The 57,671-nt window shown below is 48.2% G+C and carries 48 protein-coding genes and 1 pseudogene (2 of these 49 running past the window's edge); 24 read left to right on the top strand and 25 right to left on the bottom strand.

Features of this window, described 5'->3' with window-relative positions; all coding sequences use genetic code 11:
- The 3 genes from AADH33_RS02160 to AADH33_RS02150 all read left to right on the top strand — a co-directional run.
- Nucleotides 1-1,326, top strand: partial view of a SulP family inorganic anion transporter gene (locus tag AADH33_RS02160; RefSeq protein ID WP_348549411.1) — the 3' portion only. 384 nt of this gene lie to the left of the window's left edge; only the last 1,326 of its 1,710 coding nucleotides appear in the window; the start codon falls outside the window, past its left edge; the stop codon is at nt 1,324-1,326.
- Between the two features lie 259 nt (nt 1,327-1,585).
- The gene (locus AADH33_RS02155; protein WP_348549410.1) at nt 1,586-1,912 is read left to right on the top strand and encodes a beta-lactamase hydrolase domain-containing protein; all 327 of its coding nucleotides are present in this window, start codon (nt 1,586-1,588) and stop codon (nt 1,910-1,912) included.
- A 194-nt stretch (nt 1,913-2,106) separates the two neighbouring features.
- Nucleotides 2,107-2,439 (top strand): TIGR01244 family sulfur transferase, encoded by a 333-nt coding sequence (locus AADH33_RS02150; RefSeq protein WP_348549409.1) that lies wholly within the window; start codon nt 2,107-2,109, stop codon nt 2,437-2,439.
- 180 nt (nt 2,440-2,619) lie between these two features.
- Here AADH33_RS02150 and ahpF read toward each other — a convergent pair whose 3' ends face one another.
- Nucleotides 2,620-4,197, bottom strand: a complete 1,578-nt coding sequence (gene ahpF, locus AADH33_RS02145) for an alkyl hydroperoxide reductase subunit F (RefSeq protein WP_348549408.1) — start codon at nt 4,195-4,197, stop codon at nt 2,620-2,622.
- A 411-nt stretch (nt 4,198-4,608) separates the two neighbouring features.
- Here ahpF and AADH33_RS02140 point away from each other — a divergent pair, with 411 nt between their 5' ends.
- On the top strand, nt 4,609-4,857 hold the full coding sequence (locus tag AADH33_RS02140; RefSeq protein WP_075100410.1) for a YdcH family protein: 249 nt from the start codon (nt 4,609-4,611) through the stop codon (nt 4,855-4,857).
- Between the two features lie 528 nt (nt 4,858-5,385).
- Here the strand turns inward: AADH33_RS02140 and ahpC are convergent.
- Nucleotides 5,386-5,952, bottom strand: a complete 567-nt coding sequence (gene ahpC, locus AADH33_RS02135; protein WP_075100409.1) for an alkyl hydroperoxide reductase subunit C — start codon at nt 5,950-5,952, stop codon at nt 5,386-5,388.
- Nucleotides 5,953-6,245: 293 nt separating this feature from the next.
- Between ahpC and AADH33_RS02130 the strand changes: the two genes are divergently transcribed.
- A complete protein-coding gene (locus AADH33_RS02130) occupies nt 6,246-7,154 on the top strand; it encodes a hydrogen peroxide-inducible genes activator (protein ID WP_075100408.1) in 909 nt (302 codons plus the stop codon).
- A 54-nt stretch (nt 7,155-7,208) separates the two neighbouring features.
- Nucleotides 7,209-7,877, top strand: coding sequence for an HD domain-containing protein (locus AADH33_RS02125; protein WP_348549407.1), 669 nt, complete (start codon nt 7,209-7,211; stop codon nt 7,875-7,877).
- Here AADH33_RS02125 and AADH33_RS02120 read toward each other — a convergent pair.
- The 7 genes from AADH33_RS02120 to AADH33_RS02090 form a co-directional block, all read right to left on the bottom strand.
- Complete coding sequence (locus AADH33_RS02120) at nt 7,858-8,460, bottom strand: methyltransferase domain-containing protein (protein ID WP_348549406.1); 603 nt, start codon at nt 8,458-8,460, stop codon at nt 7,858-7,860. The genes AADH33_RS02125 and AADH33_RS02120 overlap by 20 nt on opposite strands.
- A gap of 256 nt (nt 8,461-8,716) precedes the next feature.
- Nucleotides 8,717-9,346 (bottom strand): M48 family metallopeptidase, encoded by a 630-nt coding sequence (locus AADH33_RS02115; protein ID WP_348549405.1) that lies wholly within the window; start codon nt 9,344-9,346, stop codon nt 8,717-8,719.
- Between the two features lie 67 nt (nt 9,347-9,413).
- Complete coding sequence (locus AADH33_RS02110; protein WP_348549404.1) at nt 9,414-10,997, bottom strand: DUF1513 domain-containing protein; 1,584 nt, start codon at nt 10,995-10,997, stop codon at nt 9,414-9,416.
- 3 nt (nt 10,998-11,000) lie between these two features.
- Nucleotides 11,001-12,149, bottom strand: coding sequence for an imelysin family protein (locus AADH33_RS02105; RefSeq protein WP_348549403.1), 1,149 nt, complete (start codon nt 12,147-12,149; stop codon nt 11,001-11,003).
- A gap of 95 nt (nt 12,150-12,244) precedes the next feature.
- Nucleotides 12,245-13,906 carry a di-heme oxidoreductase family protein gene (locus AADH33_RS02100; RefSeq protein ID WP_348549402.1) on the bottom strand — a complete coding sequence of 554 codons (1,662 nt, stop codon included), beginning with the start codon at nt 13,904-13,906 and terminating at the stop codon, nt 12,245-12,247.
- Between the two features lie 272 nt (nt 13,907-14,178).
- Nucleotides 14,179-15,639: an imelysin family protein gene (locus AADH33_RS02095; protein WP_348549401.1), complete on the bottom strand. Its 1,461-nt coding sequence runs from the start codon at nt 15,637-15,639 to the stop codon at nt 14,179-14,181.
- A gap of 303 nt (nt 15,640-15,942) precedes the next feature.
- Nucleotides 15,943-16,599 carry an OmpA family protein gene (locus tag AADH33_RS02090; protein ID WP_075100400.1) on the bottom strand — a complete coding sequence of 219 codons (657 nt, stop codon included), beginning with the start codon at nt 16,597-16,599 and terminating at the stop codon, nt 15,943-15,945.
- 456 nt (nt 16,600-17,055) lie between these two features.
- On the opposite strand from AADH33_RS02090, the gene AADH33_RS02085 reads away from it, so the two are divergent.
- From AADH33_RS02085 to minE, 5 genes are all read left to right on the top strand, one after another.
- Nucleotides 17,056-18,021, top strand: a complete 966-nt coding sequence (locus tag AADH33_RS02085; RefSeq protein ID WP_075100399.1) for an acyltransferase — start codon at nt 17,056-17,058, stop codon at nt 18,019-18,021.
- A 277-nt stretch (nt 18,022-18,298) separates the two neighbouring features.
- On the top strand, nt 18,299-19,396 hold the full coding sequence (locus AADH33_RS02080) for a hypothetical protein (RefSeq protein ID WP_348549400.1): 1,098 nt from the start codon (nt 18,299-18,301) through the stop codon (nt 19,394-19,396).
- A gap of 135 nt (nt 19,397-19,531) precedes the next feature.
- Entirely contained in the window at nt 19,532-20,368 is an 837-nt protein-coding gene (gene minC, locus AADH33_RS02075; protein WP_348549399.1) for a septum site-determining protein MinC, read from the top strand.
- A 523-nt stretch (nt 20,369-20,891) separates the two neighbouring features.
- Nucleotides 20,892-21,704, top strand: a complete 813-nt coding sequence (gene minD / locus AADH33_RS02070; RefSeq protein WP_075100396.1) for a septum site-determining protein MinD — start codon at nt 20,892-20,894, stop codon at nt 21,702-21,704.
- 2 nt (nt 21,705-21,706) lie between these two features.
- Nucleotides 21,707-21,997, top strand: a complete 291-nt coding sequence (gene minE / locus AADH33_RS02065; RefSeq protein WP_075100395.1) for a cell division topological specificity factor MinE — start codon at nt 21,707-21,709, stop codon at nt 21,995-21,997.
- Nucleotides 21,998-22,207: 210 nt separating this feature from the next.
- On the opposite strand, the gene AADH33_RS02060 is transcribed toward minE, so the two are convergent.
- The 9 genes and pseudogenes from AADH33_RS02060 to pilG all read right to left on the bottom strand — a co-directional run bounded on the left by AADH33_RS02060 (nt 22,208) and on the right by pilG (nt 35,531).
- Entirely contained in the window at nt 22,208-22,735 is a 528-nt protein-coding gene (locus AADH33_RS02060; protein WP_075100394.1) for a cytochrome b, read from the bottom strand.
- Nucleotides 22,736-22,856: 121 nt separating this feature from the next.
- A complete protein-coding gene (locus tag AADH33_RS02055) occupies nt 22,857-23,363 on the bottom strand; it encodes a hypothetical protein (protein ID WP_348549398.1) in 507 nt (168 codons plus the stop codon).
- 17 nt (nt 23,364-23,380) lie between these two features.
- Complete coding sequence (locus AADH33_RS02050; RefSeq protein WP_348549397.1) at nt 23,381-24,382, bottom strand: chemotaxis protein CheB; 1,002 nt, start codon at nt 24,380-24,382, stop codon at nt 23,381-23,383.
- Nucleotides 24,372-31,328: an Hpt domain-containing protein gene (locus AADH33_RS02045; RefSeq protein ID WP_348549396.1), complete on the bottom strand. Its 6,957-nt coding sequence runs from the start codon at nt 31,326-31,328 to the stop codon at nt 24,372-24,374. The genes AADH33_RS02050 and AADH33_RS02045 overlap by 11 nt, the downstream gene beginning before the upstream one ends.
- Nucleotides 31,329-31,383: 55 nt before the next feature.
- The gene (locus AADH33_RS02040; RefSeq protein WP_348549395.1) at nt 31,384-32,364 is read right to left on the bottom strand and encodes a CheR family methyltransferase; all 981 of its coding nucleotides are present in this window, start codon (nt 32,362-32,364) and stop codon (nt 31,384-31,386) included.
- Nucleotides 32,365-32,421: 57 nt separating this feature from the next.
- Nucleotides 32,422-33,507 (bottom strand): annotated as a pseudogene (locus tag AADH33_RS02035) (methyl-accepting chemotaxis protein); the annotation flags it as partial.
- Nucleotides 33,508-34,011: 504 nt separating this feature from the next.
- Entirely contained in the window at nt 34,012-34,542 is a 531-nt protein-coding gene (locus AADH33_RS02030) for a chemotaxis protein CheW (RefSeq protein WP_100750037.1), read from the bottom strand.
- A gap of 3 nt (nt 34,543-34,545) precedes the next feature.
- Nucleotides 34,546-34,908 (bottom strand): response regulator, encoded by a 363-nt coding sequence (locus AADH33_RS02025; protein ID WP_207970054.1) that lies wholly within the window; start codon nt 34,906-34,908, stop codon nt 34,546-34,548.
- Nucleotides 34,909-35,153: 245 nt separating this feature from the next.
- Complete coding sequence (pilG, locus tag AADH33_RS02020) at nt 35,154-35,531, bottom strand: twitching motility response regulator PilG (protein WP_317053280.1); 378 nt, start codon at nt 35,529-35,531, stop codon at nt 35,154-35,156.
- A gap of 891 nt (nt 35,532-36,422) precedes the next feature.
- Here pilG and AADH33_RS02015 point away from each other — a divergent pair.
- The 7 genes from AADH33_RS02015 to AADH33_RS01985 all read left to right on the top strand — a co-directional run bounded on the left by AADH33_RS02015 (nt 36,423) and on the right by AADH33_RS01985 (nt 45,370).
- Nucleotides 36,423-37,721, top strand: a complete 1,299-nt coding sequence (locus AADH33_RS02015; RefSeq protein WP_348549394.1) for an efflux RND transporter periplasmic adaptor subunit — start codon at nt 36,423-36,425, stop codon at nt 37,719-37,721.
- 291 nt (nt 37,722-38,012) lie between these two features.
- A complete protein-coding gene (locus tag AADH33_RS02010; protein WP_058025471.1) occupies nt 38,013-38,735 on the top strand; it encodes a response regulator transcription factor in 723 nt (240 codons plus the stop codon).
- Nucleotides 38,736-38,833: 98 nt separating this feature from the next.
- Nucleotides 38,834-41,119 (top strand): HAMP domain-containing sensor histidine kinase, encoded by a 2,286-nt coding sequence (locus AADH33_RS02005; protein ID WP_348549393.1) that lies wholly within the window; start codon nt 38,834-38,836, stop codon nt 41,117-41,119.
- Nucleotides 41,120-41,406: 287 nt separating this feature from the next.
- Complete coding sequence (locus tag AADH33_RS02000; RefSeq protein WP_172953126.1) at nt 41,407-42,177, top strand: methionine ABC transporter ATP-binding protein; 771 nt, start codon at nt 41,407-41,409, stop codon at nt 42,175-42,177.
- 18 nt (nt 42,178-42,195) lie between these two features.
- The gene (locus AADH33_RS01995) at nt 42,196-42,882 is read left to right on the top strand and encodes a methionine ABC transporter permease (protein WP_100750042.1); all 687 of its coding nucleotides are present in this window, start codon (nt 42,196-42,198) and stop codon (nt 42,880-42,882) included.
- A gap of 168 nt (nt 42,883-43,050) precedes the next feature.
- Nucleotides 43,051-44,010 (top strand): MetQ/NlpA family ABC transporter substrate-binding protein, encoded by a 960-nt coding sequence (locus AADH33_RS01990; RefSeq protein ID WP_207969799.1) that lies wholly within the window; start codon nt 43,051-43,053, stop codon nt 44,008-44,010.
- A gap of 511 nt (nt 44,011-44,521) precedes the next feature.
- Nucleotides 44,522-45,370, top strand: coding sequence for an aldo/keto reductase (locus AADH33_RS01985; protein WP_348549392.1), 849 nt, complete (start codon nt 44,522-44,524; stop codon nt 45,368-45,370).
- Between the two features lie 256 nt (nt 45,371-45,626).
- On the opposite strand, the gene ccmE is transcribed toward AADH33_RS01985, so the two are convergent.
- The 5 genes from ccmE to ccmA form a co-directional block, all read right to left on the bottom strand.
- Nucleotides 45,627-46,127 (bottom strand): cytochrome c maturation protein CcmE, encoded by a 501-nt coding sequence (gene ccmE, locus AADH33_RS01980; RefSeq protein ID WP_075100381.1) that lies wholly within the window; start codon nt 46,125-46,127, stop codon nt 45,627-45,629.
- Nucleotides 46,128-46,519: 392 nt separating this feature from the next.
- Nucleotides 46,520-46,732, bottom strand: a complete 213-nt coding sequence (gene ccmD, locus AADH33_RS01975; RefSeq protein ID WP_075100380.1) for a heme exporter protein CcmD — start codon at nt 46,730-46,732, stop codon at nt 46,520-46,522.
- Between the two features lie 16 nt (nt 46,733-46,748).
- Complete coding sequence (gene ccmC / locus AADH33_RS01970; protein WP_075100379.1) at nt 46,749-47,537, bottom strand: heme ABC transporter permease CcmC; 789 nt, start codon at nt 47,535-47,537, stop codon at nt 46,749-46,751.
- A 196-nt stretch (nt 47,538-47,733) separates the two neighbouring features.
- The gene (locus tag AADH33_RS01965; protein ID WP_348549934.1) at nt 47,734-48,447 is read right to left on the bottom strand and encodes a heme exporter protein CcmB; all 714 of its coding nucleotides are present in this window, start codon (nt 48,445-48,447) and stop codon (nt 47,734-47,736) included.
- 60 nt (nt 48,448-48,507) lie between these two features.
- Nucleotides 48,508-49,137 carry a heme ABC exporter ATP-binding protein CcmA gene (gene ccmA / locus AADH33_RS01960; protein ID WP_348549391.1) on the bottom strand — a complete coding sequence of 210 codons (630 nt, stop codon included), beginning with the start codon at nt 49,135-49,137 and terminating at the stop codon, nt 48,508-48,510.
- A gap of 211 nt (nt 49,138-49,348) precedes the next feature.
- Here ccmA and AADH33_RS01955 point away from each other — a divergent pair, with 211 nt between their 5' ends.
- The 4 genes from AADH33_RS01955 to AADH33_RS01940 all read left to right on the top strand — a co-directional run bounded on the left by AADH33_RS01955 (nt 49,349) and on the right by AADH33_RS01940 (nt 52,717).
- The gene (locus AADH33_RS01955) at nt 49,349-50,476 is read left to right on the top strand and encodes a hypothetical protein (RefSeq protein ID WP_348549390.1); all 1,128 of its coding nucleotides are present in this window, start codon (nt 49,349-49,351) and stop codon (nt 50,474-50,476) included.
- A 128-nt stretch (nt 50,477-50,604) separates the two neighbouring features.
- On the top strand, nt 50,605-51,417 hold the full coding sequence (locus tag AADH33_RS01950) for a YbjN domain-containing protein (RefSeq protein WP_348549389.1): 813 nt from the start codon (nt 50,605-50,607) through the stop codon (nt 51,415-51,417).
- 119 nt (nt 51,418-51,536) lie between these two features.
- The gene (locus AADH33_RS01945; protein WP_348549388.1) at nt 51,537-52,454 is read left to right on the top strand and encodes a histone deacetylase family protein; all 918 of its coding nucleotides are present in this window, start codon (nt 51,537-51,539) and stop codon (nt 52,452-52,454) included.
- A 56-nt stretch (nt 52,455-52,510) separates the two neighbouring features.
- Nucleotides 52,511-52,717, top strand: a complete 207-nt coding sequence (locus AADH33_RS01940) for a DUF2905 domain-containing protein (protein ID WP_075100375.1) — start codon at nt 52,511-52,513, stop codon at nt 52,715-52,717.
- A gap of 149 nt (nt 52,718-52,866) precedes the next feature.
- On the opposite strand, the gene AADH33_RS01935 is transcribed toward AADH33_RS01940, so the two are convergent.
- Together AADH33_RS01935 and coaBC are read right to left on the bottom strand one after the other, a co-directional pair.
- Nucleotides 52,867-53,640, bottom strand: coding sequence for a sulfite exporter TauE/SafE family protein (locus tag AADH33_RS01935; RefSeq protein ID WP_348549387.1), 774 nt, complete (start codon nt 53,638-53,640; stop codon nt 52,867-52,869).
- A gap of 107 nt (nt 53,641-53,747) precedes the next feature.
- Nucleotides 53,748-55,145 carry a bifunctional phosphopantothenoylcysteine decarboxylase/phosphopantothenate--cysteine ligase CoaBC gene (gene coaBC / locus AADH33_RS01930; RefSeq protein WP_348549386.1) on the bottom strand — a complete coding sequence of 466 codons (1,398 nt, stop codon included), beginning with the start codon at nt 55,143-55,145 and terminating at the stop codon, nt 53,748-53,750.
- A 141-nt stretch (nt 55,146-55,286) separates the two neighbouring features.
- Here coaBC and radC point away from each other — a divergent pair, with 141 nt between their 5' ends.
- Nucleotides 55,287-55,970, top strand: a complete 684-nt coding sequence (gene radC, locus AADH33_RS01925) for a RadC family protein (RefSeq protein ID WP_100750050.1) — start codon at nt 55,287-55,289, stop codon at nt 55,968-55,970.
- Nucleotides 55,971-56,262: 292 nt separating this feature from the next.
- Nucleotides 56,263-57,671, top strand: the start of a protein-coding gene (locus tag AADH33_RS01920; RefSeq protein WP_348549385.1) for an acyl-CoA dehydrogenase. Its footprint extends 1,660 nt past the window's final position; only the first 1,409 of its 3,069 coding nucleotides appear in the window; its start codon is at nt 56,263-56,265; the stop codon falls past the right edge of the window.

Below are 57,671 nucleotides of genomic sequence, written 5' to 3'. Positions count from 1 at the left end.
TTCATCAGCCGCGGGGTCTCGGCAGGCTTTGTCAGCGGTGCAGCGGTGCTTATTTTTGTCAGTCAGCTGAAGTATTTGACTGCGATTCCAGTCGCGGGTAGTAGCTTGATTGGCTATCTGTCTAGCCTGCAGATGTACGCGCGCCAGCTGCATCCTCTGACCTTGCTCATCGGTGTCATCGCCTTTGCTCTTTTGGTAGCGAACCGCTACGCCAACAAGTGGGTCTGGCGTACGTGGCTGTCAGCGTCATCGGCTAAATGGGCCGAGCGTTTATTTCCCCTGATTTTGCTCGGTGTGGCGATCATACTGAGTATGGCGCTGCATTGGAGCGCGCTGGGGGTTGCGACCATCGGCAGTATCCCGCAAGGGCTGCCAAGCTTCACACTACCTCATCTGCCCGATGTGCAAGAAGCGCTCAAGCTTTTGCCTACTGCAGGACTGATGGCGCTGATTGTCTTTGTGTCCAGCAGCTCTGTGGCGAGCACTTATGCACGCTTGCGCGGTGAGCACTTCGATGCCAACCGTGAGCTAACTGGTCTTGGGCTGGCCAACTTATCTGGCGGTCTGTTTCAGAGCTTTGCGGTCGCTGGCGGGTTTTCGCGTACCGCCATCAACGTCGACTCAGGGGCCAAAACGCCAATGGCCAGCCTCGTCACTGTGGTGGTGATGATCGCCGCGCTGATCGCTTTTGGTAATGCACTCGCGCCACTACCTTATGCGCTGCTAGGGGCGACCATCATGGCCTCTATCATTGGGCTTATTGATATCGATACCCTAAAGTCGGCGTGGCGGCGAGATCGTTTGGATGCCGCCAGCTTTATTGCAGCGTTTGCAGGTGTACTGATATTTGGTCTAAATACAGGACTGGTCATCGGTCTGATGGTGTCTTTTGCCAGCCTTATCTGGCAATCCAGTAAACCGCACGTGGCGATCGTCGGTCAGTTGGGCGGCACTGGTCACTTTCGCAATATCAATCGTCATGATGTGGTGACTTTTGATAATTTGTTGCTACTGCGTATCGATGAAAGCTTGTTTTTTGGCAACAGTGAATCGGTGCACCTGCGCATTTTAAAGGCATTACAACAATACCCCGAGGCGCGCGAGCTTATCTTAATCATGTCTGCTGTCAACCATATCGACCTGACCGCCCAAGAGATGCTCAGTACGCTCAACAAAGAGCTGGCACAACAACATAAACGTCTGCACTTTAGTTTTGTGAAGGGGCCTGTCATGGATGTCATCGGTCACACGCCGCTCATTACCGAGCTATCAGGGCAGGTCTATCTCAGTACACTAGACGCGGTCAATGCGTTGACAGCGCGCTAGCGGACGGCTGGTATGTATGATTTTATAGTTGCAAGCTGCTTTTTGCCGCTTTGTTTTTACGACATCGCATCAATCACTGGTGTCACTAGCAATAAAATATCGTTATGATAGGATATAAAACAGGCTGTTTTTTGTATAGACAAATAAATTAAAATAGCAGGCTGTCATCTCCCGCTCACGGAGGGTGCCTGACGCTTTGCCGTCTTATGACAGACCGACTGCCCTATCCCATTTTTCACATATTTAATCGAAGCTATTTATGACCGATGACATAACGATTTATAAGCAAATTTATCCCAGCCAGTGTATCAAACTTGCCGAGCTAGGCTATCGCTCTGTGCTCAACGTCCGCCCTGATGCAGAAGTGGAATCACAGCCCAATAGTGGCGAGTTTGCCGATGCCACCGAGCAGGCAAACCTAAGCTATCAGCACCTGCCTTTTGATGATGAGCGTTTGAGTATGCTGACCGTCGAGCAGTTTGCCGACCTTTATCACGCGCTGCCCAAACCCATCTTGATGTTTTGTGGTACTGGAGCGCGTGCCAAGCTCTTGTATCAAAGCGCCTTGATGCAGGGTTTGTTGTAAGCCTATATAGCCAAGTGCCGCTGGGGTATTGCTCTATGACTGTATGGCTTTATGAATACACGCTATAAGCTATAAGCGACAAACAGCCATCTATGTTTTTTGGCTGATAAGAAACCATGATAGAGCCCAACAGCTCTATACACGTAAAATGCTGGCGCAAAAACCGGCCAACACAACTAAAAATAGGAAGATTTATGAGTCATCAAGTTCGTATCACAGGGCAAATCACCCCTGACCAAGTCCCTATGCTCGCCGAAAATGGTTTTAAAACCATCATCAATAACCGTCCTGATGGCGAAGAGCCAGGACAGCCAACCAGCACAGAGATTGAAGCGGCAGCGACCGAGGCAGGCTTGGCTTACAAAGAAGTATCTTTTGCCGGTAGTGAGCTCAGCCAACATCACGTCGAAGAATTCGCAGATTTTTTTAATCAAGCTGAGCAGCCCATGCTGATCTTTTGCCGTACGGGCAACCGCTCAACCGGTATCTACGAAGCGGCCAAACGCATGGATTTGCTAGACGACTAGACTATCATTAAGTCAGGCACCCGCCAGATACCTCATGGTAATAACAATAAGAGCCAGTGCTAATGACATTAATTAACAGTGCTCAGGACGCTTGGCATAAACGATGAACCATAAAAACCCCTGAAGCCTATATAGACTTCAGGGGTGTGTTTTATAAAAGATAAGTAATTAAGTAAGAGCTTACTGCATCACCAAGTATTCAAACGCTGATAATGCTGCTTTACTACCCTCACCCATCGCGATATTGATCTGCTTAAAGGGGACTGTGGTCACGTCACCACAAGCAAAGATGCCTTTGCGATCGGTGCGGCAGCGCTCATCAATCTCAATCTCACCAAAGCGGTTTAGATCGACAAAGCCTTTGACAAAATCCGTGTTTGGCATCAGACCAATCTGGACAAACACCCCTGACAAGTCGCGCTCATGGGTCTCACCGGTGCTGCGATCTTGATAAACGATAGACGTCACCTTATTGTCAGTCGCTTTGATCTCTTGAGTGGCCGCATTGGTGATAAACTCGATATTGTCTTTTTCTTTGGCTTTATTAATCAGCACCTGATCGGCTTTGAGGTCGTCTGCAAACTCAAGCACCGTCACATGATTGACAATACCCGCTAGGTCCAGTGCTGCCTCGACACCTGAGTTACCACCACCGATGACCGCGATGTCTTTACCTTTAAAGAACGGGCCATCACAGTGAGCACAGTAAGCCACGCCTTGACCGATGTTTTCTTCTTCGCCTGGTACACCAAGCTTACGCCACTGGGCACCGGTCGCAAGGATAATGCTGCGTGTCTCAAAGCTCTCACCGGTGTTTAGATGAATGCTGTAATTTTCCTCAGCCGTCTCACCGATTTCTTTGACACTGACGTGCTCTTTTAGGGTGATGTTGTACTCGCGCAAGTGTTTTTCAAAGTTGGCTGACAACTCGTTACCCGTGGTCAACGGTACAGAAATCAGGTTTTCAATGTCTTGCGTGTCTTTTACTTGTCCGCCAATACGGTCAGCGACCATGGTGACTTTGAGGCCTTTACGCGCGGTATAAATCGCGGCGGCAACCCCAGCAGGACCAGCACCGATGATGGTGACATCTTGCTGCTCTAATTGGTCTTCGTCAGCGCCTGCCTCTGCTAGCAAGTCAGGAAACTGCTCTTGCAGTTTTTCGATGAGCTTTGCCGTATCGATCAGACCATTGGCAAATGGCTTACCGTTTAAGAAAACCGCTGGCACGCCTTGAATATTGTTTGCCTCGACCTGCTCTTGGAACAACGCACCATCGATCATCTCGTTGCTGATATCATCGTTGAGTATCGCAAATTGGTTAAGCGCTTGCACCACTTCTGGGCAGCTGTGGCAAGACAATGAGACATAAGTCTGGAACTGCAACGGCTTATTAAAGCGTTTGATCAGTTTTTGAATACCCTCGTCTAACTTTAGCGTATGACCGCCCGCTTGCAAGATTGCCAAAACCAGCGAGGTAAACTCATGGCCACCTGGGATACCGCTAAAGACGATACCCGTATCGCTTAGCGCGCCATCGATATGGCTATAAATCGCAAAGCTGATCGCGCTTGGCAGGCTGTCGTCAGTGGCTTGCGCATCGAAATTGATTTTATCAGTCGTGCCTGCGATTTTATTCAAAAAATCAATCAATTCACTGCGTTTTTCGTGCTCACCGCTACCCAATACAAAGGTAATCGGACGAGTCATGTTTTCGCTATAGCTTTTGATCGCATCTAATAAATTTTGATCTATCATGTTTGTTCCCCATCATTATTGGATATGTAACGGCAACTGTCGCATTGCCTGTTCAAATACGGTTTTTTTGTGACTGTTTCTGTTATAAAAAAGCGGTTGGGCATTTGGTTTATGCCCTTTGATGTCTCTATTATCATAGGTTTAGGCATGTTGGGCAAGCTGAGAAACTCAAACCTTACGTTTTATAAAACCAATCGTAAACGATTAAATATGATTAATACTAAAACCACCCTTGACGGATTGCCATGGTATCAAGGCTGTTTTTTCGCTACAATCAAATGAGGCGAATGGGAAGGGTTCTTATTTGTCTGCACCAACCTCAAGTCTCACCATTACAGCAATCTTAACGATCATGCGCTCATACTTGCTGGTGTTTGTGGCAAGCTGGCGCTTCATAACAAGGATGACAATATGAGAAAGACTGATACATGGCAAGATAACCGAGAGATCATCAGCGAGCTAAAACAAAAAGACAGTCACTTTGCCAGCATTTTTGATGAGCACACCATGCTGGATCAGCAAATCAATCAGCTGGAAAAAGACACAGTCAAACATACCAGCCGCGAAGACGAAATCGAGCAAATGAAACGACGAAAGCTGCATTTAAAAGATGAAATTTATCAAATCATCGATAAAAACAAACTACAGTCTCAGGCTTAGTACCACAAGCCCTAGGGCAAAAACACAAACATTTTTTAATCATATAAACCCCCATCAATCTTTGCTGATGGGGGTTTTGTTTCATAATATAACTAGGGCGTGTCTTCAATTCGATTGATCGCGACTTTGCCAGCCAGCTTGCCATCTGGATAGTCGCGCGGTAGTACCTCAGGGCTTGGGTGCTGTTGTTTTAGCGAGCCTAGCAAAGACTGCTGCTGCTGAGGAAAGTCTTTATTTTTTGATTGATGACTTATGATTTTACTCTTTTATTATCATATTCATAATGGTCTTGATTAAATCATCGATGATAAAACAAGCTGTTGAATAATCTACTGCCGCTTATCATTTAAAGCCTGTAATCAGCACAAATAACCGAAAATAGAATTTGGTAAAATCTGGTGTCAACCTGTGGACGAGATGTAAAAAAAGACCCTATCAACATCTGCTGATAGGGTCTTTGTCTATAAGACTGGCCAAATATAATTAATAACCAGTGCTATAAAGTTATCTAAATAATGTATCGACTATTTAGATTTTACCAACCAAATCAAGGCTTGGTTTTAGGGTGGCTTGACCTTGCTCCCAAGCGGCTGGGCAAACTTCGCCGTCGTTGTCACGAACGTACTGAGCGGCTTTTACTTTGCGTACCACGTCTTTTGCGCTACGGCCGATGCCTAGGTCATGGATTTCAGCTACTTTGATGAGGCCGTCTGGATCGACGATGAAAGTACCGCGAAGGGCAGCGTTGTCTTCTTCGATCATGATGTTAAAACCACGAGTGATTTTACCAGTGCCATCACCTAGCATTGGGAAAGTGACTTTACCAATCGCTTCTGAAGAGTCATGCCATGCTTTGTGCACAAAATGCGTGTCAGTTGATACTGAGTACACTTCTACGCCTAAGTCTTTTAGCTCTTGGTAATGGTTTGCCATGTCTTCAAGCTCAGTTGGGCAAACAAAAGTGAAGTCATGTGGGTAAAACATAAACACAGCCCAGCTGCCTTTTACGTCTTCTGAAGTGATGGTTTTGAACTCACCGTTTACAAACGCTTCTGTTGAGAATTCTGGGATTTCTTGATTGATAATAGCTGCCATGATTGGCTCCTTTTTTGATTACAGTGTTTTAAGTTGCATTGTGATGATAGAGTTGGCTGTTTTTACCAAGCCTTTAACTCTCTGGGCTACATGACAAACTATACGCGAATTTCATGGTTAATCCAGTTAAAAGTTTTTAATGTGATGTTTTGTTTTATTAAACTTGTTAAACTATTATCTCTAGTTTTTATCATCAGTGCTGTACGCGTGTATGCTGGCCTGATAGTAAGCAAGCATCTTACATCAATCATCTGACAAGATAGCATTAAAAAGCCCATAAATAGAGAGGTTTTATGATTACTTTACGTCAACTTGAGTTTGCCTTAGCCGTCGCCAAACACCGCCATTTTAAGCGCGCGGCCGAAGAGTGTAATATTTCACAGTCTGCGCTGAGTCTCGGTATCGCTGAGCTCGAAAAACAGCTAGATACGCAGATTTTTGAGCGTAATAATAAGCAAGTGCTGATCACCCCGATTGGGCAAGATATCTTGACACGCGCTCAGCGGGTGTTTTCTGAAGTGCGGGATTTGACCACCCGCGCCCACAGTCACAAGACCCCGCTTGCATATCCGATGACGGTCGGTATCATTCCAACGATTGCCCCGTACTTACTGCCTAAAGTACTGCCCGCGCTGCGCGAGCATTATCCTGAGTTTCGCATGACCATCATCGAGCAGCAAACCGAACGCCTACTCGAGCAGGTGCGCTACGGCCATATCGATACTGCTATTATTGCGTTGCCTTATGCCGTCGATGGGCTACACAGTTTTGAGTTTTGGAGTGAGGACTTTTTTGCCGTATTCCCCAAAGACGATGTGCACGCCAAACTTGAGACCATCAATGCTGATGAGCTGGCGACGGCCAATTTGATGCTCCTTGGTGAAGGGCACTGCTTGACCGATCAAACCTTATCGGTCTGTCACTTCGATCGCGCGCAGATGAAATCGAGCTTTTCTGATGCCAGTCTCAATACTTTGATTCAGATGGCACTTGCCAACATGGGGACGACGCTGGTGCCAGAGATGGCCTTAGATCAGCTGCATTTGCAAAACCGCAACGCTGTCGCCGTACCACTGGCAGAAGACGGCCCGCATCGTCATATCGCCTTTGTCACGCGTTTAAACTACGCGCGGGTCGATGATGTCAACTTGCTGGGTAAAGTATTTAAGCAGGCCTTTGAAGACGCGGCAAACAAGTCCTAAGCTGCAGGACTTAGCCGTAATGAGTAGTCATAAGCAAAGCAACTTAGGTGAGTTATGCGCCAATTTTCGCAAATAGCTCTTAATTCTGGTCATTACCTTGCCCGGCACTTATCTGCGATAAATAGCGATATCAAGCCGGCGACAGTCCATGCGTTGTGGCAAGATATCGCTACTCGCTATAACGAAACGACACGCGCTTATCATACCTTAAGCCACCTGCAGCAATTGTTCGCGCAGTTTGAGCAAATCAAGCACAAGCTTAACGAGCCTCATATTGTCGCATTAGCCCTGTTTTATCATGATGTGATATATGACCCGCTGCGTACAGACAATGAGCAAAAAAGCGCCGAGTATGCAGCAGAGACGTTACGCCCGTATCTGAGCGCTGAGCAATGCGAGCACCTCTATGCGCTGATCATGATGACCGCCAACCATCAACTTACGGGGCTATCCGACCCTGACAAAGTCAATGATGCCGCTTATCTGTTGGATATGGATTTAAGCATTTTGGCTGCGCCTTGGTCACAGTACGAGCGCTATGCGCAAGCGGTGCGCCAAGAGTATGGCCATGTGCCATTAGCCGAATATCGTACAGGACGAATGGCGGTATTAAACAGACTATTGGCGCAGCCAAAGCTTTATCTGACTCATTATTACTATGAGCGGCTTGAGACGCCAGCGCGAGCAAATATCCAACGCGAGCTTACTTTGCTTGCAGCTTAATAAATAGCTCGCTGCCTTGCCGTGCTGGATGTGAGTTATAGCAGCGCTCCATAATATCGATATCAAAATGGCTGGCAAAATGCTGCTGATACGCTTCTTTTGTACCACCAAAGGGCGGCTCATCACGGCCAAAATCGACATCAAACAACACACCAACCAGCTTACCTTGTGGTTTGAGTAGTGAGGCCATTTTTTTGACATAGTCGTCGCGGCGTGAAGGGTCAATGGCACAAAAAAACGTCTGCTCAAGTACCCAATCAAACTGATACTGCGCAGGCGATAACTCAAAAAAGTCGGCGCAAACTAAATGCTCAGATGGAAAGTCAGGATAGCGCTCGGCAAAGTCATTGATGGGCGCTGGAGCAAAGTCCACCAGCGTCACATTGGTAAAGCCTTGCTCATGCAAATAGCCCACCTCGTAAGCATTCCCTGCTCCTGGCACCAAAATAGCCTGCGCCTTAGCAGATTTAGGCAACTGATCTATATAGGCTTTGAGCGGTGGCGACACTTGTCCCATATCCCAACCGGTACTGTCTTGCTCGTAGCGCTGCTGCCAAAACTCGGATTGACTGACATTTTCCATATTATGTTTATCCTTAATTTCTTATTTTAAATAATACGTTTTGTACTGTTATAGATTATCATATCAGTATTATATAGGTTACTTGGCGTTATTATTGACATAGTCGATGCACTCTAAAAAGAACATAGCGCTACTGGGATGCTGTTTTTAAATGTAGGTTGCGCAGCCTCTAGGTACACAGCACGCAAGGAAAACTTATACCAGTAGCACGCTGGCATAGCTGTATCGTTTTTATATGGGATTGACCATACCACTCTTAATCCAACTGCCCTGTCTTGCCTGCCAGCATATCGTGCCAATACCGGTAGTCTGGCATCGCGGTCGCCACCGTTTGCCAAAACTCATGGCTATGGTTGGCATGATGCAGGTGACACAGCTCATGGACGATGACATATTCGGTGCATTCAAGCGGATAGGCAGGCAGATATACAGATAGCCAAATACGACGCGCGCGCGTGTTGCAGCTGCCCCAGCGCGTATGCATCTTTTTTAGGCGTATCTCATTGGCATAGGCACCGACCACAGGTTGCCATTTGTCAAACAAGGACGGCATGATAGCCGCAAGCTGCTCACGGTAATAGGCCAATTTTTTATCATGGCTGAGTGTGATAGATTGCTCGGCACCCCAAAGTAAAATAGGACTGTCGGCCGTTGAAGAGTGTGCTAAAGGACGGTGTTTACGCTGGTGCTGCTCTAAGACCTGTTCGTGATTGTCGATTGCCCAAGACACACGCTTGGCAATGGCTTGCTCGATTTGCGCGCTACTGATAAAAGCCGGTGCGGAGACCATCAATGTGTAAGGCTTTAAGCGAAAATTGATGTTTTTGACGCGCTTTTTATGAACTTGTAGCTCTATTCCTGCCTGCGCAAGATGTTGTCTCACCATATGTAAACTGATGGCCTGTCTCCTTACATACTTACATTCTTGCTTTATTATTTAGCACTTATCGCCGTTACAGCGCTTGTAAATGATTGTCAAAAGACATTTTATGCCACTTGCTATCGATCCTCATTTGCCAAGCGGTATCTAGCGATGTGCTGGCGGCTGACGCCGCTGTCGGTGCCGACTTCACTTCTAATGTCGTTAGCTGCCCTTGCCCATCACTCACGATAAAGCCTGCTTTTTTCTCATTAGCCAACACCGACGCGCCCGCACAATCTGGCAAACTGACATCATCAATCAACTGCCGCGTATTTAAATCATAAATCACTGTACAGCCGCCAATTGGGGTGGTGACGCATAGTAAATCATGTACACTGTCGACGGCGACGCTGGCGATATACTGATGAAAGCGCTGCCACTCATCATCAGGCATGGTGAGCGGCTCGAGGTCAGCATCGCCGCGCTGATGCGTCAGTACCAAGGGCACGTTGATATGCTTATCTCCTTGAAACTGAATACCAATCATCACCGTGCCATCGTCATGCATGGCGAGATGACGCACGCTCATCTGATTGTGCGCTGGGATGACCTGCTCCAGCAACGCGCCAGTGTGACGATTGAGATACACCAATGATGGACGCATGCTATCGAGGTTTAGCTCTTCACGAGAGGCACGCTCGGTTTTGATACCGCCATTAGCGATCACCAGTGTGTCGCCATCAGGATGCATGACCAGCTCATGTGGGCCGATACCAAAAGCATCAAATTCTGCGATTTTCTGATAGCCATTAGTCGCATCATAGACACCGATTTTGCCATCGAGGCTCACCGTATCATTTTCGGTCACATACAAACGCTGGGCATCTAAGCTATAGCAGGCATGACCATAAAAATGTCGATGGTTTGCCGCTTGAATGGCTGTCTTGACCTGCCCTGTGGCAGTATCAAGCACCCAAAACTTCTCACTCGGGCGACGCCCCATCACCACAACATCACGGCGCTGCTGATGATTGCTTTTATGGTATTGCATATCGTACTGGGTATCTGTATCAAACACTCCATCGACAAACGGCTGTACGACGATATCATGGACACGCTCAGGCATGGTGGTCTGCCAAACGATCTGTCTATCAGCGTCTATACCGACGACGCCAAAGTCATTGTCAGACTGTCCCTCAGTGTGGTCAGTGGCAGTGAGATTTTTTGGCATAGACGCCACCCCACTCACCCAGCACACGGGGCGTGCCATCATGGTGGTGGTATGCACAGCAGCCAAATCAGATATAACGTTATTATCATTGTTATCTGAATAAGGCTGCTGATAGGCTCGCTGCCATGTCACCGCCGCCTGCTGGCAAGCATGACAAAAGCGTGCTAGCTTTGACCACTTAGGCTGCGCCGACGGCTGTGGCACTAAGCTACTGCTCAACTGCCATGTCTGCCACTGCCCGCGGACACCGATCACGTAATCTTGCAAGCTTGCATCGGGCTGCCGGCGTTTACGATAATGATGATGGACAGCGACCAGCGCCGCCGTACCTGTGACGCTAGCGAGCGTCGTCGTGACAGCGGATGTCAGTCGCTCATGGCGAGACTGGTTGCCTTCGTGCAACAGTAAGGCTCGGGTATGGGTATCGTCGTTACGCTTACGCATTATTTAATCGCCATCGGTACTATTAAAACCCACACGGATACCGAGTGTCGGTATCAGCTGGCGCTTAATGATACGGGTAATGGTGGTCAGATGGTCATACAATTCTTGCTGCGTTGCTTTATCAGCCGTGGCGATATCCTCTGGCATCTGCGCCAATAGCGTGGTGGCATCTGCTAAGGCAGTCGATAGCGTATCAGCGACGTTGTTTTCATTATTACTGCCGAGGATTGCCGTCAGGACAGGGTCGGTCAGCGCCTCATTTAACGTGGCTAATTTGGCATTGATAATGGCGCGGCTTTGGCCAGCAGTGGCGGCTGGCACATGACCTTTGGCTTTGCCGGTCAGTCCCAAAGGCTGGTCAATGGCGTTAGATTTCATGGTCTCAACCAATGACAATAACGAATTGAACCATTGGTTTAGGCCCTGATCGCTATCGGCTGTTTTATCAATCGCCAACAGCGTTGTCGCGTTTTTTTGCCAGTCTTTTTCGATGTTTTGTAGGCGCGTACTCAAGGCATCACTGGCGCTTATCACATAAGCACATTGCCCCGCATCCAAGCGATCATTGGCGTACAGTGCTTCTTCTAGCCCTGGCACCCCTTGTACGATAGCACTCTCATCAGCGAGCTGCGCTGCGGTGAGCTTTGGATTGGCTGCGATCAAATCAGCCACACCGCTATGCACCAGCCCGCGCTCATCAGGATAGTAGTTGATATATAGATTGCTCATGCTAGCGGTGGCAGGCCCAAAGTTGATCATCTCAGCGCGCGCCCACGCTTGTGCCAGCACCAGCCACTGATCCCGCAGCGCTTGCAGCTCATCACCGCTGACTGCGTCTGACTGACAGTGCTTTTGTGCCAGCTCATGCAGCAGCTCACTTTGACGCGCCGCATCGGCATAGGCAGGAGTGACGAGGTCACCTGCCACATGGGTCAGATAAGTCTTTTCTGTCTCAGCGCTGATATCGACAGCAGCGATACGCTCTGTCCTGTTATTTTTATCATCTACAGACGGCGTAGCGGCGCTATCTTGCGCGACTTCTTGACCCTCAGAGTCTGGCGCTTTGTTTTCATCTGCAGGTTTGACGCAGCTGATCAGCAGGCCTGCACTCAAAGCAGACAGTGCCATTGCTACAGCAGGGTTTATTTTCATAAGTTTCTCGGTATTTATATGAGTGATTTTGTCAATTGTTTATTGGTCATTTGCTAAGAGCGCACCCTTTGCCCACAAGCCTTTTGTCACGCAATTTATAGCGACTGCAAGAACGCTGTCAATTCAGCCCGCCCTTGCTTGTCTAACTTTAATACTTTTTGTTTTTGTTTTTCGGCCTCGCCGCCGTGCCATAGTACTGCTTCCATCAAGGTGCGAGCACGCCCATCATGCAAAAACGTCGCTTGCGGATCGACCGTTTGGGCAAGACCAATACCCCATAAAGCCGGCGTTCGCCACTCATAAGAGTTGGCCAAAAACTCTACTTGCGCGTCTTTGGGCGGCAGCTTACCAGCGATCGTCCGATCGGCAAGCTCGCCGCCCATATCATGCAGCAGCAAATCAGTATAAGGATAAATCACTTGTCCGTGCTGCTCAAGATGGTCATCGTCGGTTTTTGGCAACTGATAGCGCGGGGTATGACAACTTTGGCAGCCCATATCATAAAAGCGTTTTTTGCCGGCGAGCACCAGCTCATCCTCGGCATTGCGGCGATGCGGGACAGCCAGATTGCGCGTATAAAACTCCACAAACTTGGCCACCTCGTCATTGACTTCCACCGGTGGCTTACCATCGCCTTGCTCATCAGCGCCCGTGGTTGCATTGACACACGCCGTTTGCGCAGGCATGCAGGATTCATGAGGACGGATGTTTGAGGTCAGCCCCATGTCTTCATTAAAAGCACTTTGGTTCTGTGTCAAAAGCTTGGTTTGTCCTGCTTTCCAGCCAAAGCGTCCCAACGCGGTTTTGCCCGTCTGTGGATCCATGACCCAGTTAAACTTACCACTGATATCAGCGCTGTCATTATCGACGGCTTGTTTTTTGATATCGTCATCAGGTATTTGTTCCAACAGCCCAAGCCCAATCATCGGCAAGGCCACGCGCGGCGATACCATCATCTCATCATCAAACGCGCCATAGCCAGGGCTAGTCAGATGAAAGGTGGGCGCGCGCAGGGTTTCGACGTGACCATCAGCGAAAGTGACGGGCTTGTCTGTCCACTGTACCGCGATTCTTGCTTCAGCAGGTACGCCCTGAATACCGCGATCTTGTAGCTGGCCGCCATACATCGGATGCACGACTTTTTCGATCAGCGAGTTTTGCAGCTGCGCTCGCTCCTCATCGGTGGTCGCTGGCATCGCCAAACGAATCAGCAAGCTGTCGGCATCGTCCTCACTACTCATCGGTGCGTGGCCACGGCCATCTTTGATATGGCACGATTGACAAGCCGCGACGTTAAACAATGCCCCCAGACCATCACGGCTATCGGTACTGGCAGGTGCGACCACCCACGGCTGACGAAAAAACGCATTACCAATAAAAAAACTGCCCTTACGCGAGGCCGACAGATTGGATGAGGGTTTGGAGTAACTCTCGCTACTGGTGATGCTAATACCCGTGTCGCCGCCTTGTTTGATCTCTTGCGGGTCAAATGTCACCAGCTGCTGCATCGGCACGCCAGCCAGCGATTCCACGGTTTGCGTACGTTTGGGCGTCAAAGCGGACGCGCCCTCACCACTTGCAACGGCAGTGTCATTGGTGTTTTTATTGATCGATGCGCTGTCTGACTTGCTATCCGTGGGCTGACAAGCGCTGATGGCGATTACACCTACGACGGTAAGCGCAAGTTTAAACGATGTACCTTGTAAGCTTGAAGAAAAGAAAGGGAAAGCAGAGGACTTGGTATGAATGGAGCTCATAGGAGTTGCCTTAGTTCTCAAGTAGAACCATTAAAATGGCTGGCTATAACAGTATTTTTTCTTATCAATATAACGGTATAAAAATACATCGACGCTATAAATCAACGCCTGACCTATTTTATTGCACGTAAAAATACGTTGCTAACGGTCGTTAACAACGCATGTATTATATATAACTTGCACTTTTACAAACATATCTTTCGTCAGCTTTTCATGACTTGTAAAACATAATCGACATCATGAAATTATTCTATGTGAGAGAAGTTAATCGCTTAAAACTGTGAGCCAGCGTCCGCGTCTAAGTTATCGATACCGACTGCTTTTGCCGCATTTTCGATACCATCTGTTAGCGCTTGCAGACTTGTGATACCCGCCTCGATCCAGCCACGGCGTTTGTTTTGCTCTTCTGCTGAGATGTCATGCTTGCTCGCTTGGCCGACCGTTGCAATCATCTGGTCGACCTTGATGCCTTCTTTTTCGCCTTTTTCTACGATGACATTAAAAGCGTCTTCGACCTTTTTAAAGTCAGCAGTCAGCTTATCAGCCGCTTCTTGATGACCACTATCGATCAGATAGTTTTTGACACCGTAGCCACCGATGGTTTTGCCAGCGACAGTCTTATAGCTGCCATTAAAGACGTTTTGGATGCCGCGTGCGTTATTGGCATAGCTTAGGTGAGTTAAGTCACTAAAGCACTCGTGCTCATCTTCAGTAGAGCCCGTCACAAACGCGACCTGCATGCGCTCAGAGGCCAGCTCACCTAAGGCCAAGCTGCCCATTTGATACATGATTTGACGTAGGCCATTGTCGTATTTACGCGCCATCAGATCGCTACGTAGAGTATTTTCGCTCTCAGGCTGCCACTCGGCTTCCATCGCTGTGAGGTCGTCTACCAGCAACTGCGCTGCCGCTTTTAAGAACTCGCCGCGACGCTCACAGATACTGGCGTCTTCATTGACCGTATCACCGCTGGTACATTGCCCAGCTTCGGTGACATAGTCAGTCACAGGGCGCTCGCCTGCCCCTGCGCTGACGCCGTTGGTGTCTTGGCCCCATAGCATAAACTCAATCGCATGATAGCCTGTGGTGACATTGGCTTCACTACCGCCGATCTCATTCATATCTGCCAGTAGCTCAGGTGTAATACTGCTGGTGTCTTGTTTGATACTACCGACCGTGATGCTGTCGCTATTGATGATATTGTCTTGGCTGTTGTACTCGCCTTCGTAACTATCGCTGACATAGTCGATCAAAGCTTCATCAAGTGGCCACGCATTGACCTGACCTTCCCAGCCATCGACGCTACCGATGGCGCGCTTATCATTGGCCGTCACAAACCCTTCATCAAAACGGAAAACCTCTGTCTGAGAGTATGGCTGACGCGCCGTTTTGTAAGCTGCTTTTGCCGCCTCTAGATTGGCCTCGGTGGGCGTGTCTACATAAGTTTCTACCGCTTTTTGTAGCGCTTTAGCCGTCTCAAGTGAGTCTTTGTAGGCGGCATGAGCCATATTGGCATAGCTGATTACCAGTCTGTCAGTATGTGCCTGATCGGTCGCCGATAGCTCGCCGCTGTCCGCTGACTCTGCGCTTTGTACTTCTGTTTGACCCTCTGCACTTGTCTCAGCATTTTCGTCGGTTTGTTTGGTACAACCCGACACCATTAATAACCCTGCCAGCGCAGCAGCCAAAGCGGTGGGGAAAATCTTACGGCTCGTTCCTGTGGTAATCGTCATACATATCCTCAAAGATATTACAAAAGAAAAATCGTCGTCAGTGTCACAGCGCATACTGACTTTATCTATATATCATAATGTAGATAAAGTCAGTATCAGTTATTGCGCTTATGTTACGGCACTTATCTAAAACCTCTATGAATTATAGGGTTATTGATAATCATTATCAATATTTAATTTTACATCAGCATTCACGGCGATGGCGATAGTCTGATATTAGGCATAAAAAAAGCCAGCAATTCGCTGACTCTTTTATGATCGATCTACTTATTATAATTATTTACTTATCGATAGAACGATAAATTAGTTAACGCTCTGTGGCGAGTTGATGGTCAACTCAACGCGGCGGTTTTGCTGGCGACCATAGTCGGTGCTGTTGTCCGCAACTGGGCGGGACTCGCCGTAAGCCACTACATTGATACGGTTAGAAGACACACCGCGTGCTGTTAGGTAGTTGGCTACTGAATAAGCGCGGTCACGTGATAGACCCATGTTATAAGAGGCTGAACCGCGGCTGTCTGTATGACCTGCGATGTTTACCGTGGTCTTGTTGTACTGGTTCATGGTAGAAGCCAGCTTATCAAGTGTGGGCTTGAAAGATGAGCTTAGGGTCGCATCATCAAAAGCAAAGGTGATGTTACCTGGCATGACAAGGTCGATGTTGCCTGTATTTGGGTTTTGCTCAACCGTTACGCCTGTACCTGCCATTTGCTGCTCAAGCTGCTTGGCTTGACGCTCCATGTAGTAACCGACGCCAGCACCCAATGCAGCACCGATAGCCGCATCACGGCCAGTCTTATCGCCGCCAGTCGCTTTCGATACTACCGCGCCGCCCGCTGCACCCGCTAGCGTACCTAGAGCGGTTTTGTTTAGACGCTGTTGTCCGGTGTTAGGGTCAGTGGTACAACCGCTTAATGCCAAGCCTGAAGCCACTGCCGCAATCATTAATTTGTTACGCATAATATTTCCTCTTAAGTTTAAACCATTAAAATGACAAATAAATTGTGCTTTTTATAAAGATTTTTCCATTAATCTCATTTAGGTGCTTGTATACACTCATCATTATTATGGCAATTACAATCTCATTATGTGTAATATTTTGTCACACCTATGTATGAGAAATGCAGAATATACTATTAAAAAAGACAGGGTTTTGCGCGGTTTTCTTCCGCTGCGATATTTTTTACTCATGAGCACTGATAATCATAAAAAAGACTCTTTACCGACAAAATCATTCGCTCTCACGCCGACTATCAGCCTCATCTCAAAACTTGTTATCGCAAGTCACGTTTACACTCGTACACTATGAGTGCTTTCTGCTAAAATCACTTCGTATATGAACTTACTTCACCACACCTTTTGTCTTAAGCGGTGGACCATAAATATCCCAACAATACCGATTGAAAAGGATTTAGCATGCGACTGACATCTACTATCAAAAAAATACATAAGCGTAGCCCTAAACTCGGAAAAGCGGTCTCGCTTGCGACGGCGACGGGCGTCATTGCAGCCAACAGCTTTGGTGGTAGTATTCCTTTATGGTTAATGGGCGTGGGCAAAATCATCACCGGCGCGCCGATCGCCGATAAAACCGTCATCAAAATCGCCAACCACTGGATCAGTAGCAATAATGCCTTAATTGATAATATGTTGCCGCGTAAGGACTGGCGGATCAGCCTGCCCGACGACGTTAATACTGAGGGCAAATATCTGCTCATTAGCAACCATCAGTCTTGGGTCGATACCAGCATTGTCCAATACATCAGCGAAAAACGCTTGCCGCTCACACGGTTTTTTACCAAGTTTGAGCTGATTTATATCCCAATCGTGGGTCAGGCATTTTACTTTTTGGACTTCCCAATGATGCGCCGACATTCAAAAGAAGCAGTGGCAAAAAACCCTGCCCTAAAAGGCCAAGACATCGAGGAAGCCAAACGTGCCTGCGCGTTGTTAAAAGACAAGCCCTTCACGTTGTTAAATTACCTAGAGGGCACGCGCTTTACCCAAGCCAAACACGAACAGCAAAAATCTCCTTATACACATTTGCTCAAACCACGCGCCGGCGGACTTTCTTTAGCCATCAATGCACTGGGCAGTGAGATGGATGGCCTGCTGGATATGACCATCGTGTATCCTGATGGCGTCCCTACCTACAGCGATCTGTGGAAAGGCAATATCAAACGCTTAGGCGTTGACGTCAGATACCTAGACATCCCAGCTGAGCTGTTTGCTGGGATTAAGCGCGGCGGCTACGAAAACGATGAGCAAGTAAAAGCACAAATGTTTGCGTGGATTGAGCAAGTCTGGCGCGACAAAGATCAGCGCATCAGCGACATGTTAGCAGATTTTGAGCACAACCCTGCCGCTGACCATACTTCATAATACTTGAGTACTTCATAATACTTGAATGCTGCATGATGGCTAAATAGCAGTCAAATCACTAGTGGCTGGTCTTGCGCGGCGAGCCACACTATCGGCATTCACGTATCGTTTTTATTGCAAGCGACCGATATCATAAAAGATGGGTTGTTTTTTAGTCCTATTCATTGATAATGTGAGTCATGATCCGCTGATGGTGTGATGATGGTGAGGATGTATGTATCGTACGCCGTCTATCTCACTTATGCTTTGTACCATTTATCATTAATAAGGTCTGACTGTGCCCGCCTCATCTACTCCTAGCTCGCAGCTGAACACAGCACCTGTGCCCAATCAGTCAACTCGGCTGCCTGATCATCCGCCGCCTAGTCACCCCAATCGGCCGAAGCCAAACCGCGCAAAGCTGGCTTATGATATTGTGATGATCGTGGCCATCAGTATTGATCTGTTGCTGATCAGTATCGATGCGATTTTGATGAGCAATTTTAGCAGTCATGTCGCAGAGTGGCTGCGCATCAGTGAGGCGCTGCTTTGGTATCAAAACACCTTACACGACCCCTTGCGTACCGCTGGTGGGTTTTTTACGATATTTTTGATCGCAGAGCTGTTGCTACGCTGGGCGATTGCAATCAAAGACAACGTATATTATCGCTGGTTCTTTTTTCCTTTTGTGCATTGGTATGAAGTGCTTGGCTGTTTTCCGCAGCTGCGCGCGCTGCGCTTGTTTCGTGCTGTCATCATTGGTCGCCGTCTGTATCAGCTCGGCTATCAAGTACTGCCGCAGCCTTGGATCAATCGCATCAAGTTTTATATTGACCTCTTATTAGAAGAGCTGTCTGATCGCGTGATACTGACTACCATCCAAAACTTTCGGCAGCAGCTGACCAATCCTGAAACACACAAATCCTTTATCGAGTCCACGATAGCACGCAATCGTCGTGAGATAGAAGCTGCGGTACTCTCCGTCCTGCGCACAGAGCTGGTGCCCAAACTACAGGCACTAACTGCAGCCTCAGGCGGCGGCAGCATTCTCGCCCGTGAGATGGGCGGCGCTATAGAAGAAGGCTTGGCCAATACGCCTGAGCTGCGTCGTTATCTGCGCATGATACCCATCGCTGGCAGCCTGATTGAGTCACAGCTACAGCATGTCGGGCACAATATTGGGGAAAACGTCGTGTACGCCCTCAATAAACGTCTGCTAGACCCTGAGCGCTTAGATGAGTTGATGGTGGCCATTGCCAGTGGTATTGCACAAATAGACACCGACAACAGCGCACTGGACACTTTAGTCTCTAGTATTATCGACGATAGTTTGACGGAGTTTGAAGCACAGGTAAAAGTACAGCAGTGGAAACATCAAGACATGCTCAACCTTTGAGCGATACGTTTAACCATCAGCCCAATGCCAGATAAAGACTGGTACCACACAGCATCACTGAGTCATACAGCGTATGACACGACAATACATAGTACGGTAAAGACAGCGACAAGATTATCTCTTGAGGATTGATATATGACAGTTTTAGATAATGGCACCCAAGGCCCAAGCGCCGCACCAGCGTTGGCGTTTTATGGCAAGATGCTGACCTTTTCGCGTTTGCAGTTTGGCACAGATGATCTCAGTGCTATCGAAGCTCAGCTTGCAGCCACACTCAGCGGTAAATCGAGCAATATCCCAGTCCTTATCGATAGCGAGGTCGAGCAGGATCTCTCTGCTTTGGTAGAGCTACTATGGTCGTGGGGACTACAGCCCATCGGTGTCGTCACAGGTTTGCTGGATGCACAGGCGCGTGAGCTGCGTTTGGCCATTTTTCCTGCTGATGGCAAGCGTATTGAACGCATTTTACCGAGCAAAAAACCAGCGACCCAGCGTCAGCAAGTCACCGCAGACCAACCTGCCGAATCAAGCATGGCCAGCAGTCCAGAAGACAACGCCGCGACAGATAGCACCGCTACCACTGAGACAACGCTCGCTGATGTTGCCGCTGAGACATTGGTCAGCGCTGAGCAAATCACCAGCCTTATTTATGACCAAATGCTACGCTCAGGCCAAAGCCTCAATCATGTGGGCGGCGATTTGATTTTGACCAATAGCGTCAATAGCGGCGCTGAAGCCATCACTGACAACAGCCTACACGTATATGGGCGTGCGCAAGGCCGTCTGGTAGCAGGTGCCACCGGCGACAAAGACGCGCGTATCTTCTGTCAAGTCTTTAACCCCTCATTGGTATCGGTCGCTGGCACTTACTGCCTGCGCGACAACCTACCTGAGCACGTGATCGACAAATCAGTACAAGTGCGGTTTGTCGAAGGAGAAGGTTTAGTATTTACAGTCATGGATGATGTATAGCGCTAGTAGACAAAAATGCCAGCCGCAATACCAGCAGCTCTGGCTTGTAAACGTCTGCGCAAATAGAAACATGGCTGGCGACAAATAATGCTACGATATTGGCAGTCTCGCTATAGATAATGACCGCTTTAATAGTACTGTAAGTTTATTTAACAAAACTGCTCTATGATGAATTGCTGGCTCTGCCACTATTTACCCTATTCATCAGCGCTCGTTATATCATCTATTAAGGCGTTTATGTTACGCCGGTCTATAGGTGGTAGAGAGGTGCCATAGCACGAGTCATAGTGGTATTGATGTTGGTATTGAACTCGGTATCGTCGTTTAGATATAAATACACTGGCATCTGATGGTGTGCAGGGCGACTGATACAGATTGTTTACTGCCGTATAGACTTGCTATAAATTTTTGTTTATTTATGCTAGGCTACTTTCGCAGGTAGTGCTTATATTTACAGTGAACGATATAAGCGTGCGCTATTTTTTATAATAGATATCCCATTGATTCATAGGAGTGTGCCATTGTGGCGAAGATAGTTGTCATCACTTCAGGTAAAGGCGGCGTGGGCAAAACCACGACAAGTGCCTCTTTTGCCGCCGGTTTAGCATTGCGTGGTTATAAGACGGTCGTTATCGATTTTGATGTAGGTCTACGTAATCTAGACTTAATCATGGGTTGCGAAAATCGAATCGTGTACGACTTTGTCGATGTGATCAACGGCAATGCCCGTTTGTCGCAAGCGCTTGTCAAAGACAAACAGCTTGAAAACTTGTATATCCTTCCTGCCAGTCAAACGCGTGATAAAGACGCTTTGACAGATGAGGGCGTGAGCGAGGTCATGTCTGAGCTGTCTAAGCAGTTTGACTATATCATCTGCGACTCGCCTGCTGGTATCGAGCGCGGCGCGCAGCTGGCCATGTATCATGCTGATGAAGCCATCATCGTCACCAACCCTGAGATTTCCTCGGTTCGTGACTCAGATCGCATTATTGGTATTTTACAAAGCCAAACAAAAAAAGTTGCAGAAAACCAAGGCTCTGTCCGTGAGCATTTGGTCATCACGCGCTACAATCCTGAACGTGCAGCAGCAAATGAGATGATGGACATTGACACCATCTCTAATGATATTTTAAAAGTACCATTGCTCGGTGTGGTGCCCGAAAGCCACTCTGTCCTAGAAGCCTCTAACCATGGTGAGCCTGTGATTCATTATGGCGATTCGGTTGCTGGTCAATGTTATGATGACATCGTTGCCCGCTTTTTGGGTGAAGAGCGTCCGCTGCGTCATATCGATGTGAAGAAAAAGAGTCTACTACAGCGCTGGTTTGGGAGTTAATAATGAGTAAGAAAAAAGGATTTTGGAGTAGCCTATTTGGTACTGATGACAGCAGTAGTGCTGGTAGCGCCAACTTAGCCACTGAGCGTCTTAAGGTCATCGTTGCAAGCGAAAACCGCCTAAACAGTCGCCTCACCGTCGATCGCATCGAAAAAATGAAGCGTGAAATACTAGAGGTGGTCAATAAATACGTCAATGGTGTACAGATTGATGATGTCAATATCAATCATCGCTCCGAAGACAGCTTAGACGTCTTAGAAATGAACATCAATTTGCCTGAGCACAAAAGATAAGTCTGGCAGTACAGCGCCTTTTATCAGCGATTTTGTGACGCATACGAAAAAGCCCTAAGCATCTTACTTAGGGCTTTTCTATGTGGCAATCTGACGGGTGACTTTTAGCAAGTGATATGACATTACTCATATGAGACGAGCTTCTGTTATACCTCGTTGCGTCAGTCCATCACCTACGCTGCATACGCTTAATATCGATGCTCAGTGTGCTTATTTCATACGAGCGAGCAGGTTGTCTTTTTTGACAAACTGATGATACAACGCTGCAGCGATATGTAGCAATGTAAAGGCGATAATCATCGGCCAAATGATATCGGTATGCATGTCATTAAAAAAACGCGCCAAGCTTCTATCTGGTGTGACAAACACCGGAATCTGAAACAAACCAAAAATATCTACCGGTCTGCCACCATATACAGACATCAACAAACCCGCCAACGGCATCGCGATCAATGTGGCATACAAGGCAAAGTGCGACAGTTTAGAGACCCACAACTGCCAAGCTGGCATGGGCAGTGCTGGCGGCGCTTTGGTAAAGACACGGTTAATCACCCGCGCAATCATCCAAAACAATAAACTGACCCCAAACGCCTTATGCAAGCCGATATAAAGATTGCTATCGAGGTTTTCGTATAACAATATCAGAAGCCAAGTGATTAGCAATAAAACCGCACTAATCCAATGAAACACGCGACTAGTGACTGACCACTTGGACATATTTGACTGTGTGTTATTCATGAGCTGCTCTATTACCCTTATCGCTATTTATGACAGTGATTGGTTGACAATGCACACAAGGAAAATGAATAGCCGTAGGTTTGTACCTATTTTAAAACCGATTAACGATACCAATCGAACGCTAGCTGTCCATCTCCACCAACTGATGCGCGATTTTTTCTAAATCAGGCACCACATAAACAGTGTTCTCAATCATCACCGTTTGAAAAAGGTAGGATAGCATACCCTCTGCCGTAAAGCGTCCCTCAGCGTTAATTTTATCCGCGCTGTCAGAGTCGGCAAAATACGCCTGCCTATCTGTATCTTTCACATCAGAGATGCCCACTTGGCGCTGATACAACTGACCTGACGTCTGGAGCGCCATGCGATGCTCTATGGTGTTACCTTCTAGTATAATCATCTTATCAGGCGTTTGTTCTTGCGTGAGCAGATCAAACACAGGCAATACTTGCTGCTGCCAATGATAGCTGGAGGCGCGCTCATGAGTGTCCTCAATGCTCAAAATCAGACCGCTTGGAATAATCCAATCAGGCTGATTAAAAGCGGAGACAAAAGTGACATCCAGCATACCGTGGTTTGTGGTCAGCAAGCTGACTGCTTCAAACGAGTGTCGTAAAATTTGTTTCATACATCGCTCACAGTAAGTTAACGCAAAGAGGCCGTCGCCTTTTCACCAATATAGTCGGTAAGTTTTTGTGCCAATTGGACAGGGCTGCCGACAAAACCACAATAACCTGAATCAATGATGGCCTGCGGTTGGCTCGGACAAGCACTCAAGCTTGGCTCTTGTGCCCATAATTGGCTGCCATTATCTTGAATAAGATCCAAGTATTGCGAGCCATCATCCCCCATACCTGAAAATATGATATTGATAAGCTCACTGCCGTACACATCGCTGGTATTTTTTAAAATCTGGCCAATAGCTGGTTTGTATTCACCATCCCAAGGCTGCTCTAGCAGTATCACCCGCCCAGTAGAGTCACAGACTATCTGCTTGTCTATAGGGGCTATCAGACATTGACCAGCTCGCAGACGCTGCGATGAGGTGATGACCTGACAGCGCCACTCGTTGTGGCGATTTAAAATACGTGGCAGCGTACCAATCATGGTTTGGTTAAAATGATGCGCGAGTAAAATACAAATCGGTAGCGTGGGCGATAAGTTATCCAAAAACTCTTTTACCGCGCTCGGCCCGCCCATAGAGGCACCCAAAAACACCACATAATGCCAGTAGTTATCAGTATCATCGCTTTTATAGACAGGCGTATGCACCAACACGGGCAATGCCAGCATCTGCGCCAGCTTACGCTTTAGTTTACGCTGCCATTTAGCATACAGCTGCGCTTCATTGAGATAAGGGGCTTGACTAAATCCCACCAGCACGGCGGCAGGTTTGGAAGCAGCCGTCACCGTCGCCATATCATCATCATAGTCGCTATCGATCAGCCAAATGTCTATTTCGGCCTCAAAAAGTGCGGTTTTTTTTTGCAATTGCGCGCGCGATACACAGTCTATTAGTGCAAAACCGCAGCTACGAACTGTGTCTGAAAACGCCATGCGCTGATGATGGTCTTCGGCCACCACCAGCACCTTTATATTTGCTTTTGTCTTCCCTGTTAGTGCCAAAACACCTGCATTATCCTTCATAAGTTAAGCTGACCTCATCGCCCAGCAGTCTCTGGATTTTATTAAGCAGCTGTTTTTCTTGAAACGGTTTGCCCATATAGTCATTTACCCCAATCTCTAAGGCGCGCTGACGATGCTTTTCACCAGTACGCGAGGTGATCATAATGATTGGAATATGCTGTAAGCGCTGGTTGTTTCTGACTTGTGTTGCCACCTCAAAGCCATCCATCCGCGGCATCTCAATATCGAGCAATATCATATCTGGCGTGGTTTCTTGTAGTATTTCGATAGCATCGATACCATCTTTGGCAAGTGCTACATTGAAACCTTGACGCTCTAAGAAACGAGAGGTCACTTTACGTACCGTGACTGAGTCATCCACCACCAGTACTGTCGGTTTTGACTGAGTGCCGCTAGGCTTGGTCACGTTTTTGACCCTTGGGGCATTTCGCATTAGGGCAATCAAGTCCAAAATCGGCATGACCGAGCCATCACCCATGATGGTCGCCGCCGAAACGCCTGAGAGGTTGGATAGCTGCTGTCCCAGTGGTTTGACGACCACTTCAATACGTGAGCCTGCAATCTGATCGACCTGTAAGGCGATGTTTTGTCCCGTGCGGTTTTTGATGATAATCAGGGGTAGGCTAGTGTTGGTATTGACCATCAGCTCGTTGAGCTTATTACCCGAGAGAATCTCGTTGAGATAACGCACGCGGTAATCATTCCCTTCAAACGCTAACGTGGCGTCGTTGGACTGATAATACTCATAAAGTTTTTCTGGGTTGATACGCACCACACGCTCGATCTGCACCAGTGGAATGGCGTAGTAGCGATCGGCTGCACGTACGACCAGCGCATCAGACACGGCAACTGTCAGTGGTAAGCGCATGGTAAAGCGTGACCCTTTGCCCAGCTCCGACACCACGGTGACCGCCCCGCCCAACTGGCGAATCTCACTGATCACCACATCCATACCAACGCCGCGGCCTGAGATTTGCGTCACTTGCTTACTGGTACTCAAGCCGGCATTAAAGATATATTGCATGATATCGACATCAGTCAGGCTATCGTCATTGGCATCGATAAGGCCTTGAGAAATGGCTTTGTTGCGTACGGCTTCTACATCAATACCGCGGCCATCATCCGATAATTGAATGACGACTTCACTTCCTTCACGGTGCACCTCTAAAGTGATATGACCGCTACGCTCTTTGCCTGCTTTGAGTCGAGCCGAGGTGTTTTCGATACCGTGGTCGACAGCGTTACGCAGCATGTGCTCAAGCGGTGAGGTAATCCGCTCCAAAATGGTTCTATCCATCTCGTCATCAGCGTTGATAATGGTCAATTCTACAGACTTATTAAGCTCATTTGCAGTCTGACGAACGACTCGCTCCAGACGCGGGGTCAAGCGCGTAAACGGCACCATACGCGAGTTCATCAAACCGTCCTGTAGCTCGGTTTGTGTACGTGCCAGTTGCAGCAGCAAGCTTTCGCTATCACGGGTTTTTTCTAATAAAGTGTGGTTAATATCGACCAAATCCGAGGCCGACTCTGACAATGATTTGGACAGCTGATTGAGTGACGAGTACTGATCCATCTCCAATGGGTCAAAGCCTTCATTATTAATCAGCTCGTCATCGATTTGCGACAAGATCTGCGCTTCAAGCTCCGTCTCCATACGGCGCAGCTGATCGGCCAAGCGCTGTACGGTAATGCCCATCTCTTCGATACTGTTGGTCAAGCTGCTCATGCCCATATCGATACGAGCACGGTTGATCGCAGACTCACCCGATAGGTTGATCATATGCTCAATCAAGCCACCTGAGATACGAATCATCTCATTGCTGCTGGCGCTCTGCTCTTCCTCATCGGTCTCTGCAAACATCGATGGCATCTGACTGATGTCTTTTTCTAGATATTGTGAATCTTGTGCTTCTTTTGCCAGCAAGATCGCAGTACGCTGTGCTTGCAGCGACTCTTTTGGTACTTGTTTTAAGCCATTAGGGTTTTTACCAAACTGCTGTAGCGCTTCAATCAGTAGCGTCGGCGTTGGCGGGTTGACCTGTAGGCTTAGCATAAATACCGCATCTGCCAGCCAGTCGTGACAAGCAACGATCAATGCCTGAGCTTTTTCGGTTGCAGGACGGCGACGGCTGGCAAAGTTTTTATACGTCGCTTCTAGCTCATAAGCCAAGTCAGCGATGCCGCTGGCGCCGACCATTTTGGCACCACCTGTGATGGTATGCAGATCACGCTGTAGCGACTGTAACGCCACGGTATCTTCGGCATCTTGTAAAAACACTTGCAAATGTCGGTTTTGGTTGGTCAGCTCTTCTGCTTCTTCTAAAAACACCGCCAAAAGATCAGGATCAGGCAAGCCATTGGCCCATGATTGCTTGATCATGGTATCTAAGCTGACCGTGTCTGCTACTTCATGGCTCTGCTGGGTATTGTCAGCCTGTGCTTGGGTGTCGGCGTCGAAGTGGTTGGTCGGTGCTGGTATGATCAGCTCAACCACCGCTGGCAATGTGTCTGCTTTTTCAAACTGTTGTAACTGTTCAATCAGTTCTGTAGCAAAAAACGACTGCTGATGGCGAACGATATGCATGACTTGCAATGACATGGTGTCCTGCACCATTTGCATAATCTTTAGCCACTGTGCGGTTGGTGTTTTCCTGTTTTCTACAAAGGCTTCATAAATGCTCTCCGCCTCGTGGGTCAGGTCGCCAATACTGCTAATACCCGCCATTCTTGCGCCACCTTTGATGGTGTGTAGGTGACGCTGCAATACTTTAAGCGCGTTGATATTGGTGATATCGGCACGCCACTTACTAAAGCTTTCATCCAGCGCGTCATCTAGCTCTTGCGCTTCTTCTAAGAAGATCTCAAGCAGCTCTACATCGGTATCGATCGGTTCAAGCTGCAGCTCGGGTGCAGCAACCGTGCGAACCATCGACTCGGCATCATCGCCGTCATCGAAGCCAGCAAGCGCCTGCAACTCATGTAGCACTTGCGGGTCGACCTTTAATGAAGTGCTGCCAGCGAGTGCATCAAACAAGCCGACCAATTGCGCGTGGCCAGCGAGTAATACCGCCTGCACCTCTGCTTGTTTTGCCGATTCCGGATGCCGCTGTAGATAAGCATAAGCGTGCGCCAAACCGCCAAGGATAGCAGTGAATTTTGGAAATTCTTGGGCTTTATTGGTGAGGTATTTGATTTGGCGAATTTGCTGCTCTATATAGCGCTGAGCCTGCGAGATATCCCCCTGACTTAGCGCCTCCTCTAGCTCCCACTCAGCGTCTAATAACTCATCAATATTGTCATCCAACAACTGCTCAATCGTTGGCTTATTGTCGGAGGCCGTCTGATCGTCATGGATGAGATACTGCTCACCAAGCATGGCTTGCAATGACGCAATATCTTGCTGGCTTTGGGCATCTTCCACCGAGACATCAGATTGTTGAACGTTTTGCTTATAATTCGTTAGATAGCCATTGATCAGCATAGCTGACCGTGCCAACGCCTCTAAATGCAGCGGCGTCATCGCGGTGTCTTGCTGTTGTAGCAGCTCTAAACTATGCTCTATCGTCGCACTCACGTCACTGATCGCCGCTAACGCACTAGAGCCTGATGCGCCGCGCAGCGTATGAAAGGCTCGCACAATCTCATCGGTCACCTCAATCTGAGGCTGATCTCGATGCGTGGCAACAAACTGCTCAATGTCTTGTAATAACGCTTCGGCTTCATCGATGAAAATCTCACAGAAGGCTTGCTCTTCTTCGCTCTGCGGCGTCAAAATCACCGGTGCTTCTGCCATCATTTCATTGACAGAGGTAAGCGATTGCAAGGTACTATCTATCTCTATGGTCGCTACAGCGTCCCTTGCGGCACTGTCATGACTGTCATCACCATCTTCATAGTCGCTCGCAGCCTCAATCTCATCGGCATCAGTCTCATCCCACCGCTCTGAAGCTAAGGCCAAGTCGTCTTTGTGAATATCAGACGCAGGCGTACTACCCGTTTGCGCCAGTAAGGCTGGGTAACTAAATTCCTGAGATTTTTGTTTGCTATAGGCGTTGGCACAGGCAATCCATAACGGTATCAGTGCTGGATACTCTTGACCACCTTGCTCAAAGGTAGCGAGCATCGCTGGGTAAGCGGCTAATACATCAGCCATTAGCTGAGTGATATCTGCTGTCACCTCAATACTGCGATCTAGCACACGATTGAGCATATTTTCAATGGCCCAAGCCAGCTCAGCGCTATAGTTGGCCCCGACCATACGGCCTGAGCCTTTTAGGGTATGGAAGCCGCGGCGAATATCTGTCAAGGCATCTAGGTCAGTAGGAGACATGCGCCAGTTTTCGTACAAAGGCACGATTTCGCTCAATACCTCATCGGCCTCTTCGATAAATATCTCTTTAATATCAGGGTCTGCATCATTGGCATCGGCTGGTAGCTGTTCCGTATCTGGCATAAAGGGCGCAAGCACTGCTGGAACCTCAAGATCAAACAAAGATACCGTTTCGCCGCGCGCTTCGGTATCGACTATATCCATACCGATCTCATCAGACGCAGCGGCATCATTACTCTGTGATGCAGCGACGTCAGCTGCCGCGCGCGCTTCATCAGCCAGCATTTCCGTCTCAGTCACTGACTCGGTGTCAGAGATGGCCAATCCAGCGTCGACAGGTTGTCCGGTCAATAGATTACGGCTTTGCAGTATTGTGATAGCAGGATCCACACTTGGCGGCCGTTTGGCTTGAAAGTCGGCGACCAGAGTGGGCAGATGCGTTGTGGTTTGCGTGACCAGAGTTACCACGTCTTCGGTGACGGGCAAGGTTTTGTCCAACAATCGATTCAGCAAGTTTTCGATAGACCAAGCCATCTCACTGATGCTAAAAGCCCCCACCATGCGCCCTGAGCCTTTTAGAGTATGAAAACCTCTGCGCACTTCTGTCAAGGGTGTCAAATCCTGTGAGTCTTGCTGCCAAATAGGCAAAAAGTCTTTTAAATCAGCGATCACTTCTGTGACTTCTTCGATAAATATCTCGCGGATATCGGCATCTGCCTCAAAGCTATCAGGCTGCAGCTGCGTACGAGCCTCGGCCAATGCCTCACTATCCTTATGCGTAGCGCTGTCATCGTGCACGTTGTCATCACGCACGTTGTCATCCTCTGGCGCATCATCGGATGGCTGAGCAGATAGATCATGACTGGCAGGAGCAATCTCACCGCTGTCATCATAGCGCAGCACGTCAGTTGCGGCAGGTGTCTGGGTATGAAAAGTATCACTAACCATCTCTGGTGCCTCAATATAAGCATCAAGCAGTGCTTCTGCTCTGGCCGTATGCTCACTTGCGAGCGTTAATAGTTGCTGATCAAAAACCTGCTGAGCCAGATAATCTAACAACAGCTCAATTGACGTCAGTGCTTCGGCCAAGGCTTGCGTCACATCCCAGCTCAGCGCATCAATCTCATGCGTTTTTAGCTGGCTAAAGATATGCGCGATCTGATCGGTGGTTTGGCAGATCGTTGGCAACCCCATATCATCAAAGGCTTGAGCGATTTTTGCAAAGTCAGCAGTCGTCGGTAGCAGCTGCACCTCTTGACGCTGTATATACTCATTAAAGTTTTGCTTGACGTCTTCGACAGCGATGCGCAGCTCACGCAGCTCTTCACCCGCCGACACAGCATCAGCACTTGTGACGGGTTGCTCGTTGGCACTGGCAAGTACATCAGAAAAAGGAACAAACGCGGCGGCCTCACCAATCTTTTGCGAGATTACTTGCTCCGTATTGTAAATGGCGCTATATAGCTCTTGCAGCTTTTGTTCAATTTGCCATTGTACTTGGGTCAGCGCCGCCTCAGACGCCAGCGCTTGCTCTATCTCGGTCAGTATTTCTGCCACTTGTGCGGCATAATATGTCCAACCACGCCCCTCCAGCTGGGTTTGTATCTTTTGCAGCGGATATAACAGTGTGGTTGGCTTGTCTAAATGAAAAACCAAAGTCTCAAGCTCACTCAATATACGCGGTAAAAAACGCGACTCTACCGCCGAGCTTTGGGGCAAGTTGCTCAGTAGCGACTGCGTATTGTCACTGCTTTGGTCGAGACCACTTAGCTCGATATAAATATTGGTTATAAGGCTTTTGATGACACTTGGCATAGGCGGTGTTTGCTGCACAAAAGCGTCAATGATCTGCTCAAGCTCGCTTAACAGAGGGGCATACTGCTTAGGCAACGGAGCGGTGTTTTGCGCAAGCTCACTAAACCACAACTCGGTCAAGTACCAAAGCCGCTGCAAGTCTTCATCTTGGCTCGTCTGCCGCAGGTATTGGCTGACTTTTTCTAGCGGGGTTAATAACGGCGGCTGATTACTATTAGCACTTAACAGCACCTGTACTTGTTGTCGCCAGACGAGCAATAACTGCTGGTATTGCTGCTCATCTAGATGCTCGGTGACGTCATCTGTTCGCACAGGTACGGCCAGCTCAAACCCATCCACAGCCGCATCTGTGTCAGTTTTTTGATGCAATGCGCCTTGCTGAATAGCGCTGGATGCCAATGATGACCCACTAGCCGCTCCCAATTGCGTTAGCACCTCAAGCAGCTGCTCCGCGGCGGCCGTGATTGGGGCGACATGGTAACTGCCAATGCGAGCATACTGATTTAGCGCGCGCTGCAACAATCGGTGCACAAGCTGACCCACGCGGCGCGCCTCACTAGCTAGGCCATCGCGGCCACCAACTTCTGCTAATGCGCTGAGCTTGTATGCCAGATCTGCCAATGCCGGTAGATTGCTCATGATGAGCGCGCCACCGAGCTGATGATAGGACGCGACCATGTGCTCATAATTGATGGGATCAGCGTCTAATTGCCAGCCATCTGATACCTGTGATAATTGCTGATTAAACAGAGGGAGCAACCACTCAAGCGTCACTATGTCATTGGGCTGGTTTTTCATAGGGTCATCCTAACTCGTCTAGGCACTAATTTTGCCACTCATGAAGGCACGGGGTTTAAGTGTTGGTCTTTTGCCACACATTAACCTGTGGGTGCGCAATACGGCGCATATTTGCAGGACGCCAAAACAGCGCCTCACCCGGAGCCAATACAATGTATCCACCGGGAGCACACTGCGCTGACAGCCGCGCCAAAATATCACGCTGATCAAATTTGCGAAAATACAGCAGCATGTTTTGGCAAATAATCACCTGCTGCAGATGTGGCGTGGGTGGTTGCTGCTCGATAATATTATGTAAAGCAAAGCTTACGTGTGATTGCAGCGTTGGGGCAACTTGCCACGATGTCTGTAGCGCTGTAGCGGGCATCGCGGTATCTGCCAAGCTCGATGTAGGCGTTGGGCGGTTTGCTGACAACGGATACACATACGGCTGACAGTGCTGCGGAATCAAGGCCTGCTGACGTTTGTCATATTGCGCCAACCGTGCTTTTGCCAGTGCTTGTTCACTAACGTCAGTGCCTAATATCGCAAACCTCGTCAGCTGCTGCGCCGCCAGACTCATGGCCAGCGACCACGCTTCTTGCCCACCGGCGCAGCCCACACTCCAAATACGAAACAACTTATCTACGCCGCTTATCCCATCAGCGCTTACCCTATCAGCTTTTAAGACTCGGCGCTGATGCTCGGCGGCGCACTGGGTCACAAAATCTATCGAAGGCTGATGTCGAAAAAAACGGCTTTCGTGGATAAGTACTTTGTCCAGCAGCTGTTGACGCAGCGCATTGCTTTTGGGCAGCTGATACCATAGCTGCTTGGCGCTTAAGCCCTGCGACTGGGCGGTATGGTCAATCGCATTTTTTAACCATTTTAGCTGGGCAGCTGGTAGTACAAAGCCCGTTTCATGCTCTATATACCGCTGCCATTGCTGCGCATCAAAATGATCGTTTTGCATTACCGTCTTACCCAGCGCAGCGCTGCTTGCTTTAACAAAGCTGCGGGTTGGTTGATTAAGATCGTCCACATGACCTGCTGTCATTGTTATGCACCGTTACTGCACCTGTTTGCCGACTCAGGCTCTGGCACCAAATACTTATCAGACGCTCTCTGATAAGGCCTCTTCAGACTCTAGCATATCAGCGTCCAACAACTCATCGTCATTTGAGATTTTAAACCCAGTGACGGACTCTTGTAGTGCGGCTGCCATCTCACTCAACTCGCCGATAGAGCGCGCGGTCGCCATGGTACCTGATGAGGTCTGTGACGTGATGTCTTGAATGACGTTCATGGTGTGTGAAATATGGCCTGCAGATTCAGCTTGCTGCAATGCCGCGTTTGAGATGTTTTGGATCAAATCAGCGAGCGTGTTTGAAACGCTTTGCACTTCTTCTAGTGCCTCACCGGCGTCTTTTGCCAGACGTGCACCGCGTACGACTTCAGAGGTCGTTGATTCCATCGAAACGACCGCCTCATTTGTATCTGCCTGAATGGTTTTTACCAGTGTTTCGATCTGCTTTGTCGCATTGGCTGAACGCTCAGCGAGACGCTGAACCTCGTCAGCAACGACCGCAAAGCCTCGGCCTGCCTCACCTGCCATCGACGCCTGAATGGCCGCGTTCAAGGCCAAAACGTTGGTCTGATCGGCAATATCATTAATCAAGCTAACGATATCGCCAATCTCTTGTGACGACTCACCCAAGCGCTTGATACGCTTTGAGGTTTCTTGAATCTGATCACGAATCACGTTCATACCTTCGATAGAGCGCTGTACCACTTCGGCTCCATTATAGGCAATGGCAACTGAGCGCTGGGCCACGGTCGCTGACTCTGAGGCGTTATTCGACACTTGGTCAATCGACACCGTCATCTCATTAATCGCCGCCGACACGCCAGCGATCTCTTGTGCTTGGTGCTCAGAGGCTTCGGCCAGCTCTACAGCGTTCATCTGTGTTTGCTCTGATGATTGCGAGACGCGCTCAGCGGTACTGTTAATGACCAGTACCAACTGACGCAGCTGGTCGATGGCAAAGTTTACTGAGTCGGCAATCGCTCCTGTAAAATCTTCTGATACAGTCGCATTGACGGTCAAGTCCCCTTCTGCCAAATCGCCTAGCTCATCGAGTAGACGCAAAATAGCGATCTGGTTACGCTCGTTTTCCTCTTGGATTTGACGAGCACGCTCAGACTCCGCCTCGGCTTCTTGACGGCGACGTAGGGTCTCTTTTTCGATCAAGATACGCTCTGAGCCGCCCCGTTGTTTTAAGATTTTATATAAGGCAAAGAAAATACCTAGCATGCCTATGATCAACACCACCACAGGCAGAATGACCGATTGATTAAAGTCAGAGAAGTACTGACTCACTGACGATACAGAGTTGCCTAGCCAAATCAAACAAGCCACGCTTATCGCCACAAACAGAACCAGCAATAAATTCCATTCACTATAGGCATCTTTGCCATCCGCTGTGGTTTTGGGCGTACCAGCTACAGGTTTTTTTATAACATCACTCATCTTACGTATTCCTTTCAAACAATCGTCAAAGTCTTATCGTGACTGACTTTGACAATCTTATTGTTATCAAAACAACGATCAACAAAGCCTGTATGAATGCTGACATCCAACCGCGTCATGTCAGTCGCTAATCCTCTGTCTTTATGGATGAGACAGATTCTGTATTATCGACAGTTATATTGCCGCATCGCTATACTGCAAATCCTGCGCTAGTAAGCTTGGCATGAAGACATACCAATCTTGCTCATTTTTATAAAACTTACCGTGATTATAAGGCGCAAATGGTGAGCTTGGCTCGATGGCCTCGGCGCGATATTGGTCACTGGTAAACTGCTCAATACCGATCACCTGATCGACGAGCAAACCTGAAAACAGGTTGTCGTGATCGATGACAATGACCTTACGCTGACTCATTTGCGCCACACGGCTAGGTACTTGTAAAAACTGTGACAAATCCGTGAGCGGTAATAAACGACCACGGATATTGGCAATACCTAGCATCCAAGGCTTCACTAAGGGTAAGCTGGTATATTCTGGCATGGCCAACACCTCCGATACCTGACCCATTGGCGCCACCAAACGCTGTCCGCCAATCTCAAATACCACACCTTGCCAGTCATATTCTTGCCCACTGCGGCGACCACTTTTGCGCGCGCGTGCCAGATCTGCTAGACGCAGAAGCTCAATAAACCCTTTGGAAGCCACAAGCTACTCCATTACTCGACGAATGATATTGACCAAGCTGCTCTCATCAATCGGTTTGGTCATATACTCTTTAGCGCCTTGACGCTTACCCCACACACGGTCTGTTTCTTGGTTTTTGGTACTGATCATGATCACTGGGATATGGGCGGTGGTTTTGCCGCGAGTAATCTTGCGGGTCGCCTGAAAACCATTCATCTCTGGCATCACCACATCCATCAAAATCACATCTGGCAGATGATCTGCTGCCATCTGACAGCCCTGCTCCCCATTGGTCGCCTCCAGCACTTGAAAGTTGTTTTTGGAGAGCATGTCGCGAAATTTCGCCATTTCAGATGGCGAGTCGTCAATGACTAAGACGGTAGTCATAGGATTTTCCTTTATTTACGAAGATATCTATTTGGATATTCAAATATATTATAAAGACCAACTGCTAAAGCCTGTGCTCCAAATACTCATGATCACACGCCTCTCACCGCAGTGGTTACTCATTGTCAAGCGGCTAGCAACAGCCGTATGTGATATCAAAACCTGCACAAAATGTCTGCGAAAAACGTCTGCACAAAATATGCCACGCTCAAAGACCGTCTGGCACGTTTATCTTGACCCTTTGTCTAGCGATATTGCTTGATCGCGTCAAACAGCTCGTCTTTACTAAATGGCTTGGTCAGATACTCATCAGAGCCCACGATACGGCCGCGTGCTTTATCAAACAAACCGTCTTTAGATGACAACATGATTACAGGCTTGTCGGCATAATCAGGGTTGTTTTTGATCAAAGCACAGGTTTGATAACCATCTAAACGTGGCATCATAATATCCACAAAAATAATATCGGGATTGTTATCGACAATCTTTGCAAGTGCATCAAAGCCATCAATAGCAGTTACAACTTCACAGCCAGCCTTTTGTAACAAGGTTTCTGCAGTACGGCGAATGGTTTTGGAATCATCAATCACCATCACTTTTAAGCCATCAAAATTATTTTCCATTCTCATTGTCCTATGAACGACTATGGGTTTGTCACGCGATCTATCAACACAGCTGTTAGGGTGTTCTCAATTGATCATTTATTGATTATGGGCTTGAGACGACCCCTGCCATCTATCTATATCGTAGCGGACCTATCTTTTCTTTTATGAGTATCTGGCTTTTATCAGTCCTGAGCAAAAGTAGCCCCGCCATCTGGGTCATGATAGGCAGTTTATGATGGCTGAATCGATTGACGTTCAATCCTACACTCTCTCGACCACTGTGCTTAGCATATCGCCAGATAAAGGTATCTTAATGCATAAAAAACATTAAAGCACTTTGCCACAAACTACCGTCATCCTACTTTTTGATAAAAACAGGGCTAAAAATCCATCAACTTCATGATATTTCTGCATTATATAGAATCAATTCCCATATTGCTGGATAATTTTCGATTGTGATAAAAATGTATCAATATATTTTGTTATGTTTGTTTTAGCACAGTTGTTCATGCATTTCCAGTGATTGACAAATTAATGTTCAGACTGGCCAGTATCCTAGCTCAGAACTTAAAGATCTACCTATAGTCATACTCCAGTCATGCTTCTATCAGCAGGTTGTTGTCAGCTTGTATGGCTTAGCATTTGGCAGTTATGATTGTATAGTGAGTTCAGTATAAAAACGATACAGTGGGACTGGGATAAATTTTACGCAGCCTCTGTCGGCGCAGGCACAGCACGCAAGGAAAATTTATACCAGTTCCACGTTGACATATAATGTATCTGTTTTATTTAGAATTGACTATATGACGACCGGCAATGTTTGGTCACTGCACAATCAGCTAGCGTACAATCGTTTCACCTCATAGGATTTCACTATATAATAAAACGACGATTATAACGGTGACTGCTATGACAGCTTTTCAATGGTTAAAAAAAAGCCCGTACTTACTTAGCATTTTGCTTTTGCTGGCTTGTCAGCCCTCCCCGCCTACCGATGAGCCTGTCACAGCAGAAAACAGTGAGACAGTAGATAACCCACTGATCATCAGTGATAGCACGGTGACGATGACGCCAGACCATATTCTAAGTATCAAACCATCGCGCTATCAACCCAGCCTCGGGCTACAGGGCAATATACAGCCGATCAAACAAAGTCAGTTTGTCGCCGCCCAGCCGCTGTATGTCGAACAAGTACTGGTCAGTGAGGGTCAGCAGGTCGAAAAAGACGCGCCTTTGCTTATCGTCCGACAGCTGGACATGACCAGTCAAACACCTCCCGAGCGCTCAGATGAGATAAATACAAAGCCCGATGGCAACTCAGCGTCGCAAGCCGAGAATAGAGTATCGCAAACCAAAAGTGCAGCAAAAGACCCAACTACTGAAAAAACCTCACCTCGTCCGGATCAGACAAAACAAGCCACCATAGAGAACGCGGCCTCCGAGCCATCAGCCATCGATAGCAAGTCTACCTCTGCTAACCAAGCCACCTCCGACAGCAACCCTGCCTCAGCCAAGCTGCCGCGCCAAAACGACGCGGATGCAGACGCTGCGACAGACACACCGGACGACGCCTCAGAGCATTCGTCATACCAACTTATTACGGTGCGTGCCAGCTTCGCTGGGCGGGTCGCGCAGTTAAACGACGCCGCAGGACAGCAGCTCGCTGCACGTACGCCCTTATTGCAGATCGCTGATGAGACCAAGCTATACTTTGTCGCAACCGTGCCTATTCAGGCAGAGCCGCAGCTATCGGTAGGACAAACGGTTAATTTTACAACCGCTGAGCTGACAGATCAGTTCACCGGTCAAGTCAGCAAACTGGTCGAAGCCCCGCACCCCAAAAAACTGCTGGTTCATGTCAATGTGATCGATAACGAGAGTAGTCGCAAAAAACTGCTGCCTAAGATGCAGGTCACGGGGCGGGTCAACTATGGACAAATCGACGTCGGTACTATCGTGCCTAGACGAGCCTTACATGATGTGAACTTGACAGAATTGCATTCACCACCATATAAACCTCTAAGGCCATTGGCGGCAAATGTGTGGATCATCGGACAGGATCAGCGTCTGACGCGCCAGCCTGTAGAAATAATCGAGTTTAATCCCACCTCTCAGCAGTATCTGATCGCAGGCATCAGTAATGACAGCTTGATTTGCTTGGCCGATTTACCGCTTGATTCTAAAGGCAAAAAAGTCATTGTGTCCTAATGGCTTATGCTGGCAGTTACATTATGTAGAAACATTAACAAAGCTTGTCTTGTTTTGTCACAGCAAAATTAGGCACTATGTCTGTATTATTAGCGGTCTTTATTATTAGCGCGTTTACAGCAAGCATACGTATTTAAACGTATGCATATTTACGAGATAGCACCTTTAAATAGCACATAACACATTCAGACGTTTGGCATAACAGCGGTCGCATCTGATGTATTTATCAGAATGACTGTACAGAGCCGTATAAACGCCTGACCCATGATAACAACAACTAGAGGATAACCCATGAGTAAACAAATCTTATTAATAGAAGATGATCCAGATTTAGCAGAATTGATCAGCGACTATCTGACCATGAATTATTACGACGTGCATCACGCAGGGCTTGGTCAAGAAGGTCTTGACTTACTAGATACCAAAGAGCGTGATATCGATTTGGTGGTGCTTGATTTGATGCTGCCCGATATGGATGGTATGCAGGTTTGTCAAAAGATCCGTGGTAATAAAAACAACATGACCAATAAGGTACCTATTATCATGTTGACGGCCAAAGGCGATACCACAGATCGCGTGTTGGGCCTTGAGATGGGTGCCGATGATTATATCGCCAAGCCTTTTGAGCCGCGTGAGCTATTGGCTCGTATCCGCGCTGTGATTCGCCGCCATGAGCAGCCAAACCAAGCAGACAGCCAGTCAGATAGCTTGACCTTTGGCCGCTTAAGCGTATTCCCTGACAGTCATGAGGTGACGATTGATGATGAGCCGGTACGTTTGACCACGCATCAGTTTCAATTACTACACTACTTTGCCACGCATTCTGGTAAAGTGCTCAATCGTGAGCAGCTCTGGCAGGCGATGCCAAATGATGACAGCTCAGACAATATCGACCGCGCCATCGATGTGCATATTTCACGTCTGCGCGCCTTGATTGAAGACAACCCTCGCCAGCCCAAACGTATCATCACCGTACGCGGCGTCGGTTATCAATTTGCCACCGATCAGGTCTGATTTTTTGCTCATATTATGAGCGGCAGCACACTATAAACGGCAGACCATATAGTCACCGTTTTGAATCGTTATAAACGTCTGATAATAGAGATGGTTTAATGCAGCACTTGGGTTTTCGCTCTTTATTTGCCAAGCTATTTGCCAGTGTGATGCTGGCGCTTATCTTATTTGCAGTGGCGATGGTGCTGTTGACCCAGCTGGTACATGATAAAGATGCGGGAATTCGCTCCGAGGTATTGGCCACTCAGATCTTAGGGCAAATCGACCCTTTTTTGCATGAGCTAAATACTGCCATTAGCAAAGACAACCGTTTGCAGTCGCGGTTTATGCTGGCGGTCGTCAAAAAAAGCTTTGATATTTTTGACGAGTCTTTACAGGCCAAGATGGGTCTGTATGATAGCGATGGTCATTTGCTGATGCAAACCGACCACAGCGATTTGCCATTAGAGCTGCCGCCTACCCCATCTTTGTTATCACGCGTTTTCCCTTCTTTTTCTGATACCGCCACGACCCAGCAAGCACAAGTATATAGCAGCACAGGCTATACGCTGCTGTACGAATCGCGTTTACCGCCCAAAAAACCAGCCCTTTCTGCAGCATTAAACCTGTTTACTGGCACCTTATTGCTGCTGCTTATCATGGCAGGGGTTTTGTGGATTATTGCTCGCACCATGACGTGGCGTATCAATCAGATGAGCCAGCAGATGACGCAGCTGGGTGATGGTGATTTTACCGTGCGAGTCAATGCGCGCGGTAATGATGAGATTGCTTCCTTGGCGCGCGGTTTTAACCAAGCGGCACAAAAAATCGAGCATTTGGTCGATGCCAATAACTTACTGCTGGCGCACGCCTCTCATGAGCTGCGTACGCCCATCACCCGTATTCGCTTGCAGATTGAGATGATGGACATGCTGGCAGGCGCGCTGCCCTCTGATACCAAAGAGAAGTTTGATAAACGCGCCCAAGCCATCAATCGCGATTTGTCTGGGCTCAATGACTTGGTAGAAAGCATCTTACTGGTCAGCCGCTTGGATGCAGGTCATGCGTTGCAGCAAGTAGAGCGTCTAGATCTATATGATCTCATCAATCAAGAGCGCCAACATTACCCTGAGGCGACGTTGATCGGCGAGCACATCATCATCGATGGGCAGGCCTCTATGCTAACCCATTTGATTCGCAATCTATTGACCAATGCGATGCTACATGGGGTGCCGCCAGTGACCGTACTGCTATATGGCGTACAGACCATTGACGAGGCCGATAGCATCCCAGACTATCTGCTGCAAACCCTCATTTGCAGTAGTTTCGCCGATTATAATAGCTCAGACTTTGACTCCTATGATGAGACCGCGGCACCAAACCGAGAGGATGGGCGGGCGGCATCAACGCAAGGTGACGATACCGCGCTCACAGATACCGCCGCAGATGAAGCAGACATGACAGAGACGGTCATAGCGCTGCCTGCACCGCCTATCTACAAAAACGGCGAAACGCTCGTTGACGAGGCCGCTGTCGTTAATGAAGCAGATAATGCTGATGCCACTCATACTGCGGTCGACACGACAAACGACAACGCTGCTGACCGCCCTAACCACGATATAATGCCAAGCAACGAGACGCATCAGATTAAGACATCTGCAGTAGGGGCGGATGACACGCTTGTAACGGAGACGGATGATAACGCTCTCGCTTCGACCAACGACCATACCGCTCTTAAAACAAAAGACGCGCGCGCATCGCTATCTGTGATGACAGACTATCAGCGCTTTACCTCTGAGTTTTCGGACAAAGTCAAAAAAGTCACTTGGCATGCGGTACCTGAGAGCGCGGCGCAGGCTGATAGTAACCAGCCCCCTCTCCTTGACGCGGCAGCAGCAAATAGTGACCTTACAGTACAGAAAACCAAAGACAGTCTGATGAGCAAAGGTATCAATGCGCTAAAAAATGGCCACAGCCAAAAAAGCGCCATCGCCGATGGTACAGCCACTAGCGATGATAGCAAAAAGCCAAAAGACCAAAAAGTTAGTAGCAAAAACGCGACGCAGCTTGACGGGGAAGCTATGGACGCGCCGCGCAAAGAAGGCTTGTTTACCAAGCATCTCAAAAAAACCAAAACAGAGCCTGAACGTCCTCTGCCCAAATACGCGGTACTGGCCGTCATCGACGAAGGAGCTGGCATCCCTGAAGAAAAGCGCGAAGACGTGTTTAGCCCATTTGTGCGTTTGCAACAAAAAAACAAAGGTTCAGGGCTGGGGTTATCACTGGTATCACAAATCGTCACCGCGCATCAGGGCCGTATCATCACTGATACCATCAATGGTCATACAAGGTTTTTGGTCATACTGCCAGTCAAGCATAATCCGCACTATCATCCAAATGGCTAGGACGTGTTCTTATCTTGCTTGCGCAAACCCTTCTATTAAGTGCGCCTATCTAGTCTTCTTGTCAAAAACTGCTCTTATTATCTGCCTTTTTTCCTCGCCTCCCCCGCCTAATCGCTATTCATCATAAGCGGGTCGCGGATGCGCATATCCAAAGTACCCGATAATATGCTATATTAGCGCCCCTTATTATAGGGTTATGAACGGTTGTTTTTTTGCCTCTTAGATGACGATAGAGGCAAAACAAGGCGTTTGTGACATTAAAAAAACCATTGAATTTTGAGCCCTCCATGAATGACATGATTGTCTTAAACGATGTGACCAAAAGTTTTTTAAGTGACCGCTCAATCAAAGACAAAGATGGCAAGCCCCACTGGTTTACTGCTGTCGAGCCGACGTCACTGTCCATCCAGCAAGGTGAAATCTTTGGCCTAATGGGCTATTCAGGTGCCGGTAAATCCACCTTGTTGCGCCTGATCAATATGCTCGAGCGTCCAGATTCAGGTCAGGTCATCATCGATGGCACTGATTTGACCACCTTATCAGCCAGCGACCTACGAGTGGCACGCCACAATATCGGTATGATATTTCAGCAGTTTAACCTCATGTCCAATCGCACTGTCTTTGACAACGTAGCCTTTAACCTGATGGTCGCAGGCTATCCGCGTCGTGATATTCATCAGCGCGTCATGGACTGCCTAGAGATTGTCGATCTGACTGATCGCGCCGGTCACTATCCAGCGCAGCTCTCAGGCGGCCAAAAGCAGCGCGTTGGTATCGCCCGCGCGATAGCGCCTAGTCCAAAGGTGCTACTGGCCGATGAGCCGACCAGTGCCCTCGATCCTGCGACAACTCGTAGCTTGCTCACCTGTCTGCGTGATATCAACGAGCAGCTAGGCGTGACCATCGTCATCGTCACCCACGAGATGAGTGTGATTCGCAGGCTTTGCGACCGCGCCGCCTTATTACACCAAGGCAAGCTGCTTGAGGTTGCAGACGTAAGAGATGGTCTGATTCAGGCCACCACCCCGATTGGCCAAGGCTTAGTCGTTGAGGACTAATGAGGTAGGAGAAATAATATGTTAACTGGTACGGAACTATCCGCCTCGATCGACAAGCTGTTTGCGCTGCGTAAAGAGATTGTGACTGCGTTTATTGATACCTTTATCATGCTGGGTATCTCAACGGCGGTTGCCATTTTGATCGGTGGGCTATTTGGAATATTCTTATTCTTATCCAGCGATAGACAGTTTTTGCAAAATAAAACACTATATGGCGTGTTAGGCGGCATCACCAACTTTATGCGCGCCTTCCCGTTTGTGATTTTAATGATTGCGATGAGTCCATTTACTAAAGCCATCGTCGGTACAGGTATCGGACCGATTGCCGCCTCTTTGGTGCTTGCTATTGCCGGCTCCTTTTATTTTGCCCGTTTGGTCGAGCAAAACCTGCGTGAAGTCCCGCGCGGTATCATCGAGGCCACCGAGTCGATGGGCGCGCGCCCCTTTACTATTATCAAAGTCTTGCTCAACGAGGCGCGCTCAGGGCTGGTGCTGTCGGTGACTATCTTGTGTATCAGCTTGCTGTCATACTCTGCGGCGGCTGGTATGATCGGCGGCGGCGGTTTGGGCGATTTGGCCATTCGTTATGGTTATTATCGTTACCAAACTGAGGTGATGATTTTTATCGTGATTATGCTATCGATCATGGTCATTGCTATCCAAGCGTCTGGTAACTGGCTGGCCAACCGTCTAGACAAACGTTAAACCGCTTTGGCAAATACTTGACATTGCCAGCGACTCGGTTTATTTTTGGCAGTAATGAATCCTCTTAGCTCTTATCATAAAAAGCAGCATTACTATGTAGAATGTTGCTTTTTTAATGCTCAGGCGCGACTCACATACCCCAATCCCATGTACGAATAAGGAAATTTTATGAAATTAACAGATATCAGCCGTCAGTTGGCCACTGCCTTTGCAACCGTTGGTATGACAGGGCTCGTATTGGTGGGCTGTAACAACTCATCAGCGCCAGAAGCCAACAAAGAAGCGGCGACTGAAAACACCACAGCCCAAACGGCGGACAGCGATATCGATCCTGAGCACAGCAAAATCGTCATCGGTACCACTGAAGGTGACTTTGCCGACATGGTACGTAACCAAGTCAAAGGCGCGCTAGAAGAACAAGGTTATGACGTTGAGCTCATCGCATTTACCGACTATGTGCGTCCTAACTTGGCGCTGGCTGAAGGCGACTTGGATATCAATATCTTCCAGCATAAGCCTTATCTTGATACCTTTAAAAAAGAAAACAATCTAGATTTGGTTGAGGTATTCCAAGTACCGACCGCCCCGCTTGGTATTTATTCAGGTAAAAAAACCAGCCTTGATGAAGCCTACAAAGGCATGAGTGTCTCAGCACCAAACGATCCAAGCAACTTTGCGCGCGCCCTTGTGATGATGGACGACCTTGGCTGGATCACGCTAAAAGACAATATCGATCCGTTGACAGCCTCAAAGACTGATATCGCGGATAACAGCAAATACGACATCAATATCATTGAATTAGAAGCCGCACAGCTGCCACGTGCCCGTGATGAAGTTGATTTTGCAGTGATTAATGGTAACTATGCCACCGACTCTGGTATCAAATTGACCGAAGCACTGTTTCAAGAGCCAAGCTTTGCTTATGTCAACTGGTCAGCGATCAAGTCTGCCGATACTGGCAAAAAATGGGTAGAAGACGTCACCAACGCCTATAACTCAGAAGCCTTCAAAAAGTACGCGCATGAGACATTCCCTGGCTACAAATACCCAAAAATCTGGGATGAAAACACCACTGACGCAACCGAAGCCCCTGAAAACGCGGCTGTAGAGGCCGAAGCGGCGCAGTAATTTATAACCGTGCTTCCGCGTCTATAAAAGCGCCCAATATCAATCGATATTGGGCGCTTTTTTTGCCTATCTCTCATCCGTCCGCTACGCTTTTTGCGTCTTTGCTCTACTGTCTTTTTTGACTCTCGTGATTACACTGACAATATTTGCTCATAAATTAGACGGCTCTGGAGCGTGTCTTCATCTCAAAAATAATGATAAAAATGACGTTACAGCCTGTTTGTCCTTTGTAGGAAAGCGTCAACCGACCTTTTACTTTATTCTATTTTTTTCTATAGTAGCTGGGTTGCCGCGTTGTTCTGTTAGGGCAAGTTTTACAATCAACACTATGATACGACTGTTATTTATTCAGGTTTAAAAGCTTCTCACTCAGGTGGTGACATTGATAGGTAGTGACATTTATAGGTAGTGACACTGAATTTAGTGCTTACTTGTTTAGAGAACAGTTATATAAAGAACACTTATATAAACAGCTATAGAACCACTCTCAACACATAATAAGGATAATAATATGAGCAAGAAAACTTATAATATTCGTACCGCAGGCCAAGCCAATATTCCTGTGCTAGGGCTAGGTACTTGGCAATCAACAGGCCAAGACTGTATCGATGTCGTCAGCCAAGCGTTAAAAATGGGCTATGAGCACATTGATACTGCGCAAGCTTATGACAATGAAAAAGAGGTCGGAGAAGGTATCAAGCAATCAGGCGTGGCGCGTGATAAGTTCTTTTTGACCACCAAGATTTTCCCGGATGATATGAAGTTTGAGCCAGAAAAGCTGATAGCAGCCGCTAAGCGCTCATTAGAAAACCTAGATACCGATTATGTCGATCTGCTATTACTGCATTGGCCTGATGATCGCGTGCCATTGTCTGAGACCATTCCTGCGCTGTGTGAACTGCAAAAACAAGGGCTGACGCGTCATATTGGGGTTTCTAACTTTAATATCGCTCATATCATCGAAGCCAAAAAACACGCTGATGTGCCTATTGTCGTCAACCAAGTAGAGTTTCATCCGTTTATCAAACAAAATACCCTGCAGACTTTTTTGAATAACCATCATATTTTATTAGAAGCCTATTCGCCACTGGCGCGCGGTGATGTGTTTGACAATGAGGTCATCAAAGAGATTGCGGATAAGCATGGCGTGACACCTGCGCAAATATCACTGGCTTGGATATTATCGGACAAAAACCGTGTGGCCATTCCCAAGACGTCCAATCCCGACCATCTACAAGGCAACTTGGATGCCATCGATGTCCAGCTTAGCGCCGATGAGTTAGAAAAAATCGGCAACTTAGCCCGTAGCGATGGCCGTAAGATAGAGCATCCTGACTATACGCCTGAATGGGATGACTAGGGCGTATCTTCAATTCAATCGATAGCCATCTAAATGGGCTGAAAATGGCTAAATCTGGCCAAACGGTGTCAGATAGCTGACTACTATCTCGATAGTATCTGCGCTATTTTCCTTATTTGACGGCGACTTATCTCGTTTTTATCGCCATTTCTAAAATGAGGACACGCCCTAATGTTTTTATCAAAACCCACATAAAAAAGCGCCGCTAATCAAACATTAGCGGCGCTTTTGCGGTCAGTGTGGCTATTTTTGAACGCTACTGCTGCAGCGTTTGGGTCTCATGGATTGGCTCTGCTGGATTGTACTGCTCAGAAGGCGGCGTCAATCCATTGCGATTGTTTTCTTTCATAGATTTGGCAACCTCAGGCGGCATGTAGTTTTCGTCGTGCTTGGCCAGCACTTCCCCTGCGACAAAGGTCTCGCCTTGCATTTTACCTGTGGCAACCACGCCTGAGTTTTCAGCAAACAAATCTGGCAAGATACCTTGATAAGTCACAGGCACCGTCGATTCAAAATCGGTAATCGCAAACTCCACACTCAGCGGATCATTTGGTGCCCGCTGCACGCTGCCAGCGACGACCATACCACCAGCACGGATACGCTTGTTTTGCGGCGCTTCCCCTTGGGCGATGGCCGTTGCATCAAAATAGTAGTCAGTCTGCTGCCCAATGGCATAGATGACCAACGCCACGGCTATCGCGGCTCCTGCCAGCGTAAACATCACCCACATCAGTTTTTTGCGACGAACTGCGTTCATACCACTACCTCATTGATGAGTCACTGTCTTATAGTCAAATCATTCTAAAAATAACATAGTGCTCTTGGGATAAATGTTGCGAGCATCGAACGATAACAGCACGCAAGTAAAATCTATACCAGTAGCGCGTTTAAATCTAAAACGATTTTACTTGGAACTGACCATATCAGTCATATCCAATGCAATATAAACCTATAAAACAGAACATATTAAAGAAACCACCATTAGAAAAACCTTTTTTAAATATTTTTCTAATCGTACTTTCTAGTGGCTATATAGTAGCATTTTTTGCGTCAATCAATAAGCCCCCAAGCCTTTATATCGCCATATAGTGACGATATAGACACCCTGCTCTTGCGAGCTAAACTGATGATATACAGATGGTTTTTTGACTACTTGGTTGTAGGATTGGAGGTGTTAGCAGTACGCTGTGCTTGCCGCGCTTGCTGGATGGTCAATTGCTTAATCAGCGCTTGGCGCTGCCTTCTGCTATAAAAAATAAAAGCCAGCACCACACCCACGGTAATCGCCCAACACGACCAGACAAACACGCCATGCTTACCCATGGCGATAAACTCAGACACGCTGTAAAAATAAGGCTGCATCATCATCTCCTAGCCGTTATTTGTTTTGTCCACGAATATATTCTTTGACCCAAGCCTTGCCTTGATCACGGTACAAAATCAACGTATTGGTGCGATAAATCGCCAAGGTCGCTACCAGTAAATAGCTACCGACGACCATGAGCAGCAGCGGCATCCACATATCGGCTGACATTTTTGGTGCGGCGGTCAAGGTAAAAGTTGAGCCTTGGTGCAAGGTATTCCACCACTGTACCGAGTATTTGATAATCGGCAGGTTGACCGCACCGACGATAGACAAGATAGCTGCCGCTTTGCCGCGGTTGGCGGTATGCTCAAAGGCGGCAAACAGCGCCATGACGCCTGCGTACAAAAACGCCAAAATCAGCATCGAGGTCAAACGCGCGTCCCAGACCCAATACGTCCCCCAAGTGGGTTTTGCCCAAATAGAGCCGGTGATTAAGCTGATCACACAAAGCAAAAACCCCAGCGGCGCAAGCGCTTGCGCCACCAAACTGGCCGTCTTGATTTTCCAAACCAAAAAGATAACCCCCAACACTGCAAGGGCAAAATAGATGGAGATGGCCAGACTGGCTGCCGGTACGTGGATAAATATAATACGATAGCTGTTGCCTTGTAAGTAGTCAGGCGGCGCAAATGCCAGCCCCCAGACACTACCGATTACAAGGCAAATACTGGCAAGTATGGCAAGCCACTTGACCCAAGGCGCAAAAATGCGAAAAAACTGCTTGGTACCAACAGTGGTCAAAAAGCCTTGCCAAATGCGCTGCCACAGGCTAGGAGATGAGACATTATTCAGGTTGGGCATGGGGATAAACCTATTTACACAGCATAGTGGTTTGACAGATATGGCATCATGGACGCTACGATATCATGATTGCTACTATCCGCTAACCTGCCGGCGTTAAACACTGGATAGAATCTACAAGTGACTTGTTTGTATCGTTAATTGGCTATTATAGCAAAGTTGCCCGTTTTCAACATGCTGTTGATATAAAGGTTTTTTAATTGAGCCACGCCATCTTTAAGGTCACAGCAATCACCCATGGCATCACCAGCACAGAGATGATGCTACCAGCTAATAACAGCGCTAGTATCGGCAAACCATTGAGACCTGTGGCAAACAAATCCACCGCCCCTGTGGCAAAAATCAATACCGGAAGCTGCATGGGCAAAGCTATCAGCGGCACCAGCACGGCACCGTTTTTTAATGACAGTGTCAAACTACTGGCGACGGCAGAGAGCATCAGCAGCATCGGACTGCCAATGACGATAGAGGCCAGCAATATCCACGCCTCAAACCAGCTAAGCTGAAATAGCGGCACCGCCAATAAGCTGAGCACCGCCACAATACCGCTACTAAAGATCCAATGGATGACTAAGCGGATTAGCACCCAAAGCGGTAGCGATGCTCTGGCAACCACCAACTGCGCCAGCGTGCCATTATCGAGCGCGGGCTTAAACAGCCCATCAACGCCCATCACCAATGACAAGAGCGCGGCAATCCACACAGCAGACACGCCTAAACGCTGCAACAGCGCAGGCTCACTACCGACGGCCAACGGAAACAAGGTAATAATCACTAAAAACAGTACGAGCGGATATAGCCACTGTACCGCACCTTGCTGCTTGACCTGCCATTCGCGCCGCCAGAGCTGCCCAAAGCTGATACCGCGCGTACCGTCAAAGATATTTGAGCGCGGCTTTGCTGCTTGCATTGGTGCAGACTGTACTGGGCTATCTGTCATTATTCATCCTTTTACTGATACTCATCGCCCTTATACCATATAGTCTGACAAATCGAGCACTTGATTGGCTACAGCGACTGCCTGATGACTGGTCATCAATATCGCGCCGCCCGCGCTGGCAAAGTCGCACAGCCTATCCTCCATTCGTGCCACCATATCGACATCCAGCGCGGTAAATGGCTCATCAAGTAGCCATAATGGTGTCACCGCAGGCGTCAATAAATACAATCTGGCAAGAGTAATACGCCGCGTCTGCCCAGCGGATAGATGGCTTGAGCTTACGGTCTCAAAGCCTTGTAATCCTACCCAAGTGAGAGCGGCATCAATGTTATCGGTGCTTGGCGCGATGCCATATAGATTGAGCAAAAACGTCAAGTTTTGTGCGACCGTCAGATTAGGATGGATACCCAGCTGATGCGAGACGTATAACGGCTGTACAGGTAAGCTCTCGACGCCTTGGTAGCGTACGGTACCTGTCAGCACAGGTAGCAATCCTGCCAGCTGCATGAGTAGCGTCGTCTTACCCGTACCATTGGCACCGACCAAATGGCAGATGCTACCAGCAGGTAAGTTGAGCACGACCTCTTCACATAAAGGCGTCTCACCGCGCTGGACGGTCAGCTTATCGAGCGCAAGTAAGGGTGCATCCAGTGCCGTCATCAAATCTCTCGTTATTTATTAAGCGTTAGCAATATTCATCACAACAAAACACCGCGTTCGTGACATAATAGTTGATGCGCATACCATTCACAAAAACTTGTCCGCGCTCCCTAAACAAATAAGGCTGACACCGACAATCGTATTTTTTAGGGTTGATATTACCCCAGCCACACAGTATAACAAATTGTCCATCACTATGACCTCAAAACCTATGCCGACTTCACAAGATAACCCTAGTTTAGAAACCCACCCTGCCCTCTCTCAGAGGCAAACAGCAGATGTCCAGCCAAGCACTCAGCCAAGTAGCCAGTCAAACACTAGCGCTGGCGCGCCTCTCAGTCTTGATAGTATCATCGAGGCACAAGTTGGCTTTATGCAGCAATGGCTTGGGGCACAAGCAGATACCTTGAGCGTGCAGGCATGTCAGTGGTTTGGCGAGCAGCCATTATGCCAGTACCTACAGGCTGATGATCTAAAGCGCCTCATCAATGACGGCTTATTACAGCAGCCGATGAGCGACGTCATGCGCACCGATATCCGTGATATCTTGCATGCCGTTATCTACCATCCGATCAATGACAATGTCCCATTGTCTGAGCTGATAGATGACACCCAAGTCGAGACCCTTGCCAGCTATATCGGCCGTCATGACGAGCAGCGCAACGCCCTTATTCATACGCTCATCGGCAACGAGACCTTTGCTGACCTACTCACACAGACGCTTTATCACGCTATCAATGATTTTATGGAAAATACGCTCGATAAAGCAGGCGGCGTGGGCAAACTGATGAAGCTTGGCCGTAGCTCGTTTGAAAAAGCCACCAATAAAAACCTAGATGAGAAGCTGCAAACTTATTTGCACCGTAACATCAAAGACTTGACGCAGCGCGCAGAAACCAACGCTCAAACGCACTTGTCTAACGATGAGGTCGCGCGGCTGTTGGTCATGGGCTGGTCACGTATCAAAGACCTACCGATCAGCGAGATACAGACATACCTAAATGACGAGGCTGATAATAGCAGTATCGAGCATATCGAGGCCAGCATTCAGCAAAGCTATAACCGCTTGCGCTTATCGCCCTATCTGCGCAGTCTAGTAGCAGCCAGCATCGACACGTGGTACAGCAATCATCAATCAGACACCATTGCGGCAGTGGCGGCGAGCCTACCTATCGATACCTCGCTTGCCTCACCACTGAGCACAGCATTACGACCGATCATACAAGACGCGCTTGACAGTCCATGGTTTACCGCTCATATTCGTGAGATGCTACAAGCTTTTTATGCGCAGCCTGCTATCAAAGATTCGTTTGCGGGGCGCGGCGATAAGCCCCGCTAATCACCCAGCGCGGTAGATGATAGGGGCGGCGTAGCAAACAGTATGGTCATCGGCAAAGTGACATTATTGTCTTTACGGTATTATCTTCACTGTAACGCTCTTACTTCTCTATCGGTCATGACAATCTTATGAGTCAACGTAACAAACTCAGCTTATGGCAACGACTCAAGCGGCTGCTGACAGAGGCCGCGCCGCCTGCTGTCGTCGATGACGATAATGACGACTTACGGCAAACCACGATCGATGATGAGCTCAATGGCAGGCCGTTATCTAGCGACAGATCTGCCAGCCGTCTAGACAGCAATTCAAACAGCCATATAGACGCCTCTGATAATGACAGCAAGCCTGTCGGTACCGCCCCTCCTCAACCTACGTCAGATAGCGCTCATCAGTCGCCCGATCCTACCGACACTCATATCGATATTGTCGAGTGCTTAAAACAATACTTTGAGCAAAAACAATGGCACTATGTCTACTATCGCCCAAGCAAAGGCGATCAGCGGCAGTCGCATCATTTGTCGCTAAAGATGCAGCATAAGCAGCTAAGCTGTGGCTATTTGTTTCGTGTGCCAGCAGAAAACAAACTGCTGGCCGTATATGGCATATTGCCTTTTTTGATTCCAGAGAGTCACCAAAGTGCCGCGATGTTATTGATTACCCAAATCAATTATGACATGCTGATTGGCAATCTAGAGATGGATATCAACGATGGTGAGATACGCTATAAATATGCTATCGATGTCGAAGCCGTCGGTATCAATGACGATATCATTGAGCATGTCTTACAAAGCGTCATCGCCATGACCACAGTCGCCCATGAGCTGTTTTATGATTTGATCAATCAGCAATATCCTGCCGAAGACATGCAAACGTTACTGACAGAGCTAAGGCAGCAATCGGATTCGCGAACCTTCTTTTTACCAACTCAGTATGTGCAGTAAGCCACTGATTCTGATGGCTATCCGTAGCTTTTACAATTCCTCACCAACCCCTTATTTTCAAAGCGTTTAAACTTATCTATCCTTAAAAACACTTTTCAAAAAAGACATGCTTTAACACTATGCTAAAAATTGCCTATTCTGACGTGTTTCGTTATAGCGTGCCTGACAAGCACCGCTTCCCTATGCAAAAGTACATCATGATTCCTGAGCGCTTGCTTGAAGAAGGCACCATCACCCATGATAATTTTTTTGCGCCAAAACGTCTGACAGAAGAAGAAATCTTAACCACGCATACAGCGGACTACTGGCATAAGCTCAAAACCCAAACGCTACCTCGTAAAGAAGCGCGACCTATCGGTTTTGAGATGACCGAGGCTTTGGTTGATCGGGGTCGTCATATCGCTCACGCCACTTATGAATGTGCGCTATATGCCCAGCAATATGGGGTGGCGATGAATGTCGCAGGCGGCACCCATCATGCGTTTGCCGATCATGGCGAGGGGTTTTGCGTGTTTAATGATGTGTGTGTCGCCAGTAATCTACTGCTTAATCGCAGGCAGGCGCAAAAGATTTTAATCGTGGATTTGGATGTGCATCAAGGCAATGGCAACGCCAGTATCATGGCGGATGAGCCGCGTGTTTTTGTCTTTAGTATGCACGGCGCTAAGAACTATCCATTTCGTAAAGAAATATCCGACTTAGATATTGAGCTGGATAACGATACGGGTGATGCAGAATATTTACAGATATTAAAAGACACTTTGCCGCGTTTGATCAGTGAGGTTGCACCCGATATGATTTTTTATCAGTCGGCGGTCGATGTGCTGGCAACTGATAAGCTGGGTAAACTTGGCTTAACGCAAGATGGTTGTAAGGCACGCGATGAGTACGTGTTGCAGCAAGCGAAAGCCGCTAGCATTCCAGTTGCTATCGTCATGGGCGGTGGTTATTCAGAAGATATTGAAGATGTGGTCGAGGCGCACTGCAATACCTTTCGCATCGCCCAGCAGCTGTATTTCGGTGAAATGGCTGGTTAAGGTTCAGCGCATGTATGGTCGATACAAAAGAGTAAAATAAGATTAGCGAGGCTTATATGGCAAAGATATTGATTATTATAGGGGCTGTACTGGTCATTATCGGGGTTATTTGGCTGCTGTTTCCTAGCGCATTTTCTTGGATAGGTAATCTGCCAGGCGATATTAAGCACACCTCAGGCAATACTCGGGTTTATTTTCCAGTGGTCACTATGATAGTCATCAGTGTTATCGCAACCATCGTGTTAAATTTATTCAATCGCTAACCTGAAAAGCACTCCCTATAGTCAACTTACTTTAAACCGAGTCAGTGCTATTGGGAGGTTTTTTGCGCAGCATCGAACGATAGCAGCACCCAAGCAAAATTTATACCAGTAGCGCATCATTATTGATGGTGCGATTTTATTCGTATTGACTACAAAAACGCCATCACCCCCTGCCAGCCCACACGCAGCCCCAATACGGTGAGAATCACTAAAATAAGCTGACGAAAGCGTGCTTGCGGCAAATAACGACGCAGGCGGATACCAACCAGCAGCATCGCTATAGACAGGATGCTAAGGATCGCTATCAGCTGCCACTCACCACGGCCAAGCGCCATGATTGGCTCACGCAATACGATGATTTGAGCGATTTTACCTAAGAAATAACACATATTGCCGACTTTGGCGATGGTGTTTTTATCATTGCTGGCAGAGAGCAAATACATCATCAGGATGGTCGACATCGCGTTGGTCGCACCGCCAATAACGCCTGCACTAAAACCAACGATAATCAGTACTGGCTTGCTATCAGGCAGGCGAATTTGCTTACCAAGTAAGCTACTGACCACATAATAGCCAATGACCGCCGCCAGCAGTACTAAGATGTACGCGCTATCGACCCACAGTAGTAGCTTTGCCCCCAAAATACTGCCAAGTAGACTGGTCAACGCCAGCAGCCAGTAGCGTCTGCCATAATAGATAAAGTTTTGCCAAATACTACGGCCACCGCCCGCCAGCCACGTCAGCGCGTTGAGCAGTAATGATGGAAAAATAATCAGTACAATGGCGTATGGCAGCGGGTACATGCTCGCAAGTGCAGTGGTGGTGACCAAGGTGACGCCCAGCCCACTGATACCATGCAGCAGTGATGCTAGCGCAAAGATAGCCATCAGTAATACGGTCTGGGTACTTGTATCATCCATCATACCTACCACACCGCCTTAGCGCCCGATTTGACCCAACTGATCTGCATCACTATTCTGACATCACCATATAGCTGTGCTTTGATAGCTGTGCCGTGATTGAGCTATCACTAAGCATCGTACCGCTGCCAGAGGGTCTCACCGATAATACGGGTCAACTGCTCAGCGATTTTATCCTTGCTTGCTTTTTCTAACGTGACACTGTCGTGCTCATAACGCTCGGAGAAAAACACTTGCATGGCGTTATCATCACTGGCAAATCCAATATCCGCGCGAGACACATCATTGCAAGCAATCAAATCCAAGTCTTTGGAGACAAGCTTACCACGTGCATAACGCTCGACATCTTGCGTCTCTGCTGCAAAACCCACGACAAATAGCTCAGGATACGCAAGCGAGATAGTCGCTAAGATATCAGGGTTTTTTACCAAGTCTAGTGTCATCGACTCTTGGGTTTTTTTGATTTTTTGCGGCGCCGCGTCTCGGGTACGATAGTCAGCGACAGCCGCGGTGGCAATAAAGACATCAGCGACTCTAGGCTCGTCATCAGTGACATGGTCGTGCATATGAGTGTGAGTGTGATCGTCTTCGTGCTCATGCGTCTCACCGCAGCCACAGTCATCGTGATGCTCGTGCGAATGGTCATGAGAATGCTCAGAATGGTGTTCATGCTCATCTTCGAGCACATACTGTAGTGTCGCATGCGTACCTGCCACACACTGCTGAGCCGTCAGCAACATCTCTTCGGCAGACAGCACATCGATACGCGTGACATTGAGCGGCGTCGGTAAACCCACCTTGCCACCTGCTATCAAGACCACCTCGGCACCGGCAGCCACGCAAGCGCGCGCTAACGCAAAGCCCATCTTCCCTGATGAATGATTGGACAAGTAGCGCACTGGATCGATCGCCTCGACCGTCGGCCCTGCAGTAATGACCACTCTTTTACCAGCCAATAGCTGCGGCGTGGTCTGCATGGCATTGAACAATAGCACTTCGGCCAACAGCGCCTCAGGCTCAGGTAAGCGGCCGGCGCCCACATCACCGCACGCTTGCTCACCGCTGGCAGGGGTGATGATTTGATAGTTCATATCACGTAGGGTTTGTACATTGAGATTGACCGCAGGGTGCGCCCACATCTGCTGGTTCATCGCTGGCGCAACCAGCACCGGCGCGCTCGTCGCCAGACAGACTGTGGTGAGCAAATCGTCCGCCATACCCATCGCTAGGCGTGCCAAGGTATTGGCAGACGCAGGCGCGATGACGACCAAATCTGCCCATTTTGCCAGCTCGATATGCCCCATACCCGCCTCCGCTCGCTCATCGAGCAAAGAGATATGCACCTCGTTACCCGTCAGCGCCTGCAAGGTCAGGGGCGTGATAAAGGCTTGCGCGCCGCTGGTCATGATGACGCGCACATCAAAGCCTGCTTTGACAAGCAAGCGAGCAAAAATAGCGGATTTATAAGCGGCGATACCGCCGGTGATAGCGAGCACGATATTGGACATAAGCATGGCATCAATAAAAAAGTGGAAAGATAAATTGCGCTTATAGTAACAATTATGAGATAAATTGGGTAAAAATTTACGTATTTCGCCCATTTATCGATACGGGCGTGTTTATTAAAATAGCACTTTTAGGAAATAATAATGGCAATCAAGGACTGGCACGAAGACGACCGACCGCGTGAGAGACTACTCAAACATGGGGCAGCAAGCTTGTCTGACGCTGAGATTTTGGCGATATTTTTACGTACGGGTACTCAGTCACAGTCGGCAATCGAGCTGGCGCGGCATCTTATCGACCAATTCGGCAGCCTCGCTGAGCTGTTGGCCGCCCCGCAAGACACCGTCCTCGCCTGCCATGGCATCGGCCCTGCCAAGTACGCTCAGATACTGGCCTCGCTTGAGATGGGGACACGCTACTTGGACAGTCAACTAAAAACAGGGCAAGCGCTTGGACGCTCTCAAGTGGTCAAAGACTATATCAGTACCCAGCTTCGCGGCGAGCACCGCGAGGTCTTTGCCGTACTGTGCTTGGACAACGCACTCAATTTATTAAATTTTGAGATACTGTTTACAGGCGGTATCTCCTCCTGCTCTGTCTGTATCAAACACGTCCTGCGCCATGCGTTGAGTCATGCAGCCAATCAGCTTATCATCGCCCACAATCATCCGCACACCGATGCGACCCCATCGACTGCCGACGATGTGCTTACCTATGAGCTAAAAAAAGCCTGCGACCTAATCGACTTGTCACTGGTGGATCATATCATCGTGGGGCGCAACAACACGTTGTCTTATGCCGAAAACGGCTTTGCACCTTTTTCTTAAATGATAAAAATAGCGATAGTCATCCCATAATCGCCATACCTAGCGTCTTATGATACATATTTTCGACACAGCGTAGCACTTTCGCTATTGATAGTCATCGACAACTGTTTCATATTGATGGCTAACTGTGTCTTTCGTAGAGATTTGACTCTCAGTATTTTGACTTTCAGTATTTTGACACACGGCCATAAATAACACTTAAAGACCCACGTCAGAAAAACCATAACTATATGTATCTGACCTGCATTCACACATTTTTACGCTATTGTTTGGCGTTATAAAGGAGACAGTCATGGCAATTGGCTTATTTATTTTGGCAATATTCATTCAATTAGCCATGGTCTTGGCCATCTTTTTGATGTCCTTATCACGTGTCACAGGCAGTATCGTCGCCCTTGCCACCGTTATCATCACTGCTATTATCAGCCCGTGGTCGCTTGTTTTGGGTATTCCAATCGCGGTGTTGTGCTTGATACTGCTTATCTCGCCGCTGCGGCAGTCCCTTATCACCAAGCCGGTCTATAAGACGCTGGGCGGTGCAATGCCCAGCATGAGCGATACTGAGCGAGAGGCGCTGGATGCTGGCACCAGCTGGTGGGAAAAAGAGCTGTTTATGGGTGCGCCCAATTGGGACACTTTTGCCAAATATCCTTATCCAGAGCTGTCAGATGAAGAGCAAAGCTTCATCGATAACGAAGTAGAGACGCTGTGCGCCATGCTTGATGAATGGAAAATTCAGCATGAGGATAAAGAGCTTTCGGCTGAGGCATGGCGATTTATCAAAGACAATGGCTTTTTGGGTTTGATTATTCCAAAAGAGTTTGGCGGCCGAGCGTTTAGCTCTTATGCCCAAAGTCGGGTGATGAGCAAAATCGCCTCACGCTCGCCGACAGCAGCAGTGAGCTGCATGGTGCCAAACTCACTCGGTCCAGGCGAACTGCTCATGCATTATGGTACTAATGAGCAAAAACAGCGCTGGCTACCGGGACTGGCAAGCGGTGATGAAGTGCCTTGCTTTGGTTTGACAGGGCCTGAAGCAGGCTCTGATGCAGGCGCGATACCGGATACTGGTGTGGTGTGTTATGGCAGGCATGAAGGCGAGAACGTGCTCGGCCTACGGATGAATTTCTCAAAACGCTGGATTACTTTGGCTCCTATCGCGACAGTCGTGGGCTTAGCCTTTAAGATGCACGATCCAGAAGGCTTGCTTGGAGATGCTAAAAAGACCGACTACGGCATCACTTGTGCGCTGATTCCCGCCGATCACGAGGGCGTGGTCATCGGGCCTCGTCACAACCCTATTGGCTCGCCCTTTATGAATGGTACGGTCGATGGCAAGGATGTCTTTATTCCGCTGGACTATATCATCGGCGGCGTCGAAAACGCGGGGCGCGGCTGGCGTATGCTGATGGAGTGCTTGGGCGTCGGCCGCGGCATCTCTTTGCCTGCTCTGTCCACGTCGGCCAGTGAGATGACCTATCTGTCTGTCGGTGCCTTTGCCAAAGTCCGCGAGCAGTTCAAAATCTCTGTTGGTAAGTTTGAAGGAGTACAAGACGCCACCAGCCGTATGGCCAGTCATACCTATATGTTGGAGGCGTTTCGTCATCTCGTCACCTGTGGTCTCAACCAAGGGGGCACACCATCGGTCATGACGGCCATGGCAAAATACTACGCTACCGAAACCATGCGTGAAGTGGTCAA

This window comes from Psychrobacter sp. KFRI-CH2-11, assembly GCF_038239325.1.
GTDB classification, from domain to species: domain Bacteria; phylum Pseudomonadota; class Gammaproteobacteria; order Pseudomonadales; family Moraxellaceae; genus Psychrobacter; species Psychrobacter celer.
This window is presented reverse-complemented; position numbering and strand designations above follow the sequence as displayed.

Bases quoted from the DNA above. Each gene is read 5' to 3' on its own strand.
- AADH33_RS02040 (WP_348549395.1), bottom strand. From the start codon at position 32,364: ATGACAGCAGGTCATGTGGACGATCTTAATCAACCAACCCGCAGCTTT.
- AADH33_RS01965 (WP_348549934.1), bottom strand. From the start codon at position 48,447: ATGCAAGCAGCAAAGCCGCGCTCAAATATCTTTGACGGTACGCGCGGT.
- AADH33_RS02125 (WP_348549407.1), top strand. From the start codon at position 7,209: ATGCGCCAATTTTCGCAAATAGCTCTTAATTCTGGTCATTACCTTGCC.
- AADH33_RS02000 (WP_172953126.1), top strand. From the start codon at position 41,407: ATGAATGACATGATTGTCTTAAACGATGTGACCAAAAGTTTTTTAAGT.
- ccmC (WP_075100379.1), bottom strand. From the start codon at position 47,537: ATGCCCAACCTGAATAATGTCTCATCTCCTAGCCTGTGGCAGCGCATT.
- ccmA (WP_348549391.1), bottom strand. From the start codon at position 49,137: ATGACGGCACTGGATGCACCCTTACTTGCGCTCGATAAGCTGACCGTC.
- AADH33_RS02155 (WP_348549410.1), top strand. From the start codon at position 1,586: ATGACCGATGACATAACGATTTATAAGCAAATTTATCCCAGCCAGTGT.
- AADH33_RS02025 (WP_207970054.1), bottom strand. From the start codon at position 34,908: ATGACTACCGTCTTAGTCATTGACGACTCGCCATCTGAAATGGCGAAA.
- AADH33_RS01995 (WP_100750042.1), top strand. From the start codon at position 42,196: ATGTTAACTGGTACGGAACTATCCGCCTCGATCGACAAGCTGTTTGCG.
- AADH33_RS02095 (WP_348549401.1), bottom strand. From the start codon at position 15,639: ATGACGATTACCACAGGAACGAGCCGTAAGATTTTCCCCACCGCTTTG.
- AADH33_RS02100 (WP_348549402.1), bottom strand. From the start codon at position 13,906: ATGAGCTCCATTCATACCAAGTCCTCTGCTTTCCCTTTCTTTTCTTCA.
- AADH33_RS02045 (WP_348549396.1), bottom strand. From the start codon at position 31,328: ATGAAAAACCAGCCCAATGACATAGTGACGCTTGAGTGGTTGCTCCCT.
- AADH33_RS02130 (WP_075100408.1), top strand. From the start codon at position 6,246: ATGATTACTTTACGTCAACTTGAGTTTGCCTTAGCCGTCGCCAAACAC.
- coaBC (WP_348549386.1), bottom strand. From the start codon at position 55,145: ATGTCCAATATCGTGCTCGCTATCACCGGCGGTATCGCCGCTTATAAA.
- AADH33_RS01935 (WP_348549387.1), bottom strand. From the start codon at position 53,640: ATGATGGATGATACAAGTACCCAGACCGTATTACTGATGGCTATCTTT.
- ccmD (WP_075100380.1), bottom strand. From the start codon at position 46,732: ATGCAGCCTTATTTTTACAGCGTGTCTGAGTTTATCGCCATGGGTAAG.
- ccmE (WP_075100381.1), bottom strand. From the start codon at position 46,127: ATGAACGCAGTTCGTCGCAAAAAACTGATGTGGGTGATGTTTACGCTG.
- ahpC (WP_075100409.1), bottom strand. From the start codon at position 5,952: ATGGCAGCTATTATCAATCAAGAAATCCCAGAATTCTCAACAGAAGCG.
- AADH33_RS01955 (WP_348549390.1), top strand. From the start codon at position 49,349: ATGCCGACTTCACAAGATAACCCTAGTTTAGAAACCCACCCTGCCCTC.
- AADH33_RS02115 (WP_348549405.1), bottom strand. From the start codon at position 9,346: ATGGTGAGACAACATCTTGCGCAGGCAGGAATAGAGCTACAAGTTCAT.
- AADH33_RS01985 (WP_348549392.1), top strand. From the start codon at position 44,522: ATGAGCAAGAAAACTTATAATATTCGTACCGCAGGCCAAGCCAATATT.
- ahpF (WP_348549408.1), bottom strand. From the start codon at position 4,197: ATGATAGATCAAAATTTATTAGATGCGATCAAAAGCTATAGCGAAAAC.
- AADH33_RS02090 (WP_075100400.1), bottom strand. From the start codon at position 16,599: ATGCGTAACAAATTAATGATTGCGGCAGTGGCTTCAGGCTTGGCATTA.
- AADH33_RS02050 (WP_348549397.1), bottom strand. From the start codon at position 24,382: ATGAAGGATAATGCAGGTGTTTTGGCACTAACAGGGAAGACAAAAGCA.
- minC (WP_348549399.1), top strand. From the start codon at position 19,532: ATGACAGTTTTAGATAATGGCACCCAAGGCCCAAGCGCCGCACCAGCG.
- AADH33_RS02110 (WP_348549404.1), bottom strand. From the start codon at position 10,997: ATGCGTAAGCGTAACGACGATACCCATACCCGAGCCTTACTGTTGCAC.
- AADH33_RS02120 (WP_348549406.1), bottom strand. From the start codon at position 8,460: ATGGAAAATGTCAGTCAATCCGAGTTTTGGCAGCAGCGCTACGAGCAA.
- minE (WP_075100395.1), top strand. From the start codon at position 21,707: ATGAGTAAGAAAAAAGGATTTTGGAGTAGCCTATTTGGTACTGATGAC.
- AADH33_RS02055 (WP_348549398.1), bottom strand. From the start codon at position 23,363: ATGAAACAAATTTTACGACACTCGTTTGAAGCAGTCAGCTTGCTGACC.
- AADH33_RS01990 (WP_207969799.1), top strand. From the start codon at position 43,051: ATGAAATTAACAGATATCAGCCGTCAGTTGGCCACTGCCTTTGCAACC.
- AADH33_RS01950 (WP_348549389.1), top strand. From the start codon at position 50,605: ATGAGTCAACGTAACAAACTCAGCTTATGGCAACGACTCAAGCGGCTG.
- AADH33_RS01945 (WP_348549388.1), top strand. From the start codon at position 51,537: ATGCTAAAAATTGCCTATTCTGACGTGTTTCGTTATAGCGTGCCTGAC.
- radC (WP_100750050.1), top strand. From the start codon at position 55,287: ATGGCAATCAAGGACTGGCACGAAGACGACCGACCGCGTGAGAGACTA.
- pilG (WP_317053280.1), bottom strand. From the start codon at position 35,531: ATGGAAAATAATTTTGATGGCTTAAAAGTGATGGTGATTGATGATTCC.
- AADH33_RS01940 (WP_075100375.1), top strand. From the start codon at position 52,511: ATGGCAAAGATATTGATTATTATAGGGGCTGTACTGGTCATTATCGGG.
- AADH33_RS02150 (WP_348549409.1), top strand. From the start codon at position 2,107: ATGAGTCATCAAGTTCGTATCACAGGGCAAATCACCCCTGACCAAGTC.
- AADH33_RS02085 (WP_075100399.1), top strand. From the start codon at position 17,056: ATGCGACTGACATCTACTATCAAAAAAATACATAAGCGTAGCCCTAAA.
- AADH33_RS02060 (WP_075100394.1), bottom strand. From the start codon at position 22,735: ATGAATAACACACAGTCAAATATGTCCAAGTGGTCAGTCACTAGTCGC.
- AADH33_RS02015 (WP_348549394.1), top strand. From the start codon at position 36,423: ATGACAGCTTTTCAATGGTTAAAAAAAAGCCCGTACTTACTTAGCATT.
- AADH33_RS02005 (WP_348549393.1), top strand. From the start codon at position 38,834: ATGCAGCACTTGGGTTTTCGCTCTTTATTTGCCAAGCTATTTGCCAGT.
- AADH33_RS02105 (WP_348549403.1), bottom strand. From the start codon at position 12,149: ATGAAAATAAACCCTGCTGTAGCAATGGCACTGTCTGCTTTGAGTGCA.
- AADH33_RS02140 (WP_075100410.1), top strand. From the start codon at position 4,609: ATGAGAAAGACTGATACATGGCAAGATAACCGAGAGATCATCAGCGAG.
- AADH33_RS02010 (WP_058025471.1), top strand. From the start codon at position 38,013: ATGAGTAAACAAATCTTATTAATAGAAGATGATCCAGATTTAGCAGAA.